Origin of the sequence: uncultured Thiohalocapsa sp., from assembly GCF_913063425.1 — a bacterium.
Taxonomy (GTDB): Bacteria; Pseudomonadota; Gammaproteobacteria; order Chromatiales; family Chromatiaceae; genus Thiohalocapsa.
In genome coordinates this window covers 57,672-109,306 of sequence record NZ_CAJXYK010000014.1, presented here as the reverse complement: position 1 = coordinate 109,306, position 51,635 = coordinate 57,672, and the positions used below count along the sequence as shown (strand labels likewise).

43 protein-coding genes and 2 tRNA genes (1 of these 45 only partly in view) are annotated in these 51,635 nt (G+C 69.5%); 22 read left to right on the top strand and 23 right to left on the bottom strand.

Going from position 1 to position 51,635, the window contains the following annotated elements; all coding sequences use genetic code 11:
• Positions 1-736: 736 nt before the first annotated feature.
• The 3 genes from uvrA to htpX form a co-directional block, all read right to left on the bottom strand.
• Positions 737-3,574 (bottom strand): excinuclease ABC subunit UvrA, encoded by a 2,838-nt coding sequence (uvrA, locus tag QZ607_RS10220; RefSeq protein WP_295882437.1) that lies wholly within the window; start codon positions 3,572-3,574, stop codon positions 737-739.
• 33 nt (positions 3,575-3,607) lie between these two features.
• Positions 3,608-6,346, bottom strand: a complete 2,739-nt coding sequence (gene prsT, locus QZ607_RS10215) for an XrtA/PEP-CTERM system TPR-repeat protein PrsT (protein WP_295882435.1) — start codon at positions 6,344-6,346, stop codon at positions 3,608-3,610.
• Between the two features lie 324 nt (positions 6,347-6,670).
• Positions 6,671-7,543, bottom strand: coding sequence for a protease HtpX (gene htpX / locus QZ607_RS10210; protein WP_295882433.1), 873 nt, complete (start codon positions 7,541-7,543; stop codon positions 6,671-6,673).
• Between the two features lie 197 nt (positions 7,544-7,740).
• Here htpX and QZ607_RS10205 point away from each other — a divergent pair.
• Together QZ607_RS10205 and QZ607_RS10200 are read left to right on the top strand one after the other, a co-directional pair.
• Positions 7,741-7,816, top strand: a tRNA-Ala gene (locus QZ607_RS10205).
• Positions 7,817-7,947: 131 nt separating this feature from the next.
• Positions 7,948-8,023: transfer RNA gene (locus QZ607_RS10200), tRNA-Glu, on the top strand.
• A 396-nt stretch (positions 8,024-8,419) separates the two neighbouring features.
• Here QZ607_RS10200 and bchE read toward each other — a convergent pair.
• On the bottom strand, positions 8,420-10,219 hold the full coding sequence (gene bchE / locus QZ607_RS10195; RefSeq protein WP_295882432.1) for a magnesium-protoporphyrin IX monomethyl ester anaerobic oxidative cyclase: 1,800 nt from the start codon (positions 10,217-10,219) through the stop codon (positions 8,420-8,422).
• Between the two features lie 387 nt (positions 10,220-10,606).
• Between bchE and cobF the strand changes: the two genes are divergently transcribed.
• Positions 10,607-11,410, top strand: coding sequence for a precorrin-6A synthase (deacetylating) (gene cobF, locus QZ607_RS10190; RefSeq protein WP_295882430.1), 804 nt, complete (start codon positions 10,607-10,609; stop codon positions 11,408-11,410).
• Positions 11,411-11,747: 337 nt separating this feature from the next.
• Positions 11,748-12,092, top strand: a complete 345-nt coding sequence (locus QZ607_RS10185) for a hypothetical protein (protein ID WP_295882428.1) — start codon at positions 11,748-11,750, stop codon at positions 12,090-12,092.
• Positions 12,093-12,283: 191 nt separating this feature from the next.
• On the opposite strand, the gene QZ607_RS10180 is transcribed toward QZ607_RS10185, so the two are convergent.
• The 8 genes from QZ607_RS10180 to QZ607_RS10145 all read right to left on the bottom strand — a co-directional run bounded on the left by QZ607_RS10180 (position 12,284) and on the right by QZ607_RS10145 (position 20,502).
• Positions 12,284-12,730, bottom strand: coding sequence for a DUF4124 domain-containing protein (locus tag QZ607_RS10180; RefSeq protein ID WP_295882426.1), 447 nt, complete (start codon positions 12,728-12,730; stop codon positions 12,284-12,286).
• A gap of 3 nt (positions 12,731-12,733) precedes the next feature.
• On the bottom strand, positions 12,734-13,258 hold the full coding sequence (locus tag QZ607_RS10175; RefSeq protein ID WP_295882425.1) for a DUF302 domain-containing protein: 525 nt from the start codon (positions 13,256-13,258) through the stop codon (positions 12,734-12,736).
• 83 nt (positions 13,259-13,341) lie between these two features.
• The gene (locus QZ607_RS10170) at positions 13,342-14,037 is read right to left on the bottom strand and encodes a c-type cytochrome (RefSeq protein ID WP_295882424.1); all 696 of its coding nucleotides are present in this window, start codon (positions 14,035-14,037) and stop codon (positions 13,342-13,344) included.
• Positions 14,038-14,446: 409 nt separating this feature from the next.
• The gene (locus QZ607_RS10165) at positions 14,447-15,196 is read right to left on the bottom strand and encodes a DUF429 domain-containing protein (protein WP_295882423.1); all 750 of its coding nucleotides are present in this window, start codon (positions 15,194-15,196) and stop codon (positions 14,447-14,449) included.
• Entirely contained in the window at positions 15,193-16,464 is a 1,272-nt protein-coding gene (locus QZ607_RS10160) for an NAD(P)/FAD-dependent oxidoreductase (RefSeq protein ID WP_295882421.1), read from the bottom strand. The genes QZ607_RS10165 and QZ607_RS10160 overlap by 4 nt, the downstream gene beginning before the upstream one ends.
• Before the next feature lie 48 nt (positions 16,465-16,512).
• Entirely contained in the window at positions 16,513-18,078 is a 1,566-nt protein-coding gene (locus QZ607_RS10155) for a cryptochrome/photolyase family protein (protein ID WP_295882420.1), read from the bottom strand.
• A gap of 65 nt (positions 18,079-18,143) precedes the next feature.
• A complete protein-coding gene (locus QZ607_RS10150) occupies positions 18,144-19,730 on the bottom strand; it encodes an ATP-dependent DNA ligase (RefSeq protein ID WP_295882418.1) in 1,587 nt (528 codons plus the stop codon).
• A gap of 28 nt (positions 19,731-19,758) precedes the next feature.
• Positions 19,759-20,502, bottom strand: coding sequence for a ferredoxin--NADP reductase (locus QZ607_RS10145; protein ID WP_295882415.1), 744 nt, complete (start codon positions 20,500-20,502; stop codon positions 19,759-19,761).
• Positions 20,503-20,779: 277 nt separating this feature from the next.
• On the opposite strand from QZ607_RS10145, the gene QZ607_RS10140 reads away from it, so the two are divergent.
• Together QZ607_RS10140 and QZ607_RS10135 are read left to right on the top strand one after the other, a co-directional pair.
• Positions 20,780-21,298, top strand: coding sequence for a glutathione peroxidase (locus QZ607_RS10140; RefSeq protein WP_295882413.1), 519 nt, complete (start codon positions 20,780-20,782; stop codon positions 21,296-21,298).
• A gap of 110 nt (positions 21,299-21,408) precedes the next feature.
• Positions 21,409-22,431 (top strand): SRPBCC family protein, encoded by a 1,023-nt coding sequence (locus QZ607_RS10135; RefSeq protein WP_295882411.1) that lies wholly within the window; start codon positions 21,409-21,411, stop codon positions 22,429-22,431.
• A gap of 41 nt (positions 22,432-22,472) precedes the next feature.
• Here the strand turns inward: QZ607_RS10135 and QZ607_RS10130 are convergent, their stop codons facing one another.
• The 3 genes from QZ607_RS10130 to QZ607_RS10120 all read right to left on the bottom strand — a co-directional run bounded on the left by QZ607_RS10130 (position 22,473) and on the right by QZ607_RS10120 (position 27,742).
• Positions 22,473-23,465, bottom strand: a complete 993-nt coding sequence (locus QZ607_RS10130; protein WP_295882409.1) for a CorA family divalent cation transporter — start codon at positions 23,463-23,465, stop codon at positions 22,473-22,475.
• Positions 23,466-23,487: 22 nt separating this feature from the next.
• Entirely contained in the window at positions 23,488-27,003 is a 3,516-nt protein-coding gene (locus QZ607_RS10125; protein ID WP_295882408.1) for a mechanosensitive ion channel domain-containing protein, read from the bottom strand.
• A 172-nt stretch (positions 27,004-27,175) separates the two neighbouring features.
• Positions 27,176-27,742: a Smr/MutS family protein gene (locus QZ607_RS10120; RefSeq protein ID WP_295882406.1), complete on the bottom strand. Its 567-nt coding sequence runs from the start codon at positions 27,740-27,742 to the stop codon at positions 27,176-27,178.
• A gap of 260 nt (positions 27,743-28,002) precedes the next feature.
• Between QZ607_RS10120 and surE the strand changes: the two genes are divergently transcribed.
• From surE to ccoS, 13 genes are all read left to right on the top strand, one after another.
• Complete coding sequence (surE, locus tag QZ607_RS10115) at positions 28,003-28,752, top strand: 5'/3'-nucleotidase SurE (protein WP_295882405.1); 750 nt, start codon at positions 28,003-28,005, stop codon at positions 28,750-28,752.
• Positions 28,752-29,426, top strand: coding sequence for a protein-L-isoaspartate(D-aspartate) O-methyltransferase (locus tag QZ607_RS10110; protein WP_295882403.1), 675 nt, complete (start codon positions 28,752-28,754; stop codon positions 29,424-29,426). Before surE ends, QZ607_RS10110 begins: the two co-directional genes overlap by 1 nt.
• A gap of 92 nt (positions 29,427-29,518) precedes the next feature.
• Positions 29,519-30,304: a peptidoglycan DD-metalloendopeptidase family protein gene (locus QZ607_RS10105; protein ID WP_295882383.1), complete on the top strand. Its 786-nt coding sequence runs from the start codon at positions 29,519-29,521 to the stop codon at positions 30,302-30,304.
• A gap of 68 nt (positions 30,305-30,372) precedes the next feature.
• Positions 30,373-31,401, top strand: a complete 1,029-nt coding sequence (rpoS, locus tag QZ607_RS10100; RefSeq protein ID WP_295882381.1) for an RNA polymerase sigma factor RpoS — start codon at positions 30,373-30,375, stop codon at positions 31,399-31,401.
• 448 nt (positions 31,402-31,849) lie between these two features.
• Positions 31,850-33,304, top strand: coding sequence for a cytochrome-c oxidase, cbb3-type subunit I (gene ccoN, locus QZ607_RS10095; RefSeq protein WP_295882380.1), 1,455 nt, complete (start codon positions 31,850-31,852; stop codon positions 33,302-33,304).
• A gap of 37 nt (positions 33,305-33,341) precedes the next feature.
• Positions 33,342-34,094, top strand: a complete 753-nt coding sequence (gene ccoO, locus QZ607_RS10090; protein WP_295882379.1) for a cytochrome-c oxidase, cbb3-type subunit II — start codon at positions 33,342-33,344, stop codon at positions 34,092-34,094.
• Between the two features lies 1 nt (position 34,095).
• Positions 34,096-34,302 (top strand): cbb3-type cytochrome c oxidase subunit 3, encoded by a 207-nt coding sequence (locus QZ607_RS10085; RefSeq protein ID WP_295882376.1) that lies wholly within the window; start codon positions 34,096-34,098, stop codon positions 34,300-34,302.
• Positions 34,289-35,212 (top strand): cytochrome-c oxidase, cbb3-type subunit III, encoded by a 924-nt coding sequence (gene ccoP, locus QZ607_RS10080; protein ID WP_295882374.1) that lies wholly within the window; start codon positions 34,289-34,291, stop codon positions 35,210-35,212. The genes QZ607_RS10085 and ccoP overlap by 14 nt, the downstream gene beginning before the upstream one ends.
• 81 nt (positions 35,213-35,293) lie before the next feature.
• Complete coding sequence (locus tag QZ607_RS10075; RefSeq protein WP_295882373.1) at positions 35,294-35,434, top strand: hypothetical protein; 141 nt, start codon at positions 35,294-35,296, stop codon at positions 35,432-35,434.
• A 158-nt stretch (positions 35,435-35,592) separates the two neighbouring features.
• On the top strand, positions 35,593-37,029 hold the full coding sequence (gene ccoG / locus QZ607_RS10070; protein ID WP_295882371.1) for a cytochrome c oxidase accessory protein CcoG: 1,437 nt from the start codon (positions 35,593-35,595) through the stop codon (positions 37,027-37,029).
• 12 nt (positions 37,030-37,041) lie between these two features.
• Positions 37,042-37,599, top strand: a complete 558-nt coding sequence (locus tag QZ607_RS10065) for a FixH family protein (protein ID WP_295882369.1) — start codon at positions 37,042-37,044, stop codon at positions 37,597-37,599.
• Between the two features lie 191 nt (positions 37,600-37,790).
• On the top strand, positions 37,791-40,349 hold the full coding sequence (locus QZ607_RS10060) for a heavy metal translocating P-type ATPase (protein ID WP_295882367.1): 2,559 nt from the start codon (positions 37,791-37,793) through the stop codon (positions 40,347-40,349).
• 47 nt (positions 40,350-40,396) lie between these two features.
• Positions 40,397-40,579 carry a cbb3-type cytochrome oxidase assembly protein CcoS gene (gene ccoS / locus QZ607_RS10055; RefSeq protein ID WP_295882365.1) on the top strand — a complete coding sequence of 61 codons (183 nt, stop codon included), beginning with the start codon at positions 40,397-40,399 and terminating at the stop codon, positions 40,577-40,579.
• A 24-nt stretch (positions 40,580-40,603) separates the two neighbouring features.
• Here the strand turns inward: ccoS and QZ607_RS10050 are convergent, their stop codons facing one another.
• The 5 genes from QZ607_RS10050 to QZ607_RS10030 all read right to left on the bottom strand — a co-directional run bounded on the left by QZ607_RS10050 (position 40,604) and on the right by QZ607_RS10030 (position 45,371).
• The gene (locus tag QZ607_RS10050; RefSeq protein ID WP_295882364.1) at positions 40,604-41,083 is read right to left on the bottom strand and encodes a hypothetical protein; all 480 of its coding nucleotides are present in this window, start codon (positions 41,081-41,083) and stop codon (positions 40,604-40,606) included.
• A gap of 12 nt (positions 41,084-41,095) precedes the next feature.
• The gene (locus tag QZ607_RS10045) at positions 41,096-42,124 is read right to left on the bottom strand and encodes a sodium:calcium antiporter (RefSeq protein WP_295882363.1); all 1,029 of its coding nucleotides are present in this window, start codon (positions 42,122-42,124) and stop codon (positions 41,096-41,098) included.
• 201 nt (positions 42,125-42,325) lie between these two features.
• Entirely contained in the window at positions 42,326-44,185 is a 1,860-nt protein-coding gene (locus QZ607_RS10040) for a hypothetical protein (RefSeq protein ID WP_295882361.1), read from the bottom strand.
• Positions 44,186-44,289: 104 nt separating this feature from the next.
• On the bottom strand, positions 44,290-44,649 hold the full coding sequence (locus QZ607_RS10035) for a TusE/DsrC/DsvC family sulfur relay protein (protein WP_295882358.1): 360 nt from the start codon (positions 44,647-44,649) through the stop codon (positions 44,290-44,292).
• 146 nt (positions 44,650-44,795) lie between these two features.
• The gene (locus QZ607_RS10030; RefSeq protein WP_295882357.1) at positions 44,796-45,371 is read right to left on the bottom strand and encodes a response regulator; all 576 of its coding nucleotides are present in this window, start codon (positions 45,369-45,371) and stop codon (positions 44,796-44,798) included.
• Positions 45,372-45,638: 267 nt separating this feature from the next.
• Between QZ607_RS10030 and pgl the strand changes: the two genes are divergently transcribed.
• Together pgl and QZ607_RS10020 are read left to right on the top strand one after the other, a co-directional pair.
• Positions 45,639-46,331, top strand: coding sequence for a 6-phosphogluconolactonase (gene pgl / locus QZ607_RS10025; RefSeq protein WP_295882355.1), 693 nt, complete (start codon positions 45,639-45,641; stop codon positions 46,329-46,331).
• 90 nt (positions 46,332-46,421) lie between these two features.
• Entirely contained in the window at positions 46,422-46,886 is a 465-nt protein-coding gene (locus QZ607_RS10020; protein WP_295882353.1) for a CopD family protein, read from the top strand.
• Positions 46,887-47,013: 127 nt separating this feature from the next.
• On the opposite strand, the gene QZ607_RS10015 is transcribed toward QZ607_RS10020, so the two are convergent.
• Positions 47,014-47,214, bottom strand: a complete 201-nt coding sequence (locus QZ607_RS10015; protein WP_295882352.1) for a DUF2892 domain-containing protein — start codon at positions 47,212-47,214, stop codon at positions 47,014-47,016.
• A gap of 176 nt (positions 47,215-47,390) precedes the next feature.
• Between QZ607_RS10015 and QZ607_RS10010 the strand changes: the two genes are divergently transcribed.
• Entirely contained in the window at positions 47,391-48,860 is a 1,470-nt protein-coding gene (locus QZ607_RS10010) for a bifunctional aminoglycoside phosphotransferase/ATP-binding protein (RefSeq protein ID WP_295882350.1), read from the top strand.
• 332 nt (positions 48,861-49,192) lie between these two features.
• On the opposite strand, the gene QZ607_RS10005 is transcribed toward QZ607_RS10010, so the two are convergent.
• Positions 49,193-51,181, bottom strand: a complete 1,989-nt coding sequence (locus QZ607_RS10005; protein ID WP_295882349.1) for an OmpA family protein — start codon at positions 51,179-51,181, stop codon at positions 49,193-49,195.
• A 443-nt stretch (positions 51,182-51,624) separates the two neighbouring features.
• Positions 51,625-51,635 carry the end of an NAD(P)/FAD-dependent oxidoreductase gene (locus QZ607_RS10000; RefSeq protein ID WP_295882347.1) on the bottom strand. The gene runs 1,276 nt beyond the window's last position, so 11 of the gene's 1,287 nt are visible here — the last part of the coding sequence; its start codon lies off the right edge, out of view; its stop codon occupies positions 51,625-51,627.

The following is a 51,635-nucleotide window of genomic DNA, read 5'->3' as shown; positions in this document are numbered from 1 at the left end:
GGGAACTGCCGGTCAGGCTGTCCCTGAGAGCCGGCAGGTATTTGTCTCATAACGGACACTCGCGGCGTGCCCTACGATCGGCGGTTGACCAAAAGCAGTCAGCAGTCGTAGGTGTGTGTTGGCGCAACGGACTCGTTGCCCGGTAGTTTCGGCGACAACAAGACCGGCGACCAGACCGTCGGCGATGGCACACTCACGAGCATCCAGAGCGCGTACTGGTCCGGTTCGGAGTATGTGACGTTTCCGTTCTACGCGTGGCGCTTCGGCCCCGACGGTGGCGGCCGGACCATCGTCAGTAAGGCCGGCACGCAGTGCGGTTGGGCAGTCCGCCCCGGACAAGTCGCCGCCCCCGCTGTCTGGCACGGCGGTGCTGATGGCACTGGGGTTGTTGGAGCTCGGGGCTGCCCGGCGGGTGCGGCGGCGACTTTGGTGATGTACGCACTGGGCACGGAGGCCGGCCGGGCCAGGCACCGTGAATTGGAGCACCTTCGACGTGGCACGGCAATTTCCAGCGTCGCCGGTGCTGTCCGCCAAGCGGGCGCGGTCCGGACTTCCACCCGTTATTCGGTCGGGCTCGGCTGGAGGCCATCGCCCGCACCTTCACGCTGCTGCTGCGCTATCCCGAGGTCCGGATGCCGGCGTCGCTGAGCCGGCCCTTCTGAAAGAACACCGCGTTCATGCTGGCGCTGCTGCTCGCCGCCGTCGCCGTCATGCTGCTGCCGCACCACTCGACGCCTCACCAGCCCCGCGCCAGCAACGGCGCAAGGAACCGCCCCGTGTGCGAGGCGTCGATCTGTGCAATCTGCTCCGGCGTACCGGCGGCGACGATCTGCCCGCCCTGGTCGCCGCCCTCGGGGCCTAAGTCGATGATCCAGTCCGCGGTCTTGATGACGTCCAGGTTGTGCTCGATGACCACGACGGTGTTGCCGTGGTCACGCAGGCGGTGCAGCACGTCCAGCAGGTGCTTCACGTCGTGGAAGTGGAGCCCCGTGGTGGGCTCGTCCAGGATGTACAGCGTGCGGCCGGTGTCGCGCTTGGACAGCTCCCGGCTGAGCTTGACCCGCTGGGCCTCGCCGCCGGACAGCGTGACCGCGTTCTGCCCCAGGCGCAGGTAGCCCAGCCCCACCTCCACCAGGGTCTTGAGCTTGCGGTGGATCACCTGCACCGGCAGAAAGAAGGTCAGCGCGTCCTCCACCGTCAGGTCCAGCACCTCGTCGATGGTCTTGCCCTTGTAGCGGATCTCCAGGGTCTCGCGATTGTAGCGCCGGCCGCGGCAGGCGTCGCACTGCACATAGACATCCGGCAGGAAGTGCATTTCCACCCGAATCAGCCCGTCGCCCTTGCAGGCCTCGCAGCGCCCGCCCTTGACGTTGAAGCTGAAGCGCCCGGGGCCGTAGCCGCGGGAGCGGGCCTCCGGCACATTGGCGAACAGGTCCCGGATCAGGTTGAACACACCGGTGTAGGTGGCCGGGTTGGAGCGGGGCGTGCGGCCGATGGGGCTCTGGTCGATGTCCACCACCTTGTCGAAGTGCTCAAGCCCCTCGATGGCGGCGTGCGGGGCCGCGCGCAGGCTCGCGGCATTGAGCCGGCGGGCGGCGGCGGGGTACAGGGTGTCGTTCACCAGCGTGGATTTGCCGGAGCCGGAGACGCCGGTGACACAGCAAAAGGTGCCGACGGGGATGGCGGCATCGATGCCGTGCAGATTGTTGCCGGCGGCGCCGCGGATAACGAGCTGATGGCCGTCCTTGGCCGGTTTGCGCTCGGTGGGAATCTCGATGCGCAGGGCGCCGGACAGGTAGCGGCCGGTGAGGGAGTCCGGGTCGGCGGCGATCTCGTCCGCCGTGCCGGCCGCCACCAGCTCGCCGCCATGGGCGCCGGCGCCTGGACCTAAGTCCACGACGTGGTCGGCGGCGCGGATGGCATCGGCGTCGTGCTCGACGACGATGACGGTGTTGCCGAGGTCCCTGAGCCTCGTGAGCGTGCCCAGCAGCCGCTCGTTGTCGCGCTGGTGCAGCCCGATGCTGGGCTCATCCAGGATGTACATGACCCCAACCAGCCCGGCGCCGATCTGGCTGGCGAGCCGAATGCGCTGGGCTTCACCGCCGGAGAGGCTCTCGGCGCTGCGCTCCAGGGTCAGATAATCGAGCCCGACGTCGGCGAGAAACTTGAGCCGCTGGGCGATCTCCTGCAGCACCTTGGCGGCGATCTCCGCGCGCTGGCCCGCAAGGCGGCCGTCCTCCCGCAGCCCGTCGAGCCACCTGAGTGACTCGCCCACCGGCATCGCGGAGATGGCGCCCAGGTCCTTGCCCGCCACCAGCACATTGCGCGCGGCGGCGTTGAGTCGGGCGCCGCCGCAGGCAGGGCAGGGGCGGGTGGAAATGAAGCGGGCCAGCTCCTCGCGCACCGTCGAAGAGTCCGTCTCCCGGTAGCGGCGCTGCATGTTGCCGAGCACGCCCTCGAAGCTGCGCTGCTTACCGGTGCCGCGCTCGTGCGGGAGCTTGAGCTTGAGCTTCTCGTCGCCGCTGCCGTGCAGCACCACCTGCTGTGCGAAGGGCTCCAGATCCTGCCAGGGCACGTCCAGCTCGAAGCCGAAGTGCGCCGCCAGCGACTTGATCATGCCGAAGTAGTAGCCGTTGCGCCTGTCCCAGCCGCGGATGGCACCGTCCGCGAGGCTCAGCTGCGGCTGGGCGACCACCTTGGCGGGGTCGAAGTACTGCTCCACGCCGAGCCCGTCGCAGGTGGGGCAGGCGCCGGCGGGGTTGTTGAAGGAGAACAGCCTGGGCTCCAGCTCTGCCAGGCTCCAGCTGCACACGGGGCAGGCGAAGTTGGCGGAGAAGGTCTCGGGCTCGGCCTCGGTGTCGTCCATGGAGGCCACCCGCAGGATGCCGCCCGAGAGCTTGAGCGCCGTCTCGATGGACTCAGCGAGCCGTAATTGCAGGTCCGGGCGCACGCGGAAGCGGTCCACGACGACTTCGATGTCGTGCCTCTTCCTGGCATCCAGCTGCGGCGGGGCGTCCAGCTCCACCAGCGCGCCGTCGATGCGCGCACGCACGAAGCCCTGGGCGTTCAGCTCCGTCAGCAGGTGCTGGTACTCGCCCTTGCGTGCGGCCACCAGCGGCGCCAGCAGCATCAGGCGCTCGCCCTCGGGGCGGGCGAGGATAGTGTCGACCATCTGTGTGACGGTTTGGGCCGACAGCGGCTCGCCGTGCTCCGGGCAGTGCGGCGTGCCCACCCGCGCGTAGAGCAGGCGCAGGTAATCGTGGATCTCGGTGATGGTGCCGACGGTGGAGCGGGGGTTGTGGGAGGTGGTCTTCTGCTCGATGGCGATGGCCGGCGACAGGCCCTCGATGAGGTCCGCGTCCGGCTTGTCCATCATGGACAGGAACTGCCGCGCATACGCGGACAGGGACTCCACGTAGCGCCGCTGGCCCTCGGCATAAATGGTGTCGAAGGCCAGCGACGACTTGCCGGAGCCGGACAGGCCGGTGATCACCACCAGCCGGTCCCGCGGCAGGTCGAGGTCCAGGTCCTTCAGGTTGTGCGTGCGCGCCCCGCGGATGCGGATCGAATCCATTCCTGACGGCGCCCCCTGGACCTCGGTCTGGGTTCAGTTGCCGCCGGCCAGGCGCTGATACAGCGCGTCGGCCTCAGCCTTCTCCGGGAAGGACTGCGCCTTGAGGTTCAGCAGCAGGCGGCGGGCGCCGGCCGCGTCGCCGGTGCCCGCGAGCGCCTTGGCGTAGCGGAAGGCGATGCTGGGGTCCGTGCTGCCGGCATGTGCCTTGGAGAGCAGTGGCAGTGCGGCCGCGTAGTCGCCCTTGGCCAGCAGCACCGTGCCCTTGGTGTCGATGAAGGCCGCGTCCTCCGGGTTCAGCTCGAGCGCCCGCTCCGCGTAGCCGAGGGCTTCGTCCGGCTGCTCCTCGGCCAGCAGCATCGCCAGGTTGTTCAGCGCCACGCTGTTGTTGGGGTTGGTGTCCAGCACGCGGCGGTATTGAGCGATGGCCAGCCCGGGGTCGCCGTCCTCGATGCCGCGCTGGGCCAGCGCCATGCGCGCAGGGACGTTCTTCGGATGCTCCCGGAGCCAGCCCTCCAGCAGTGTGCGGGCCTGTGCGGAGCGTCCGGAACGGGCCATGACATCCGCCAGCAGCAGGGTGTAGGTCACGTCATCGGGATGCGCGTCGGCGAGCTCCGTGAGCATGCCGCTCGCCTGGGAGAAGTCGCCCTGATCGGCGAGAAAGCGCGCCTGGGCGGCACGCACCGTCGCATGGTCCGGGGCACGCGACGCGAGCTTCTCCAGCAGGGCGCGGCGCTCGGCTGCCGTGGGCTGTGCCGCCAGGATGGTCGCGAGGCGCCCATGCTCCAGCGCATCGGCGCGGTCCAGCTCCAGGCCCGTTGTCAGATTGCTCTCGGCGGCGCGCAGGTCGCCCATTTGGGCATAGAGGGATGCGAGCATGTACCGGTATTGCGGCATGGTCGGGTTGCGCTCGGCCAGATCGGTGAGGGTTGCCGCCGAGGTTGATCTGTCGCCGGCAGCAAGCTCCGCCTGCGCACGCAGGAGCAGCAAAGTTGGCGCGTCGCGCTGCGCTGCCGGCGCCTGGTTGAGCAGGGTACGGGCCGCGCCGGCGTCGCCGCCGGCAAGGTAGCTGCGCGCCAGCACCAGACGCAGACGCAATGCCTCCGGATTGCGCTTGAGAACCTCTTGCAGGCGCGCGTTGAAGTCTTCGGCGTTGCCCTCGCGGAAGTCGAGCGCAGCGCGGGCCAGCACCACGTCCGGGTTGGCGGGATCGGCGGCCAGCGCCGAGTCGAGGGTCTGTAACGCCTGGTCACGGCGGTCGGTGCCGAGCTCCAGTGCCGCCAGCGCGAGCGCTGCCCGCTCGAACGTGGGGTCCAGCTCCAGGGCCTTGGCGAAGGCGGCCCGGGCCGCATCCAGGTCACCCGCCTGGGCAAAGAGCGCGGCTTTGGCGGTGTGTGCCATGGGGGAGTCGGGCGCGTGCTCGATGAACGCGTCGGCGGCGGCCATGGCGGCGTCGGCGTCCTCCGCGGCGATGTGGGCGCGCAGCAACTGCATCCGCGCCCGCTCGTTGTCGGGCTCTTCGCTGATCACGCGCGTCAGCAGCGTCAGCGCAGCGTCGGTATCGCCCTCGGCCAGCAACTGCTGTGCATGCGCCACCTGTGCGGAGCCGAGCTCGGGGAAGCGTTCGGCGGCCGTGGCGACGAGGGCCTCGGCTTCCGCTGCGCGCCCCTGTGCTGCAAGCGCCCGGCGCAGCAGCTCCATGGCCGCCGGCGTCGCCTGCGGCGACTCGGCCACCGGCCGTATGGCCTCCTCGGCCCCGGCGGCATTGCCCTGGGCCAGGCGGGTGCGGGCGAGCAGCGCCAGCCCCTGAATGTTGTTCGGCACCGCTGCTGTCAGCCGCAGCAGGTACTCCTCGGCCTGGGCGTTGCGATCCAGCCGGTGCAGCGCCAGCGCCGCGTAGTAGATGGCGGTGACGTCACTGGGTGCCCGCCGCAGATAGGCCTCCAGGCGCTCTGCGGCAGCGGCGGTGTCGCCCTGGAGCAGCAGCAGACGCCCCTCCAGGTAGTCGAGACCCGGCAGGCGCGGGCGCTCGCCGCGCACTGCGTCGATGTCAGCGGCGGCAGATTCCAGGTTCTGCCCGTCGAGGTGCAGCACCGCGCGCTGGTAATGCAGCGGCCAGGTGCTGCGGGCGTGCTCGATCGCCCTGGTGTAAGCGTCGATGGCGGCCTCGGTGTTCTGCTCGAGCCGCTCCAGCGTCGCCAGCGCCTGCCAGGCGTCCGCCGACTCGGGATGCAGCTCGATGGCCCGCTGGATCGTGCTCCGGGCCGCCGCTGCATCCTCGCGGCGCAGCTGCAGGGTTGCCTCGCCGAGCATCGCCCGCGGCGACTCGGGGTCCGCGGCCAGTGCGGCGGAGATCGCTTCGGCGGCATCGGATTCGCGGTCCAGCGACAGCAGCACGCTCCCGCGCAGGGCCAGAATCTCGGCGCGCTGGGCAGGGCTGGCGTCCGCCGGCGGCTCCGCCCACTCCAGCGCCCGGGTCAGCTCGCGCTGTGTCAGCAGGGCCTCCACCAGGCCGGCGCGGGTCTCGGCATCGCTTGCGCCGCCGTCGCGGGCGCGCATGATCTCCTGCTCAGCCGCCAGGGGCTCTCCGGCATCGAGGTACACGCGCCCGAGCATCAGGCGGGCTTCGGCGTCGTCCGGATTCTGCTGCAGCAGATCCTTGAGGCGGACCACTGCGCTCTGGATCTGGCCCGCCTGCCAGTCCTCCCGGGCGGCTTCCAGGGATGCGGCGACCGGCAGCGACGCGCACGTCAGCAGCAGGAGCAGGGCTGTCACGGTAATCGAGTGACGGCGATGGCGATGGGCAATGCGGTGAGCGGCCATGGCAGGACTTCTAATGGGCGAGGTTTCCAGGGAGCGACGGGTGCCAGGATCAGTGATCCTGACGCGCGGGCGCATCATAACAATTTGCCCGCAGCCATCGGCGGGCGTGGGCGTACACGGACGGATTGCGCCGACGAGTTGCGCCCCTGGTGCAGCCTCCCAGGCGATGGTCAGGCGGGTGCGGCAGTGCGGCCTGCGCAGCGGCCCCGACCGGCCGTGGCCGACCGGCAGCGGGGGCCGCCACTGATTTGCAGTAACCTTCGGGTGGTCAGGGCGTCAATCCCGTGCCTGCTCCAGTGCTGCGATGCGCTCTTCCAGCGGCGGGTGGCTCGCGAAAAGCTTCTTCAGCCCGTCGCCGATATTGCCGGAGATGCCGAACGCGGCGAACTCGCCGGCCGGCAGGTCGTGCGGCTCGTGTACGCGCTGCAACGCCCGCAGCGCCGCGATCATGCGCTCCCGGCCGGCCAGCCGGGCGCCGCCCGCATCGGCCCGGAACTCGCGGAAGCGCGAGAACCACATGACGATGATGGATGCGAGGAAGCCGAGCACGATCTCGGCGATGATGGACACCACAAAGTAGCCGATACCGACGCCGCCGCTTTCATCGTTGCCGCGCAGGGCAGAGTCGACGAAGCCGCCGATGACCCGCGCGAGCACGATGACGAAGGTGTTCAGCACGCCCTGGATCAGCGCCAGCGTCACCATGTCACCGTTGGCGACATGGCTGATCTCATGGCCCACCACGGCCTCCACCTCGTCGCGGTTCATGTGCTGCAGCAGGCCGGTGCTGACGGCCACCAGCGCGTCGTTGCGGTTCCAGCCGGTGGCGAAGGCGTTGGGGTCGGGCTGGTCGAAGATGCCCACCTCGGGCATGCGGATGCCGCTCTCTTCGGACTGTTTGCGCACGATCTCGAACAGCCACTGCTCGAAGGGGGTCTGCGGCTGCTCGATGATCTGCACCCCCATGGACCGCTTGGCGAGCCACTTGGACATGAACAGCGAGATCATGGAGCCGCCGAAGCCGAACAGCAGCGCCATGATCAGCAGCCCGCTGCCGGTCTGCGCGGACAGCCCGAGGATGCTCAGCACGATATAGAGCACTGTCAGGATCGCGAAGTTCGTTGCGACGAACAGCAACACTCTCAACATCGGTAGGGTTCTCCCAGTGGGTGAAGACGGATTGGCTTCCGGTGGTGAAATTTCGGTGCTGCTAAAGTGGATGCCCGCGGCGCGCCGCGCAAGTGAGTCGGCAACTGTCGGTTGCCGCCGGTGCTGAGCGCCGGCGCCGGCGCGGACAATCGGGGCTGGACAGATCGCCGTTCGGGGATTATAGTGCGCGGCTTACTGGGGCCATAGCTCAGCTGGGAGAGCGCAACACTGGCAGTGTTGAGGTCGGCGGTTCGATCCCGCCTGGCTCCACCAGACAAGCCTCTTTGGACCGCGCCAACCCCGGACATGCTTGATCCGTACAAGCTCACCCCGGGCAAGCCGTCCCGACGCCGCCGGCCGGCCGCCTGAGCGCCCGGCCGGTTTTGTGTCAGGACCTGCTTTCAGTCCCCATCGTCTAGAGGCCTAGGACACCGCCCTTTCACGGCGGCAACCGGGGTTCGAATCCCCGTGGGGACGCCAACAAATCAAGGGGCTGCTCGGGTTTTCGGGCAGCCCCTTTTTTTGTTGGGTTCGGGTTGGGTGACGTTCCGATTCCGGCTGCATACGTCCAGCAGGGCAGGTGCAACCCGATCAGCTCGCCGGCGCGGTGGAGCAGGCGGAGCATGCCCATCGAGCGAGAAGGGCTGCCTTCGACACGGTTCACCGTGCTACCCAGCCATGTCGACCTCTTGGGCCAAGGACCCGATTGTGCCGCCGTCGGCTTGGCCGTGATCGGGCGCGGCATCGACACGCACGCAGGCCAGGCAATCGCCGAGAGCGCTGGTGACAGCACGAGCGGACATGAAAACGCCCCCGGCCGGGGGCGTTCTTGCGGTTGGGGTCGGGGCCGTTGGTGCCGGCCCCTGACCGGCGTGACTACGCTTGCTCTGCCAGCGCCGCCTTCTCCTTCGGCTTGGCAATCTCGGAGATCGGCACCGCGACCTCGCGTTGGCCGTTGAGATTTGGTCCGTTGTACTGCGCGATCTGCTCCTCGGTCATCTGTTGGTCGCCGCCGCCGCAGGCCATGGCCGCGTGGGCCGGCTCCGCGCCGCCGCAGGCCTTGACCGAGGCCATGACGCCGCTCGGCTGGCTGACCCCCGCCGCGCGCTTCTTCACGACCTCGGGCTTGACCGCCGAGCCGTCGATGGGGCGCTTGGCGGCGGGGGCCTGCTTCCAGGCGTTGTGATCCGGCTCCTCGATCTTCGAGGCGGACTTGTCGTAGTCGAAGCGGATCAGCTTCTTGAACATCGGGCCCCAGTAGTTCTGCTGGCCCAGCTGGTAGAACTTGCGCTCGAAGGCGCTCTTGAAGAAGGCCTTGATGCAGCCGATGAGGTAGCGGCGGCGGAACGGGTCCTTCACCCAGGGGTACTGGAAGAGCATGCGCTTCATGTAGAAGCGCCGGTAGTTTGCCATGACGCCGTCGAGCAGCTCGGCGCGGTCGATGCTGTCCGGCTTCATGATGGGCGAGACGAAGTTGTACTTGGAGTAGTCGAAGACCTCCACCTTCTCGCCCAGCTCCGTGAACATGTCGGAGAAGGGCCAGGGGGTGAACATGGACCAGTTGGCCATGTCGGCGCCCCAGTCCATGACCATCTGGTAGGTCTCCTCCAGGGTCTCGCGGGTCTCGTTCTCCAGCCCGACGATGAACTGCGCCTCGGTGACGATGCCGTTCTGCTGCAGAAGCTGGATGGCGCGCTTGTTCTGCGCGACGGTGGTCTCCTTGACGAAGCGGTCCAGGTTCAGCTGTGCCGCGGCCTCGGTGCCGAGCGAGATGTGTACCAGGCCGGCCTTGCGGTAGAAGGGCAGCAGCTCCTCGTCGCGCATGACGTCCGTCACGCGGGTGTTGATGCCCCACTGGATGTCCAGGTCGCGGTCGATGAGCTCCTGGCAGAACTCGATGAACTTGGCGCGGTTGATGGTGGGCTCTTCGTCCGCGAGGATGAAGAAGCCGACGCCGTGGACCTTCTTCAGCTCCTCGATCTCGTCCACCATCTCCTTCGGGCTGCGCACGCGGTAGTCGCGCCAGAACTTCCACTGGCTGCAGAACGAGCAGGTGAAGGGGCAGCCGCGGGCCATGTTCGGGGTCGCCACCGGCACGCCCAGCGGGATGTAGATGTACTTCTTCCAGTCCAGCAGGCCCCAGTCCGCCTTGATGGTGTCGATGTCCCGGATGGACGGCTCGGCGGGGGTTGCCACCACGGCGCCGTCGTCGCCGAGGAAGGCGATGCCTTTGATCTGATCGCGCTCGTTGGGCCAGCGGCCCTCGTCGATGGCGCGCACCAGGTTCAGCGTCACCGACTCGCCCTCGCCGCGGACGATGGCATCGATCCAGGGCGCCTCGGCCAGCACCTGCTTGAACATGAAGGTGGCATGGATGCCGCCGAGGACGGTGACGGCGCCCGGGCATTCTTCCTTGGCGATCTGAAGCACCCGCTGGGCGGCGTAGATCATGGGCGTCATGGCCGTGGTGGCGACGACGTCGGCGCCGGCCTCGCGGATGGCGATGCGCAGCTGCTCATCGTCCAGGTCGTCCACCAGGGCGTCGACGAACTGATAGTCCATGTAGCCGCCGGCCTTGAGGTAGCCGGCAACGTACGTGACCCAGGCCGGCGACCAGTTACCGGCGATGTCGGCGGCGCCGGCGCTGTAGTTGGGATGGACGAAAAGGATGCGCATGTATCGGCTCCGGTTCGGTGGGCGTCGGCCGCGGACAGGCACCGGCGGCTGCGTTGGGGTGGCGGCACGCCGCCGGGGTATGCTCGGCAGGCGCGCTGCGGCGGTTCTGATCCGGCAGAGTGTCGATGATCGACCCGGGCCGCGTCATTGAGCCCCATCTATCTTCGCGTCGATCCCGGCCCTGTGCGCCGCGGCTCCCGAGGGGTCGGCGTCGCGCGGCGTGGCCTGTTCCAACTCGCCTGTCCCGGATGGTACTGCGCTCAGCGCGCGCCGCCAGTGAAACACCTGTCATTCCGGCTTTCCGTTGACCGGTGTCAAGCTGACTGGACAGTCCGCGTCGGCTCATGCCTCCCCCTCAAGCGACTCCTTACTCAAGCGATGGCTGCCATGAAGCACTGCTACCTGATCGGCATCGGTCCGGGCCACCCGGACTTCCTGACCCTGCAGGCCGTGGACGCGATGCGGCGCGTCGACGTGTTCTTCCTGCTGGAGAAGGCGGGCCGTGGCAAGGACGAGCTCACGGCGCTGCGTCGGGAGATCATGCGACGGGTGCGCCCGCACGGGGACTACCGGGAGGTGCGTGTGCCGAGCCCGCCGCGACCGCGGGCCGTGGACCGTGACGGCGCGGCCTATCGCGCCATCGTCGCCGACTGGCATGCCGAGAAGCGGCGCATCTTCGCGGCGCTCCTGACCCGGGAGCTCGGCAACGGCGACAGCGCCGGTCTGCTGCTGTGGGGGGACCCGGCGTTGTACGACCAGACCGTGAGCATGGTGCAGGCCGTGGTCGCCGAGCTGCCGGAACGGGTCGGGGTCACCGTCATCCCGGGCATCAGCGCCGTGCAGGTGCTCGCCGCACGGCACCGGATTCCGCTGAACCGCGTCGGCGAGTCCGTGCAGATCATCACCGGACGCGAGGCGGAGCAGGTGGACCCGGGGTGTGTGCACAACGTCGTCGTCATGCTGGACTACAACGCTTCCTTCCAGCGCTTCGTCGGCCAGGACATGGACATCTACTGGGGCGGTTATCTGGGCGCCGCGGATGAGGTGCTGGTGTCGGGGCCGCTGGATGCGGTGCTGGACGAGCTGCTGCGGGTGCGGGCGGCGCTGCGCGAGCAGAAGGGCTGGCTGATGGACACCTATCTGCTGCGCCGGCGCGAGTCGCCTGAGGTGGACGCGGGTGACGACGGGTGATGGAGCGCCCTGGGCGATGGCGACAGTGGTCGGGATTGCGTCGAGCCTGCCGCGATTGTGGCATTTGCGACAGGTCTGACGCAGCGGCCGGGGCGCAGGGTACAGCCCTAGGCTTTGATGCAGCCCGGGTTTTCGGCGCCCGAGGGGCTTGAGGTCTTTGGCGCGGTGTTTGCTGCGTCCCGCAGGATGACGTCCCAGAGCGGGTGAGCATCCATTGTAGGCCGGGTCATGCTGTCGCTGTCCCGACCTGCTGCGGCCCCGTCTCCGCGCAGCAACGCGTTGCTTGCCAAGCTCAAAGACCCAGGCGAGCCCGGCCCAGGCATCCACAGGATCTTCCATGTCCCCTACCAAGCCCGACGTGCAGGACTACCTGCAGCTCTTCCGCCAGTATGGCGGCGATCTCACCGCCCTCTATCGGGCGCCTGAGGACGACCGGTACGCCCTGTTGTTCGAGCAGGTGGTGCGCCTGTTGGTGCGGCCGTCGCCCTTCAATCTGCGCCTGCCGGACGAATTCCGCATGGCGGCCCGGCGCTGGCGCGATGGTCACCAGCCGACGGTAGCCAGGCTGCGGGAGCCGGCCAACCGCCATTTCATGCTCTGTGAGCTCTATGACCTGGTGATGCTGAAGGGCGGGCTTGCCGCATCGCGGCAGCACGCGGGCGGGGGCCGGGCGCCGGCCTGACCCCAGCCGACCCGGCCTGCGTTGCGGAGGCGGGCCCGCTGGCGGGCGTGCGATACGCGTGCCGGCGGAAGTCCGGCGGCGCCGGTTTGATGCTTGATGCTGGGCGGCGCCGGTTTGATGCTTGATGCTGGGCGGCGCCGGTTTGATGCTGGGCGGCGCCGGTTTGATGCTGGGCGGCGCCGGTCTGCGTCTCAGCGCGTGGTGCGCTCGGCGTCGTTGCCCGTGCCGCTGCGGCTGCGGGATTCGCCGGGGCTGCGCTGGGTGCGGCTGGTGGAGCCGCCGCGCTGTGTGCTCTCCTGCTTCAGCCAGTCGTAGGACTGCGTGCCGCCGGCGTTCTGTTGGGGGGCGGCCTGTGCCGGTGTCTGCTGCTGCGTCTGCTGCCCCGGCGTCGGCGGTTGGCTGGGGCCGCCGCGGGGCTGCATGGCCCGCATGCGCCGCTCGGCGGCGGCGCGATCGGCATCCGTGGGGCCCGGGTCGATGCGCACCTGCTCCACGCGCTCCGGGTCGGCGCCGACAGCGGGTGAGGAGGAGTAGACGACGTTGCCGTCGGCGTCCACACCCTTGTACACCTGCGCGCCGGCAATGCCTGCCGCCAGCAGCAGGCCGCCGGTGCCGGCTGTCACCGCGCGGTGTACCACGGCTCAGAAGGCGCCGGTGGCGCCGGCCGTGATGATGGAGAGCATCTCGCCGTTGACGGTGATGGCGATGGCCTGAAGCTCCGGTGGCAGCTCGTAGGCGTTGATGATCATGTCCAGGTTCAGCATCTCCAGCCAGTACTTGCCCTCGTTGTCCTCCACCAGGGCGATGCTGCAGGGCATGTAGGCGGCGTAGATGGTGTTGAAGCGCACCATCTTGACGGCGTCCTCGGGACGACAGAACTGAAAGATCTCCAGCCGCGGCGAGTCGACGCCCCGGTTCTCAAGCTCTTTGCCGACGTTCTGGTGGCCCACCAGCTTCATGTTGAGCTCCACCGCCTTGGAGTTCATGGCATCGATGGCATCGTCCGGCGTCACGCCCTCCGCCAGCCCGATCTTGAGCACAGTCTGGCCGATCTCGAACATGTTGACTTCGGGCGCACCGGCCGGCTCCTGGGCGACGGCGGCGGCCGGCAGGAAGCTCGCGAGCAGCAGGGCGGCGGCGAGGCAGGTATGCAGTCTTTTCGTCATGGATCTTGACTCCTTGGTGGATCGGCTCGGACGCCGACGCAGCTTGACGCGGCGCTTCTCCGCAGCGGGGTGGGGCGCCGCGCTCATTTGTCTTTGTCTTCCTTGTCGTCGAGGCTCGCGATGAAGGCCAGGATATGCAGCAGCTCCTCGTCTTCGTACGCCGCGAAGGTCTCGTCCTCCGGGTCGTCGGCGTGGATGCGCTCTTTGTTCTTGAACATCTCGATCTGCCGCAGCAGGTATTCGTGGTACTGGCCGCGCAGCGGCGGCGACTCCTTGCGGGTCTTGCCTTCGCCCTTGCGGCCGTGACAGGTGCGGCAGTCGTAGCGGTACATCCGCTTGCCCTTGCGCGCACTGCCTTCCTCCGGGCCGGGTACGTCGAGATCAACCTCCAGGTCCGAGATGTAGGCCGACAGGTTGACCAGGTCCTGGTCGTCGGCGGTCTTGAGGCCGCCGACCACGAGCATCGCGTCATAGCCGCGCGCGCCGGTCTGGTAGTCCTGCAGGGCGTTGAGCAGGTAATACTCCGGCAGGCCGGCGATGCGCGGATACTTGCCGCCCAGGATGCCCTGGCCGTGCTGCCCATGGCAGAGCGCGCATTGGCGGTACATCACCTCGCCGGCTTGCCGGTCCGGCTCCATGTCCAGCAGGTCGATTTCGTCGTCGTCCTCGTCCTCGTCGGCGAGCGCCAGCGGCATGGCAAGCGCCAGCAGCAGCAGGAGGATCAATGGAAGGAGGGGCAGTGGGAAGGTGCGCGGGGAAAACGGGCGCTTCGGGGCCATGTGCAGACGCTCCAGGGTCCTGACGGGGTAATCCGCCCGCCGGCTGATGCCGGCCGGGCTTGGCGACGGCCGCCGCCGGCTTGGCGGCGGGACATCGCAATTGTTGTGGGCTCGGATGCTGTGCGTGCGGTCGTGCAGCCCGCCGGCGCCCGCTCGTTGCGGGTCCGTGCCGATGTGTCGGTCCGGCGTCGGAAGCGGCGCGGCCACGGGGCGGCTCGCGCCGATCAGCACCCTTCGGCCGGCGGTAACATAGAAGATCGATGGGGCGCCTGCAACCGCGGAGCCATTTGGGGGTTTACCGGCAGCCAAGCCCGGGCCGCCGGGCATGGCCGCCCCGGCAGCATGGAACCGACCTGTCGCATCGCCTGCGCATGCTCGCCGGCGCGCATCCCGTCAGGTCAGCCCGTCATCAGGCCAGCACATAGACCATCTCCATGGGCAGGCCCATGGCATCGTGCTCCTGCGCGTCCGGCAGGCACCGCCGGCAGTGGGTGCCCGCGACGGCGGCAGCGGCGGTGACGGCCAGCACCGCTGCGTCCAGGATGTCGTCGGCTGCCACGGCGCGCCGGGGATGGACGGCGGCCAGGGTCTCGAGATGCGGCGGGCAGCTCGGGTCCAGCATGGCGAGCAGGGCAAGGCGCTCCTGCCTGCCGGCGGGCCGGCGCTTGTTGTGCTGCATGGACCTTCGGCCGGCGAGGCCCCACAGGCAGAGCTCCGGGTGCGCCTCCCGCAGCCGGGCGCGAAGCGCCTTGTCCGCGCAGAGCAGCTGGTCCAGCTCACGGATCTTGCCGGCGATATTCCAGGTCTGCTGGGACAGGGCCACGCCTGTGTGCCGCCGGTTCACGGCGCAGGCGCTGCGATAGTCGGCGGCGTCCAGGGCGGCCCGGCAGGGCGGGCGAAAGACGCTGCTCGCCCGGGGGCGGCCCAGCAGTGCCCGGGCGGCGCGGTCGCAGCGGCGCTCGGCAGCGCCTGCGGAGACGAGGCCGATGGGCATGTCCACCAGGCTCAGCGCGCTCGCCTCGATCATCGGCGCGAGTGCGGCAATGTCCGCTGCGACGCCGCCGTCCCAGCCCGCGGCGGAGCGCCGGCACCAGACCCAGCCGGCCCGGCAGCCGTCGATGCCCACGGCGGCATCGGCGCCGCCCAGGTCAAGGCTCATGCGGCCGTGTGCGGTCTGGGGCCCGGGCTGTCGGCGCGCAGCGCCCGGCTCACCGCGGTGCCGGTGTCGTCGCCGCTGGCGAGCGCCCAGTGAATGGACGGCGGCGCCGCCGCCTCGCCGCAGATCCAGAGCTGCTCGCCCGCCCGCAGTGCGCCCCGGGGCGCTGTGACGCCCGACGCCTGCAGCGGCAGCGCCGCGGGCAGCCGGTACACCGCAAGCCGCTCCCAGACCTCCACCTGCGCACCGTACCACTCCCGCAGCTGGCGGCGGACGGCGGTCTCCAGCGCGTCGGGGTTGTGGCGGGCGCCGAAGACGTTGACGCAGACCAACGCCTGGCCCGCGGGGGCATAGTGGGCCGACAGGTTGCTCGGGCAGAGCAGGCTGTTGATCGGTCCCCCGCCGGTGGCGTTGAGCACCAGATACGGACCCTCGAACGGCGCCTCCGGCGCAGCGAAGTAGAAGCAGGTGGTGCCGCGGGTATCCGGGGCCTCGCGGCCGAGGAGCGCCGCCGCCGCCGTACCGTCGGTGGCGAGCACGGTGGCGCGGGCACGCAGCCGCGTGCCGTCGGCGAGATGGACGCCGTCGTCTTCCAGCCGCTCCACCCGCTGGCCCAGGCGCAGCCGTGCCGGTGCGAGCCGGCTTGCGAGCTGCAGTGGGATCTGCTCCATGCCCCGGGCCGGCAGCGCCGTGTCGCCCAGCGCGAAGGCGCGGAACACGAACTCGAAGGCGCGCGAGGAGACGTTGAGCTCCGGCTCGAAGAAGACGCCCGCGAAGAATGGCCGGAAGAACCGCGCCTGGATGCGCTCAGAGAAGCCGAGCCCGGCGAGCAAGGCGGGGGTCGGCTGCTCCGGGCGGTTGTACAGATCCGTCAGGTCGCCGAGCAGTGCGCGCCGACGCAGCCGCCAGAGCTTGAGCTTGTCCGCCAGGCTGCCCACCGGCGAGACCAGCATCTCCGGCAGCTGGGCGGGCCGCCGCCAGATGTCGCTCACGCGATGGAAGTCTTCGCCGATGCGCACCAGCGCCCCCGGATAGAAGGGGCGCAGATCGAGGGCCGCGTAGTCCAGCAGCCGCGCGGCGGCCGGGTACCAGGTCTGGAGCACCTGGAAGCCCCGGTCCAGCAGGAAGCCGTCGCGCACATCGGTGGCGATGCGCCCGCCGGCGCGCGTCTCCGCCTCGACGATGAGCGGGCGCAGCCCCTCGCGCTGCACGCGCAGGGCGCAGGCGAGCCCGGCGAGGCCGGCACCCACCACGATCACATCCGCATCCACGTATCTCGATCCTCCGCGTCGGGTTGCGTGCGAGGGAGCAGCGCCGGGTCAGGCCGCCGCCAGGGCGTCGCGCAGGGCCGCCGCCTGCGTGCGAATGGCCTGCAGCCGCGCCGGCTCCAGGCGTTCCAGGTTGCGCCACATGAGTGCGGTGCGCGGATGGCCTGAAAAGCGCTCCCGGTGGCGGGCCAGAAAGTCCCAGAACAGCGTCGTAAAGGGGCAGGCGGTCTCACCCACTGCCTGCTTCGGGTCGTAACGGCAGTCGGCGCAGCAGTTGCTCATGCGCTGGATGTAGGCGCCGCTCGCGGCATAGGGCTTGCTGGCCAGCAGACCGTCGTCGGCGAACTGGCTCATGCCCAGGGTGTTCGGCGCCTCCACCCATTCCACCGCGTCCACGAACATGGCCAGATACCAGGCGTGGACCTGCTTGGGCTCCACGCCGAGCAGCAGGGCGAAGAGCCCGGTGACCATGAGCCGCTGGATATGGTGGCCGTAGCCGCGGGCCACCACCTGGCCTACGGCGTCGGCGAGACAGGCGTAGTCGGTGTCGCCGCTCCAGTAGAAGGCGGGCAGGGGCTGGTGGGCATCCAGGGCGTTGCGCTCCAGATAGCCCGGCATGCGCTGCCAGTAGATGCCGCGGACGTACTCGCGCCAGCCCAGGATCTGCCGCACGAAGCCCTCCACCGAGGCGATGGGCGCGCGACCCGCCCGATAAGCCGCAACGGCGGCGTCGATGGCGTCGCGCGGGTCGAGCAGCTTCAGGTTCAGCGCCGCCGAGAGGCGGGCGTGATACAGGTAGGGCTCGCCGGTCCAGATGGCGTCCTGGTAGGGTCCGAAGGCGGCGAGCCGATGGTCGATGAAGTCCGTGAGCGCCGCCTGCGCCTGCGCCGGCGTCACCGGCCAGTCGAAGTGATCCAGACCCCCGGGGGCATCCGCAAAGCGCTCCTCGACCAGCTGCATGACCTCTTGGGTGACGGCGTCCGGCGCAAAGCCGAGCGGCGCCGGCAGCAGGCCGGGACCCTGTTTGCCGAAGGTCTTGCGGTTGTCTTTGTCGAAGTTCCAGGCGCCGCCCGCGGGCGCGCCGTCGTCCATGAGCACGTCATGGCGCTTGCGCATCCAGCGGTAGAAGTGCTCCAGCCGCAGCTCTTTGCGCCCCTCGGCCCAGCTCGCGAAGTCCGGCAATGGGCACAGGAAATGGCCGTCCTCCAGGACGCGCAGTGGGACGCCGGCCCGCGCACAGACAGCCGCGATGGCGGCGTGCAGGCGGTGCTCGCCGGGCTGTACCAGGCAGACCTCGTCGGGCTGAAGCCTGTCGAGATCGGCGGCCAGCGCCGCGTCGATGCCCGGGTGCTCGTGGGCGTCCAGCGCCAGGTAGCGGACCCGCAGCCCGGCCTTGGTCAGGCGCTCCCGGAAGTGGCGCATGGCGGACAGGAAGAGCACGGTGCGAGCCTTGTGGGAGGGCACATGCGTCGCCTCGGCGGGCGCCTCGCACAGCCACACCAGGTCGCGGTCCGGTTCCGTGTCGTCGAACAGCCGGCTGTCGCGGTTCAGCTGGTCCCCCAGCACCAGCAGCAGCCGGCGGACGGGCGCGGGGGTGTGCGTCGGGTCGGTGGTCATGGACGGCGGCTTCCGGCGCGTGCGGATGCGTGGTGACGGCTGCCTGTCATGCGGACTGCCCGGCGTCAGGCGCCGGCCGCAGCGGACAGCGGGGTGTCGTCGGCGGCCTCGCGATAGGCCAGCTGACGGGCGAAGAGCGCACGCACGCTGTCGATGTGATCGGCCTCCGCCGCGGACTTGTCGCGGCGGTAGCCCCTGACGCGAGCAAAGCGCAGCGCGAGCCCCGCTGGATACTGGCGGCTCTGCTGCAGCTCGTTGAAGGCGATCTCCACCACCAGCTCCGGGCGCACGTGCACCACAGGGCCGTCGCGGCCGATCTCCCGCTCCAGCAGCGCCTGCGTCTGCCAGTCCAGCAGCTTGTCCGTGAGCCCCTTGAAGGTCTTCCCGAGCATCAGATACCCGCCGGCGCCGTCCCGGCAGCCGAGATGCAGGTTGCTGAGCCGACCGCTGCGCCGCCCGCTGCCCCACTCGGCGGCGAGCACCACCAAGTCCAGGGTGTGCGCCTGCTTGATCTTGAGCCAATGGCTGCCGCGACCGCCGGCGGCGTAGGGTGCCGCCGGGTCCTTGGCCATCAGCCCTTCGTGCCCGGCGTCGAGTGCGGCCTGAAGAAACGCCGCCGCCGCCGCGGGCGTGGGCGCCGCGAGCCGCGGAATCACCAGCGCCGGCGGCAGGGCCTCGGTGAGCGCGGCATGGCGCCGGTGCGTAGGCGCATCGATGAGCGTCTCGCCCTCGATGGCCAGGCAGTCGAAGCAGAACACCCGCAGCGGCAGCGCGGCGCGCAGGGTCGCGTCGTCGCTGTGGCGGCCGAAGCGGCGCATGGTGGTCTGGAAGGGCAGCGGGCGGCCGTCGGCGGCCACCGCCAGGGTCTCGCCGTCCAGCACCAGCTCGCGGGCGGGCAGCGCCGCGACAGCGTCAACCAGCTCCGGCACGGCGGCGGTGACGGCATTGCCCTGGCGGCTGTAGACCTGCACGGAGTCGCCCTGTTTGTGGATCTGTACCCGGGCGCCGTCCAGCTTGTACTCCAGGATCGGCCGCGGCAGCTGCGTCAAAGCCGCATCCAGGTCCGCCGCGGGCTGGGCCAGCATGGGCAGGACGGGTCGGAAGAGCTGGAGCCGCAGGGCATCCAGTCCGGGGCGGCCCTCGGTGCGGGCGATGCCGGCCACTTCCGCGACATCGCCGCGCAGCATCTGTGCCCGCCGGACGCATCCGACGGGGATGTCGAAGGCGGCGGCGACGGCGTCCAGCACCAGGGATTCGAGCGCCCCCTGGCGCAGCTCGCCGAGCAGCAGGCGGGCCAGGTACCGCTGCTCGGCGTCGGTGGCCTGTGCAAAGAGGGCGGCGAGCGTCTCGGCGCGACGCGCCTTCGCCCCGCTGCCCGAGATCCCGGCAACCGCATAGAGCTGCGCCGTGGCCTGTGCAAGCGTCAGCGACGGCCGCGTTGCGGCCGGCGTCGCCAGGGCTGCCCGCACCTGGGCCGGGCCGATGCCCAGGCTGTGCGATGCCGCCTCGCCAGTGCACCAGCGCGCGGCGGTGCCGATGTCCGCGGCATCGGCGCCGCGCAGGAGCTGGGCGAGCCGTCCGACCTTGTCGGCGCGGCTGCGCGTGGCCGCCAGGTCTGCGGCGGCCTGGGCGAGGTCCTGGACGCTCAGCATGTCGTCCGGCCGGGGCCGCCGCGGGCCGTCAGTGGTACTGCTCGGTGGTGTAGTGCCCGGGCTCGTGGCGCTTGTGGCGCTGCATGCCGTGTGCCTCCAACCAGGCGCGGACGTCTTTGATCATGGCCGAGTTGCCGCAGAGCATGAAATGGCTGTCCTCTGGGCTGATCTCGGCATCGGCGGCCGCCTGCAGCGCGCCGTTCTCCAGCAGGTTGGTGATGCGGCCCTGCAGCGCCGTTTCGCTGCTGTCGCGGGTGAGGGCAGTGATGAAGGTGAAGGCGTCTTCGTGTGCCGCCTGGATCTCGGCGATGGTCTCGCCGTAGCTCAGCTCACCGGCATTGCGCGCGCCGTGCACCAGGATCACGCGCTCGAACCGCTCCCAGGGCGCTGCGGTCTTGAGCATGGCCAGATAGACGCCGAGCGCCGTGCCCGTGGCGAGCATCCACAGGTGCCGGCGCGAGACCACATTGTCCATGGTGAAGACGCCGCTCGCCTTGTCCGACACCCAGATGCGGTCGCCGATCTCCAGGTCCGAGAGCTTGGGCGTGAGCGGCCCCTCGGGGATCTCGTTGAAATAGATCTCCAGCGGGCGCTCGTCCGGTGAGTTCACCAGGGAGTAGGGGCGGCCGACGCGCTCGCCGTCCACGTCCAGCGCCACCTTGATGTACTGTCCCGCCGTGAAGTCCGGCAGCGGCGCGTCGATCTGCAGGCTGTAGAGCTCCTGCGACCAGTGCCGCTTACCGGCGATCTTGCCTTCGAGCCATTCGGCCATGGATGCTGCTCCTCGCGTTGTTCTGAAACCGGTCTGATGCTGAAACGGCCAAGCTTGGTTCGACGGGCCGGCATTTCAAAGGCTGTACAGGATTTGGACAGGCACCGCCGGCTGCTGACGGCCCGGAGTGGGAGGGTGCCTGTCAGGGCATTGTGATCAGTTCTGCCCCCTCCATATCGCCGGTGTCCAGGTTTTGTTTAACCCGCACAATCGGAGCGCACCGATGATCCGCATCCACCAACTCACCCCGATTCTGCTTCTGCTGGGAGGTTTGCTCATGACAGACAGCGCCACCGCCGACTGCGCACCGACGCTCAACTTCGAAAAGCGCCGTCTCGCCGGCGACGAGACCGTGAACCTGTGCGAGGCCTACCAGGGTAAAGTCCTGCTGGTGGTCAACACCGCAAGCAAGTGCGGCTTCACCGGCCAGTACGAAGGCCTGGAAGCCCTGTACGACAAGTACCGCGAGCAGGGCCTGGTGGTGCTGGGCTTCCCGTCCAACGACTTCGGTAATCAGGAGCCGGGCTCCGAGGCGCAGATCAAGGACTTCTGCCGGCTTACGTACTCGGTGGAGTTCCCCATGTTCGAGAAGGTCAGCGTCAAGCGGGGTAAGGCCGACCCCTTCTACCAGTACCTGGCGCAGCAGACCGGCGTCTATCCGAAGTGGAACTTCTACAAGTACCTCATCGACCGCGACGGCAAGGTCGTGGACGTGTACTCCAGCATCACGTCGCCCAGCAGCAAGAAGCTGGTGCGCACCATCGAGCAGCTGCTGGCGCGCCCGGCGTCGTCCTGAGCCGCCGGCTGCGGCGGCATGCCGTACTGAAGGCGTCAGCGCCCCCAGGCAGCGCCCGCTTCGGCTAGACTGCGCGGCGGAGGTCACCGACTCGCAGCCACGCCCGCCCGATGCTCTATCTGCTTGCCCTGCCGTTGTTGATCATTGTCGGCGTGCTGGTCTTCCTGCTGCTTCAGCCGGGGGAGATCAGCGTGCGCCGCTCGCTTGTCATCCACTGCCCGCCGGAGGCTGCCTTCGCGCAAGTGCGCGACCTGCGCGGCTGGCCGCAGTGGAGCCCCTGGCTGCTGCACGAGCCCGATGCGGCGCTCAACTGGAGCGACGACCCGGGCGCAGAGCGCGGCTGGTACGCCTGGAGCGGCCGGCTCATCGGTGCCGGGCGCATCACGCATGTGTCCCTGCACCCAACGGAGCGCATCGAGCAGCGCATCGACTTCAAGCGCCCGTTCAAGTCCACCGGCGCCGTGAGCTGGGAATTCCGGGCGACCACGCAGGAGGACGTGCCCGCGACCGAGGTCTTCTGGACCATGCGCGGGCGCATGGCCTTTCTGGTGCGCTTCATGGCGCCCGCCATGGCGCAGCTCATCGGCAAAGACTTCGAGCTGGGCCTGGTGCGCCTGCGCGCCCTGCTGGAACCGGGGGCACCCAAGCTCGACATCCGCTTCTGCGGCGTCGAGCAGCGCGCAAAGACGCTGGCGCTGACGCTGCCCTTCGACGGCGGCCGCGATGAGGTGGCAGCGGCCATGCGCGCGGGCTTCGAGCGGCTTGCGGCCACCGCCGCCGAGCATGGCATCGAGCCCATCGGCCCGCCCTTCTCGGTGTACTACCTGGCGGACGCCAAGTCCGGGCGCCTGTGCTGCGACATGGCGCTGCCGGTGCCCGCCGACGCCCACTTGGGCGAGCTGACGCACCGGCGCTTCGACGGCGGCCCCTGCCAGGTGACCGAGGTGCAGGGCAGCTGGGACTTCATGGAGCTGGCCTGGCATGCGGCGCTTGCCCACCTGCGCATGACCAAAGCCGTCTGGGAGCGATCACGCGGCTCGATGGAGGAGTATGTCGCCGGCCCGGACGCCGTGGCGGATGCGGACCAACTGGTCACCCGCATCTGGCTGCCGGTGAAGGCGCACAAGGGCTGATGCCGGGTCGCCGCGTGCCGGATCATGCTCGTTGAGGCCTGCTACAGCCAGCCCTTGCGCCGCAGCAGCCACAGCTGCACCAGGGCCACCAGGAGCAGAAACAGGCACAGGATCACGAAGGCCAGCGGATCATCGGCGTCCGGGATGCCGGCCACGTTCACGCCGAGCAGGCCGGTGACGAAGCTGAGCGGCAGAAAGATCGCGGTGATGACCGTGAGGGAGTAGACGCGGCGCTCGGTGGTCTCGGAGGAGCGCTGCAGGATCTCGTCCTGGGTGATCTCGGTAATGTCACCGGCGGCGACGAGGCCCTCGATGGCGTGCTGGCAGCGGTGCACGACCTCCCGCACCAGGCGGCGGTCCGCAGCGCCGAGCCAGGACTCGCGGGCGGCAGCGAGCTGGCTCAGGGCGCGGCGCTGTGGCGTGAGATGGAAGCGCATCAGGATCATGCGCCGGCGCAGGGTGGCGAGCTCGGCCACCAGGTTCTCGGGGTGGCGGGCGCGGTTGCCGGCACGGCCGATGCGCTGTGTGGCCCCCTGGAGCTCCTCCAGCACGTCGTCGGTGTGGGTCATGAGCCGGTCGGCGAGGTCCGCGACGATGCCGCCGATGTCCGCCGGCCCGGTGCGGCGGCGGATCTCCGCCTGCAGATCCTCGACGGCGCGCAGGCGCTCGGTCTGACAGCTGACGAGGCGGCGGCCGTCGGTCCACAGACGTGCCGCCACCATGTCCCCGGGCACCGCGTCGAGACCCTGGTCGATACCCTTCAGCACCAGCAGCAGGTGCTCGCCGCGCCGGGCCAGCCGAGGCATGGCCCTGGGCACGGTGAGTGCCTCCACGGTGAGGCTGTCCAGGCCGCTGTCCTCGCGCAGCCAGCGCCGGGCGTTGGGATGGCGCAGGTCCAGGTGGAGCCAGGTCTGGCCGTGGGGCCAGGGGCCGGTGAGGTCGGCCCAGCCGATGGGCGTGCCGCCGCCCGCGCCGTCCAGGCGGTAGGCGAAGGCGAGGCCGAACCAGTTGTGCAGGCGATCGAGCGCGGGCATGGGCGTGTCGGGCTGGGCGTGCTCAGCCCGCGTCGGTGCCCGCTGGTGTCGCGCGGGCGCCACGGTGCAGGCGTATCTCGAGCGGCTGTGCGGAGCGCAGGTGAATGTCGCGCTGCGGGAACGCGATGCCGATACCGGCGGCACGGAACCTGTCGTCGATGGCCTGGTGCAGCGCGGTGATGGTGTCGAGCCGATAGTCCATGTCCTGGAGATAGCAGCGCAGCACCAGCGTCAGTGCATCGTTGCCGAAGCCCTCGAAGGTGATCAGCGGCGCCGGGTCCTCCAGCACGTGCTCGTTCTCGCGGGCGACGTCGGCGAGGATCTGCAGGGCCTTGCGCGTGTCGCTGCCGTACTCGACCCCCACGGGGATGACGATGCGGTTGATCTGGTCGGTGAGGGTCCAGTTGGTGATGCGGCCGGTGATGAGCTCTTTGTTCGGCACCAGGAGCTCCTGGCGGTCCCAGTTGCGCACCGTGGTGGCGCGGATCTCGATGCGGGTGACCACGCCAGTGGTCTCGCCGATGGTGACGATGTCGCCCACCCGCACCGGTCGCTCGAAGAGGATGATCAACCCGCTGATGAAATTGGCGACGATTTCCTGGAGGCCGAAGCCGATGCCGACGCCGAGCGCCGCCACCAGCCATTGCACCTGACCCCAGGACAGGCCCAAGGCGCCGAACACCAGGAGCGCGCCGACGGCCGTGATGGCATAGCCCGTCAGCGTGATGATGGTGTAGCGGCTGCCGGCGCTGACGCGGCTGCTCTGCAACAGCAGGATTTCCAGCAGCGCCGGCAGGTTGCGGGCGGCCATGACGGCGGCGACGATGATCACCAGCACCAGCCCGAGATCCGCCAGTGTCACCGGAATGGCCTGCTCCACGCCGTCCACCGTGCCGGTGTAGCGCCAGAGCGTGAAGCGGTCGAAGAAATTGAGCGCCGGCAGCACCTCGGACCAGATGAGCCACAGGCCCACCGCGGCGGCGACGTAGATGGACAGGTTCAGGAGCCGCCGGGTCTGCGCATCCAGCGAGGCCAGGTCCACGGTGCCTTCCTGCACCGCCAGCGCCTCGGCGCCGGCGGCCTCGGCGGCGCGGGCGGCCTCGCGCTGGGCGCGGCGCTCCAGCGCGGCGTTGAGCGCCAGGCGCCGCCGCGTCACCAGCAGCCAGCGGGCGATGAGCTGGTGCGCGATGACCAGCCCGAGCGCCAGCCAGAGCTCGTTGACGAGCGATCGCAGCAGCACGCCCGAGGTGTACAGGAAGCCGCTGAGCGCGAGCCCCGCGAGCACCAAGGGCACCGCCACCAGAAACGGGTACCAGAGCATGCGCAGGCGCGTGTACCAGGCGTCCGGATGCTCGGCGAGGACGTGCTTGAGAATGCCCCGGGTGGGGTGCAGCACCACTGCGGTCAAGACGGCGAGGCCGAGGTCGAACAGGCCCAGTGATAGCCGCCCGAGGGTCGCTGCGAAGACCGGATTCTGCTGGTTGTGCAGCATGGCGGCGATGAAGCCCACCGGCACCAGCAGGGTCGCTGCGATGTATGCCGAGCGGCGCAGCAGCACCAGGGTATCGCTGCGCCAGCGGAAGTGCCGGTCGGCGACGCCGCCGCGCAGGCAGAGCATGCGGAAGGCGAGGAGATAGTAGAGCGCCGGCACAATGGCGATGAACGCGGCGCCCACGGCCTTGACGAAGCCGTCCGCCGCCGGCGAGATGCGCAGCACATGGCCCAGCGTCACGGCCAGGAGCGGCCAGGGTGCGGCGGCCAGGAGCGTCAGCCCAAGCGCCGTCAGGGTATAGCGGAAGCGGTCGGTGCTGATGCGGCGCAGGGGCTCGGCGCTGGCCCGGATGGCCCGGCGCAGCGCCGCATTGCGCCAGAGCAGCAGCCCCACCACGCCGACACCCAGCCAGAGCGCCGGGGAGCGCGTCGCCTCCGTCGCCAGGGCGTTGCCCACGCCGGCCCAGTTGCGCGGACTGATGACCCAGATGATCGCCGCCGGCAGCGCGGCGAAGGACTGCTCAGTGATCGGCCCGATGCTGCGCACCCAGAGCAGGCGCTCCGACAGGTACCGGTCGTAGCGCTGCACCAGCTCGCGCAGCTGCTGCCCAGCGAAGTCCACCTCGCCAAGTGCGCGGCGATAGCTGTCCTCCAGGTCCAGGGCGGTGCGCAGGAGGCCGCGCCGGGTTTCGCCCTGGGCGCGCAGCGCCGCGCGCAGCCGGTCCTGGTCCACCTGCTCGAGCTGCGCCGGCGGCAGCTCGGCGACGGCCGTGTCCACCCAGGCATCGAGGTCGTCCAGCTGGCGCAGCTCCTCGCGCCAGCGGATGCTGCGCAGGGTGCTCTCGGCGATCTGATCGGCACGCTCCGCGGCGGACCGGCGCAGCCGCCGGGCATCCGGGAGCCGGCCGCGCTGCTCGATGAGCACCTGCCCCTGGGCGCGATTCAAGCCCGCGGCCTCCAGGCGCTCGCGGGCGTTGGCGAAGTCCTCTTCGATGCGCGCGCGCTGCCGCTCCAGGTCGCTGCGCTGCTCGTCGAGCTGATCGAGCTCCGCCGTGGTCTTTGCCACCGCCTCGCCCAAGTGCGTGTTGCGCTCGGCCCAGGTCCGCACCAGCGGATGGGCGCCGGCGGCGGCGGCACGCTCGTCGGCCAGCTTCTGCTGGACGGTCTCGGCCGCCTGTCGGCGCAGCGCGTCGGCCCGGTTCTCCAGCAGTGCGCGGCGGGCCTTGGCGCGCTCCAGGGCGGCGCGGGCTTCATCGCGCCGGGCGAGGGTGAGCTCGCGGCGGGCGCCTGCGCTCACGAGCTGCTGCTCCAGCATCTGCCGCTCGGCGCGCAGGGCGGAGCGGCGGGCCTGCCGCGCCCAGCTCTGGATCTCCCGCTCCGGGTCGGCGCTTGTGTCCGGAGCATCCGCCGGCGGCCCGAGCTCGGTGAGCCGGGCATCGATGGCGGCGATGCGCTCGCGGATCTGCGTCGGATTCAGGTCGCCTGCTTCCAGGGCTTCGGACAGGCGGGCGATGCGCGCCTCCAGGGCAGCGATCTCCGCCTGCTCGGCGCTGATACGCGACTCGACGATCGGGAGATCGGCATCCTCCGGCAGATCCAGGGTCTCCGCCGACGGCGGGGCATTCGCGGCCTCGGCAAGGGCGCTGCCGATGGCCTGTGTTTCCGCCGGCGTCTGCTCGATGGCGGCGGCATAGTCGGCGGCGGCGGCCTGAAGGCGTGCCGCGTCGGCCAGGTCCTTGAGCACAGTGTTGAGCTCGCCCGTGAGGCGCTTGCGCTCTTCGTCGGCGAGATTGGTGGCCGCTTCGATCTCCTCCAGGCGCTGCTCCACCAGGGCCCTGGTGCGGCTGCCGTCGCCGGTGACCGTGGTCGTGGCCGCGGGTGGCTCAGCCTGGGGCTCTGCATGGAGCTCGGTCGGGGGCTCGGCATCGGGTCCTGTATTGGACTCGCCATCGGGCTGGGCGGCGGCCGCAGTGCACAGCAGCAGGGCAGCCCACAGCCACCGCCGGCGGGCGGCGGGCCGAAGCGGTGGAGCGAAGCGGGGTATCACGGCGATGTCGGGTCCTGGCTCAGCGTGGGGGGCGCTATTGGAAACGCAGCCCGCGCTGGGTGCAATGCTTGCGCGGTTGGGCGGGGTGCCGGGCCGACCACGCCGGCGGCGGCCAGCCGGGCCGGATGCCGCGGGGATGGACTTATGGCGTCGCCGGCGCTGCGCCGGGTGATCAGCGTCGCCCCGATCGGCGTCCTTCTCGGCGCTCCGCCTTCTCGGGGTTGCGCAGCAGCACGTACACCGCTCCTGTGCCGCCATCGCCGCGGGTCGCCGAGCAGAAGGCCAGCACCTCCTCCCGCAGCCTGAGCCAGTAGTTGACCTTGCACTTGAGGACCGGCTGGCGGTTGCCGGAGCCGCGGCCCTTGCCATGGATGATGCGCGCGCAGCGCACCCGCCGGTGGCCGCAGTCGGCGAAGAAGGCCGCGAGCACGCGCCGCGCGTGCTCCACACGCAGCCCGTGCAGATCCAGCTCCAGCTGCGGCTCGATGCGCCCGCGCTGGAGCTCGGCGACGACGCGCTTCTGGATGCCGGGCCGCGCGAAGAGCAGATAGTCGTGGGTCTCCACCTCGCTTTCCAGCAGCGGCACCGGCTCGTCGCCGCTGTCTTCCTGCGGTTGCGGGCGCGGCACCGGGGGAGGGCGCTCGCGGAAGGGCTCGGCGTGATTCGCCTCGAGCGGCTCGACGTCACCCATCGCGCTGCGAAACATTTCCGAATCAGATTCGTGGAGCCGTTTTCTCATCTGACTTATGATATGTGATGGGCGAGGTGGCTGGCGCGTACATGTGTCGGGCGGGGGCCGAGAACGCCACCCCGGGGGCGATGCCGGTATCATGTCCACGGCGCCGGACGCTTGCGCCGCGTCGCCTTCACGACCCTGTAGAGTCGTTGATGTGGGGCCTGCGGACAGGGGTGGAAACCGGGCGCCGCCGCCCACCACGGCATCGGGTGCCCGGGCCCCGCAGCGCCCGGCCGGGATCAGCTTCGCCGCAGCCGCGCAGCATGAACATACTCATCAGCAACGACGACGGATACCGCTCCCCGGGCCTGCACGTGCTCGCCGACGCCTTGTCGAGGCTCGGCCGGGTCACCGTGGTCGCCCCGGATCGCGACCGCAGCGGCGCCAGCAACTCGCTGACGCTGGACGTCCCCATCCGCGCCGAGCGGCTGGACTCCGGCATCATCCGCGTTAACGGCACCCCGACGGACTGTGTCCATCTGGCCCTCACCGGCCTGCTGGACGAGGAGCCGGATCTGGTGGTGGCCGGCATCAACCATGGCCCGAACCTGGGGGATGATGTCATTTACTCGGGCACGGTGGCCGCGGCCACCGAAGGCCGTTTCCTTGGGCTGCCGGCCATTGCCGTGTCCATGGCCGCGCACCAGCCGCAGCATCTCGACACCGCCGGCGCTGTCGCGGCGCGCCTGGTGGCCGGACTGCGGGATGCCGAGCTGAGCCCAAGCACCATCCTGAACGTCAATGTGCCGGACCTGCCGCTCCAGGCGCTGCGCGGGGTGGTCGCGACTCGCCTCGGGCACCGGCACAAGGCGGAGTCCGTGAGCCGCATCGAAGACCCGCGCGGGCGGCCCATGTACTGGATCGGCCCGGCGGGGCCGGAGCAGGACGCCGGCGAGGGCACGGATTTCTTTGCGCTGCGCTCGGGCTGCGTGTCGGTGACACCCATCCAGATCGACTTGACGCGCCACGCGGCGGTGCCCTCCGTCGGCCGCTGGCTGGACGAACTGCCTTGATGGCCGGCGGCGTCGTCACGGACACCGCCGCGTCTCGCGTGCCGGGCCATGCCCGGGCGCGACTGCGGCTCGGCGAGCGCCTCGCCGCCGCAGGCATCTCGGATGAGCGTGTCATTGCCGCCGTGACCCAGGTCCCGCGGCATCGGTTCGTGGACGAGGCGCTGGCGACCCACGCCTACGAGGATGCGGCACTGCCCATCGGTCACGGGCAGACCATCTCCCAGCCCTACACGGTGGCGCGGATGACCGCAGCGCTGCTGGCGCCGGGCTGTTGCTCCACGGTGCTTGAGATCGGCACCGGGTCGGGCTACCAGACCGCCGTGCTGGCGGCCCTGGTGCGGCGTGTCTACAGCGTCGAGCGACTCGCCGTGCTGTGGCAACGGGCCGAGGCCAGGCTGCGGGAGCTGCGCTGCCGCAACGTGCGGCTTCGGTACGGTGACGGTGCGCTCGGCTGGCAGGAGTATGCGCCCTTCGACGGCATCCTGATCACGGCGGCCGCAAACGGCGTGCCGCGGCAGCTCGCGGCCCAGCTCGCCCCCGGCGGGCGCATGGTGCTGCCGCTGAATGGCCAGGATGGTCAGCTGCTCGTGCGGCTGACACGCACGTCAGTCGGCTTTCGGCACGAGGTGCTGGAGCCCGTCACTTTCGTGCCGCTGTTGGGCGGGGTCGCCTGATGGGCGGCCGTATACAGACGCCGGATCGGCCGCAGTCGCAGCGCTCAGCGCGTCACGCTGCCCGGGCGCAAGCGCCTGACTCGCCCTCTGCCGTGTGCCGACACGGTCCGGGTCGCGCGCTGGCGCTTGCGGCGAGTCTGCTGCTGGCGGCACTGCTTGCCGGTTGCGGCGCGGGCGGGCTCGCGCCCGTGGACAGTCGCGACGGCTATGGGCCGGCACCGCCCGGCTACTACCGCATCCGCCCTGGCGACACCCTGAGCGAGATCGCCGAGCGCAAGCGCATCCGCATGCGCACCCTTGCGGGCTGGAACGGTCTCGGTCCGCCCTATGTGATCGTGGCCGGTGATCTGCTGCGGGTGGAGCCGCCGGACGGGCGCTCCAGCCCCGTGCGCAGCGTCGCCCAACGCAGCGCCGGGCGCTCCTCCACGCCGCAGCGCGCACGCACGGTGAAGACCGTCGCGCGCACCAGCGCGGCAGCGGCCGGAGCGGACGCGGCGAGCTCCGGCATCAGCTGGGTCTGGCCTGTCCAAGGCAAGGTCCGGCAGGGCTTCCGCAGCGGGGACCGCACCCGCCAGGGCGTGCGCATCGGCGTCGCCGAGGGCACGCCCGTGGGCGCGGCTGCCGACGGAACAGTGGTTTACAGCGGCAGTGGACTCAAGGGATACGGCAACCTTATCATCGTGAAGCACAACGCCCGCTATCTGAGCGCTTACGGCTTCAATCGCGAGCTGCTCGCCCGTGAAGGCGATCGCGTCAAGCGCGGCCAGCGTGTTGCCGTCGCCGGTCGTGCGGCCAACGGCGAGGGCTTGCTGCACTTCGAGATCCGCCGCAACGGCGTCGCCGTGGATCCGCTTCGCTTCCTGCCGCCGTCGCGCTGAGGTGGGCACCGTTACCAAGGGTGCGCCGGTAGCCCGAGCGCATGCCGCAGCCGCTTGAGGGGTGTCCCATGTCCACGCAAGAACGCGATGACGCGCCGGACACGGAAGGTCTGCCGGAGGACGAGGACATGCTGCTCTCGGGAGAGGGCGAGGATGCGCCGCAGGACACCGACTCCGAGCTTGCCGCTGCCGATGACGCGGACGACGACGCCGACGCCGACGAGGAGGAGCAGGCCCCGGCGCACCGCTTCTCCGCCGGTGACGGCGACTTCGATGCCACCCGGCTGTACCTGAACGAGATCGGCGAGTCCAAGCTGCTCACCGCCGAGGAAGAAGTCCACTACGCCCGCCTCGCCCAGCAGGGGGACGAGCAGGCGCGCTCGCGCATGATCGTGAGCAACCTGCGGCTGGTGGTGAAGATCGCCCGTCGGTACCTGAACCGCGGGCTGCCGCTGCTGGATCTCATCGAGGAGGGGAACCTGGGACTCATCCGGGCCGTCGAGAAGTTCGATCCGGAGCGGGGCTTTCGCTTCTCCACCTACGCCACCTGGTGGATTCGCCAGACCATGGAGCGGGCCATCATGAACCAGACGCGCACCGTGCGTCTGCCCATCCACGTGGTCAAGGAGATCAACGTCTACCTCAAGGCCACCCGCATGCTGGCGCAGCAGCTGGACCACGAGCCGAGCACCGAGGAGGTGGCCGAGCTGCTGGACAAGCCCATCGGCGAGGTCAAGCGCATGCTCGGTCTGAACGAGCGCATCGCCTCTGTGGACACGCCCTACGGCAAGGACGCCGACAAGCCGCTGGTGGACATGTTGCCCGACGACAGCGCGCAGGACCCGAGCGACGACATCCAGGACGCGGACATCCACACCAACCTGGATCACTGGCTCGACAAGCTGAACGACAAACAGCGCGAGGTGGTGGAGCGGCGCTTCGGGCTGCACGGTTACGAGCACTCGACCCTGGAGCGCGTGGCCAACGAGCTCGGTGTCACCCGGGAGCGCGTACGCCAGATTCAGATGGACGCCCTGCGCCGTCTGCGCGACATCCTGGAGAAGGAGGGCTTCTCCGTGGAGTCTTTCTTCAAGTAGCCCGAAGCGCGCGGCGCACCCGCATGCGGGTCTGTCCGGTGGGTGTCCGATGGGGCATCCGCACGGCTGCTCGCGGGGTGTCTGCGCCCCGCCTCGACTGTACCCGCGGCGCGCCCGCCCAGCGCTGCCGTCAAGCAAGCTGCGAGCCAGGAGCTTCAGGCACGGCCCGTCCGCCCAGCACTGCCGGCGAGCCCCGCCCGCGCCATCAAAAATGGCAGAGAAATAAGGGGTTACGCTGACAGGGCTATTGCCTCATCCACCTGTGCGAGATCAAGAAAATCGCGATTTCCGGGGCCTGCCCCCAATCCCGACCGTGGTCCTCAGCTTGACTTTCGCCCGGTGATGAATTGTCATTGCGCGGTCTTGGCGTTGTGGTCACAGCGCACGATTTCCAGGGTGGAAAACCCCAAGCGAAAGTCCTTTTTTCTCTAGTCCGTTAGAGGGTCCTATGGAAGCCACTGCCGATCGGCTAGCCGAACAAAAATACAGTTTCGACGTTGTACGCTGGTTCACGATCATGGCGGTCGTGTACCTGGTCGTGGGTGCGGCTGTCGGCGTCTACATCGCTTCGGAGCTCGCCTGGCCGTTCCTGAACTTCGACAGCCCCTACCTGTCGTTCGGCCGTCTGCGCCCGGTGCACACCAATGCCGTCATCTTCGCCTTCGGTGGCTGTACCCTGATGGGCACGGCCTTCTACACCGTCCAGCGCACCTGCGGCGTGCGGATCTGGAGCGAGAAGCTCGCCTGGTTCACCTTCTGGGGCTGGAATGCGGTCATCGTGCTCGCGGTGCTCACCCTGCCGCTGGGGCTCACCCAGTCCAAGGAGTACGCCGAGCTGGAATGGCCCATCGACATCCTCATCGCTGTGGTCTGGCTCGCCTTCACCGCGAACTTCGTCATGACCATCGCCATCCGCAAGACCTCGCACATCTATGTGTCGAACTGGTTCTTCCTCGGCATGATGGTGATGATCGTCTATCTCCACGTCGTGAACAGCCTGTCCATTCCGGTGGGCCTGTTCAAGTCCTACAGCATCTTCTCGGGCGTCCAGGACGCCATGATCCAGTGGTGGTGGGGCCATAACGCGGTCGGCTTCTACCTCACCGCGGGCTTCCTCGGCATCATGTACTACTTCGTGCCGAAGCAGGCGAATCGCCCGGTCTACTCCTACCGCCTCTCCGTCATTCACTTCTGGGCGCTGATGTTCGGTTATGTCTGGCTCGGTGCGCATCACCTGCAGTACACCGCATTGCCGGACTGGACCGGCTCGCTCGGGGCCGCTGTGTCGCTTGCCATGATCATCCCGTCCTGGGGCGGCGCGGTGAACGGCATGATGACGCTGTCCGGTGCCTGGGACAAACTGCGCACCGACTACGTCCTGCGCTTTCTGATCATCGCGCTGGCCTTCTACGCCATGTCCACCTTCGAGGGTCCGGTCATGTCGCTGAAGACAGTCAACGCCCTCTCTCATTACACGGACTGGACCATCGGCCACGTGCACTCGGGTGCCCTGGGCTGGGTCGCCGGCATCTCCATCGGGGCCATCTACCACCTGATGACGCGTCTTTGGCACACGGAGATGTGGTCGGAGAGTCTGGTGAACGTGCACTTCTGGACCGCCACCATCGGCACGGTCATTTATGTTGTCGCCATGTGGGTGTCCGGCATCATGCAGGGGCTGATGTGGCGGGCCTATGACGAGTACGGCACGCTCGCCTACACCTTCGTCGAGTCCGTCGCCGCCATGCACCCGTACTACGCCATGCGCGCCGTGGGCGGCGGTATCTTCCTGCTCGGCGCCGTCATCATGCTGTTCAACATCCTGATGACGGTGCGCAAGGCCTCGGTCCAGGGCAGCCTGCGCGAAGCGCGCGCCAGTGGCCTCACCCCCGCCGCAGCCTGAGCCCCCAAGGCCTAAGACAAGAATCTGGAGTATTGCAATGTCCGACAGCAACACCCCTCCGAAGGGTCTTCAGGAGCGTTTGGAGCGCAACATCTGGGGGATGCTCATCGTGGTCGCCATCGTGCTGTCCGTCGGTGGCATCGTGGAGATCGTGCCGCTCTTCTACCTGAAGAGCACGGAGGAGGCCAACCGCTTCCCGGAAATCGTCTGGAACAAGGAGAATCCAGGCGCCGAGCCCATTGTCACGGTCAACGCGGAAGGCAAGGAGCAGTGGAACTGGCAGCCGGGTGACGGTGTCCGTCCTTACACAGCCCTGGAGCTCGCCGGCCGCGATATCTACCAGCGCGAAGGCTGCTACCTGTGCCATTCGCAGATGGTGCGGCCCTTCCGCGACGAGCGCGAGCGCTACGGGCACTATTCGCTGGCGTCAGAGTCCATGTTCGACCATCCGTTCCAGTGGGGCTCCAAGCGCACCGGTCCGGACATGGCACGGCTCGGCGGTAAGTACTCCGACGAGTGGCACCGCCAGCATCTCGTAGACCCGCGCTCTGTGGTGCCGGAATCCGTGATGCCGGCGTATCCGTGGTTGCAGGACCGCATGGTCAAAGGCAAGCGCATGCAGCGCCACATGCGTGGCCTCCGTGCCATCGGCGTGCCCTACAATGATGCAGACATCGAGAACGCTCCGGCCCTCGTCGAGGGGAAGACCGAAATGGACGCGATGATCGCGTACCTTCAGGTCCTGGGCATCATGGCGAAGCTGGAACCCGGCGTCGATTACCGGCAATAAGATGTCGGACTACTTCCAGACCGACTGGGGCGCGATGACGGCGACTGATTGGGTCGGCCTGATTCTCACCGTCGTCATCTTCGTCCTGATGGTCATCGCCTACTTCCAGGTGTTCCGGCCGAAGAACCGCGACTCACTCGAATCCAGAAAGCACATCCCCTTCGAAGAAGATATCGAAGATTCCGGAGACAACGATGGCGGAAAATAACCCTTTCCCCGGTGAAAATAACACCGGCCACTTCTGGGACGACAACCTGCGCGAGCTGAAGAACCCGCCGCCGCGTTGGTGGATGATCGCCTTCTGGGCGTCCGTGGCCTGGTGGGTGCTTTATGCGATCCTCTATCCCATGTGGCCGGCGCTCCCGGGTCAGTCGGACGGGGAGAACGACTTCACGCGGGGCATCCTCGGCTGGACCTCCATCAAGGAGTACAAACAGGGTGTGGAGCAGGTGGAGGCGGTGCGTGCGCAATATGACGAGCAGATCGCCGAGATGACCCCGGCGGAGATCATCGAGGACCCAGGGCTGCTCCAGTACACCCTGGCGTCGTCGAAGGTGCTGTTCGGCGACTACTGCGCCGGCTGCCACGGCAGCGGCGGCCAGGGCAACCCGGGCTACCCCGTGCTCGCTGACGATGACTGGCTCTATGGTGGCTCGCTGGGGAAGATCACGGAGACCATCAGCAACGGCCGCAAGGGCGCCATGACCGCCCACGCCGACATCCTCACCGAAGCCGAGATCGACCAGCTCGCAAACTTCGTGGTCGACCTGGCCGAAGACGGCGAGGGCAGTGAGGCGGGCTGGGCGCTGTACAACGAGAAGGGCTGCCAGGCTTGCCACGGTGCGGAGGCCAACGGCGTGCTCGCGGAGCTGCCGAACGGCGACATCGTCACGGTCGGGGCCGCGAACCTCACCGACAGCATCTGGCGCTTCAGGCCCGGCGGCTACGAGAGCGCGAAGCACACCATCAAGTACGGCGTGAACCAGTCCGGTGTGGAGCAGACGCGCGACGCGGTGATGCCGGCCTTCTCCCAGCAGGGCCAGCTTGAGGGCAAGCTGTCACCGCAGCAGATCAAGATGCTGACGGTGTACGTGCACCAGTTGGGCGGCGGACAATGACAATAAGGCCGCAGGCCGCGCGTCAGCCAGCGGTGGCTGACGGGGCCTGCCGCGGAATCGACACGAGGAGAGGAGGAGAGCATGCACTTAGACGCGGTCTTCTGGGGCTCGATTCTCAGCGTCATCATCGCCATCGTCATCTTCGTCTATCTGGGCTTCAAGGTCGTGAAGCTCATGAACGAAGACGCAGAGCGACATAAGGGCGAGGGCGAGCAGCAATAGAATAAGACAATCGGGGAGGAGAGGCGGAGCACGGGGATCGCTGCGATCCCCGTTTTTTTTGGCAAGTGTCTCGCGGGTGCCGAAGCGGCAGCGTGCGCGCCGATGGCGATTGATGCGGCCGGACTTCACGGCTCTGCGAAAGAACGACGGTGGACCCGATGTCTGAGAACCTTTCCGGTGGGGCACAGCCCGCAGGGATGGATGAGATCTATGCCGAGGCGGAGCAGTGGCACGTCAACACCGGCAACGAAACCATCCACGCCAAGCGCATATCTGGTCGCTGGCGCACCATCAAGTGGCTGGCCGCCTCTGTCTGGCTGATCTTCTTCCTTGGGCCGTATCTGCGCTGGGACGGTCGCCAGGCGGTGCTCTTCGACATCCCGAACCGCCAATATCACCTGTTCGGCGTGACGGTGCTGCCCCAGGACTTCTGGATGCTGTCGCTGCTGCTGCTGTTTTTCGCCATCCTGCTGGCGGTGGCTACGGCGCTGGCGGGGCGGGTCTATTGCGGGTATTTCTGCTTCCAAACGGTCTGGACCGATGTCTTTACCCTCATCGAAGAGAAGCTCGAGGGCAACCCCGCGCAACGCCGCAAGCTGGCCTCGGCACCGCTCACCGCGGAGAAGATTCGTGTCAAGGCCATCAAGCACCTGAGCTGGATGGTGATCGGCTTCGTTACGGGGTTCAGCTTCGTGGCGTGGTTCTACGGCGCCGGCAAGCTGTGGCAGGACTTCTTTGTCGGTAATGCCAACGCGGCGGTCTATGCAGCGGTGGCGCTGTTCACCGTAGGCACCTATGTGCTGGCCGGCTGGCTGCGCGAGCAGGTGTGCTTCTGGCTCTGCCCCTACGCGCGCATCCAGGGGGTCATGCTGGACCGCACCACCGTGGTGCCCACCTACGACGAAGGGCGCGGCGAGCCCCGTGGGCGCATGCAGAAGGGCGAGACCGAGGCCACGCGCACCACCGGCGACTGCGTCGACTGCAATCAATGCGTGGCCGTCTGCCCCACGGGCGTGGACATCCGCAACGGGCAGCAGGAGGGGTGTATCACCTGCGGCCTCTGCATTGATGCCTGTAACGCCGTCATGGACAAGCTGGGCCGCCCGCGCGGGCTGATCCGCTATGCCTCCCTGGACGAGATCGAAGGCCAGTCCGTGCCGCCGATGATCGCGCGCCCGCGCGTCTGGGTCTATGGGGCCATTCTGGTGCTGGCGCTCTCCGGTATCATCTACGGCCTGTCGTCGCTGGCCGCCATCGAGCTCAAAGTGCTGCACGAGCGCGCCCCGCTGTTCGTCCAGCTGAGCGACGGCTCGATCCAGAACAAATACACGCTCAAGGTGCTGAACAAGACCAACGAAGACCTCATGGTCTCGGTGTCCGTCGAGGCGGACGTGCCGGTGACGGTGACGGGTGCGGAGGAGCCCATCGCGGCCAAGCATGGCGAGGTCAACCCCGGTATCGTCTTCGTCAAGATTGATCGGGATCATCTCGACGCCGAGAGCGTGCCGCTCACCTTCGTCGCCAGCGCGACGCAGCCGGACGGCACGGAGGTGCAGGCGACGCGCGAGAGCGCCTTCTTCGGTCCCAGACCCTGATTGAGATCGCTTATGCAGAACCAACCCTTTGCCGCCGCAGGCGGCGCGCGCGCGGTGGATGCGCCGGCAGGGCAGCGCCCTGCGCGTCGCTGGACCTGGAAAAACCCCTGGGTGATCGGCTGGATCAGCGCGGTTCTGGTGGTGCTCGGCGCCAACATCACCATGGTGACCCTCGCCATTGCCACCAATCCCGGCCTGATCCGTGACGACTACTATGAGCGGGGCCGGGACGTTGAGCGCACCATCCAGACGCGCCTGGCAGAAGGCCCGCAGTGGACTATCCAGATCGATACGCCAATGGATATCCGCGCAGAGCAGGCGGGCAGGGTGCGCTTCGCCGCCGTGGACAAGGTGGGGCAGCCGGTGCGCCCGGAGGCGGTAACCTATTTCGCCTATCGCCCGTCCGATGCCGAGCGGGACTTCTCTCAGCCCATGACCCAGGTCGGCCCGGGGCTCTATGAGGCGGAGGTGAGCTTCCCGCTCGGCGGCGTCTGGGACACGGTGGTGTCGGTGCAGGACGGCGGCGCTCAGCACAGCTTCGCCGAGCGCATCAGCGTTGCCCAGCCCTGAAGTCGCCCAGCCCTGAAGCCGCCCGACCCTGAGTCCAAGGGTAAGAACGGGCGGCGCCGGTTGCGGGCGCCGCCGGGTCTGCCCATACCATCGCAGGTCCTGCACCGGCGTCTTCCGACCATCCGCCTCCCGCGCCTGCTCGCCCCCTGGGGCAGGTCCATCACCCCGTCCAGGCTGCCTGAGCTGACGCAGTGACCGCCTTTCAAGACAGCGCCCGACTGTCGCAGCCCACGCACGGCGCGGGCGAAGCCGAGACCGCGCCCGAGCCCTGCTGGCACTGCGGACTGCCGGCGGAGGCCGGCATCAGCGCAACAGTGGGCGGCGCCCTGCGCCACTTCTGCTGCCACGGCTGCCGCGCCGTCTGCGAGGCCATCCACGCCGCCGGACTGGAGGGCTTCTATCGGCGCGCACCGGAGGGGCAGGTGCTGGGTCCACCGCCGGAGCCGCCCAAGGACCTGAAGCTCTACGATCTCGACGAGGTACAGCAGGAGGTCGTCAGCGGCTCAGCGCAGGCGTGCGAGGTCAACCTGCTGGTGGAGGGCATCCATTGCGCCGCCTGTGTCTGGCTCATCGAGCAGGGTCTCGCCCAGGTGGATGGCGTGCGCGAGGCCCGCGTCAACCTCACGGGCAGGCGGCTGCGGGTCACCTGGGACAGCACCCGCGTGCGGCTGTCGGCGCTGCTGCAGCGCCTGGCGGAGCTCGGCTATTCGGCGGTGCCCTTCGATCCACAGGCAGCGGAGGGGAGTCTCCAGCGCCAGAACCGCCGGCTCCTGTATCGCATGGCCTTCGCCGGCTTCGCGGCGATGAATCTCATGTGGATTTCCATCGCACTCTACGCCGGCGCGGATGAAGGCGAGTTTCGGGGCCTCTTCCACTGGATCGGCTTTCTGATCGCGACGCCCACGCTCGCCTATGCGGGCTGGCCCTTCTACGCCGGCGCCTGGCGTGGGCTGCGTCGCCTGCACCTGGGCATGGATCTACCCATCGCCATCGGCGCCTCCATCACCTACCTGTACTCCCTGTACGTGACGGTGACGGGCAGCGGACACGTCTATTGGGACACGGTGGTCAACTTCCTGTTCGTGATCCTCGTGGGTCGTTACCTGGAGGCGATCTCCAAGCGTCAGGCGGTGTCCGCCACGCAGCGGCTCCTGGATCTTCAGCCGCGGGTGGCGACGCTGCTTCAGGACGGTGAGGCGTCCATCGTACCCATCCGCGCCGTGCGCCCCGGCGACCTGGTGCTGGTGCGCCCGGGCGAGACCATCCCCGCCGACGGCAGCGTGATCCGCGGTCGCTCGCGCGTCGACGAGTCCATGCTCACCGGCGAGTCCACGCCGGTGCCGCGGGCGGTGGGGGATCAGGTCTCGGCGGGCACCCTGAACGGCACCGGTGTCCTGGAGGTCCGGGTCTCCGCCGTGCTGCGCGACAGCGCCCTCGGGCGCATCGTGCAGCTGGTGGAGTCCGCGCAGGCGAGCAAGGCACCCATCCAGTGCACCGCAGACCGCATCGTGCCCTGGTTCGTGGCCGTCACCCTGGCGCTCGCGGCGCTGACTTTCGCGTTCTGGGTGCGCCAGGATGCCGAGACGGCACTGATGGCGGCCACCGCCGTGCTCATCATCACCTGCCCCTGTGCCTTCGGGCTCGCCACGCCCATGGCCATCGCGGTGGCCTCCGGCACGGGTGCCCGCAACGGCATACTCGTGAAGAACGGCGCCGTGCTCGAGACCCTGTCCGGCATCGACCACTTCGTCTTCGACAAGACCGGTACGGTCACCGAAGGCCGCCCGCAGGTGGTCGCCGCGCAGGATGCGGCCGGCGCCTGGTCCCTCAGGGAGCCGGCGAGCTTGAGCAAGCCGCGCCGGCAGGTTCTGGCAGCCGTCGCGGCCCTGGAGCGGCGCTCGGAGCATCCGGTGGCGCGGGCGGTGGTGGACCTCGCCGAGAGCGCCGGCGTCAGCCACAAGGGGCTTGCGGTGGAGGACTTCATGGCCGAGCCCGGCTTGGGGGTCAGCGGCCTGGTGGCGGGGCAAGCCGTCGTCATCGGCACGCCGGACTGGCTGCGGCGCCATGGTGTCGAGAACGCGGCACCGGTCAGCCACACTGCCGAAGGCGACACGGAGGGCCTGGTGCACTGCGCCGTGGACGGCATCCACCGGCTTGAGCTGCGGCTGCAGGACCGCCCGCGGGCCGATGCCGCCGAGACCATCCGCGCCCTGCGCGCCGACGGCATCCACGTCACCCTGCTCACCGGTGACCGCCGGCAGGTCGCCGAAGCCGTTGCCGCGGAGGTGGGCGCCGATCAGGTCATCGCGGAGGTGCTGCCGGCGGACAAGGACGCCGTGATCGGCCGCCTGCGGGCGTCCGGCCAGCGGGTCGCCATGGTGGGAGACGGTATCAACGATGCCCCGGCGCTGGTGCGGGCGGACGTGGGCATCGCCGTCGGCAGCGGCACGGACGTGTCCATCGCCAGTGCCGACATCGTCCTCATCCGGCATGAGCTTGCCGGGGTGCGTGACGCCGGACGCCTGGCGCGGCGGACGCTCAGGGTCATCCGCCAGAACATCGGGCTGTCCATCACCTACAATCTCATCATGGTGCCGCTGGCCATGGCCGCGCTCATCACACCCCTGGTGGCGGCCATCTCCATGCCCTTGAGCTCGCTCGCCGTCATCGGCAACTCCGCGCGTATCCGCGGCTTCGTCAGCGGCTTCACCAACAGAGAGCAGGGGGCTTCGGGGCGCGGCGAACGCTGAGCGCCACCACCGACGCACTCTGACCCTAACACCGCCCGGAGGCAGCGATGGAAGTCATCTACGGTTTGATTCCCGGCATGCTGGTACTCGGGCTGGTTGCCGTGGGCGTGCTGTTCTGGGCCGCCCGCAGTGGGCAGTTCGAAGACCTGGAAGGCGACGGCCAGCGCATCCTGATGGACGATGACGTGGACGAGCGTGATCGCCGCCGCTTCCCGGACGCGGACGACTGAGCCGCGCCGGCGCGTCCAACCGCCTCAGCCCCGCCGGAGCACAATGCCCGTGGCCGATACGCTGCGGCGCAGGGCCGGAAAGCTCTCCCACAGGAACCACAGCAGCGCCAGCCCCGGCGCGAGCCAGCCGCTGCGCAGCAGGTGACGCGCCAGCAGCAGCAGGAGCACACCGAGTGCGATGGTGCGGCGGTCCGCACGCAGGCCGTGGGCGGCCGGGGCCTCCGCCAGTCGGCGGTGAGCGTTCGGCGGTGCAATGCGGATACCGGCGGTGGCCAGCAGCGCCGCTCGCGCCGCCGGGTCTGTGCCCGCGGCGCCCCGAAATCCAAGCGTCAGGACCCCGCGGCCCGGGTCGGCACGCACTTCGGTGACGGCGGGCTGCGCCCCGAGCGTCGCACGCACGGCGCCGAGCCAGGCCGCATCATGGCGGCGTGAGGGCACGCGCAACCGCAGGCGTGCGCTGCTGGCATGGAGCAGGTGCGCCGTCTCCAGCACGGGCTTTCTCACTGCGGCATACCCTCAGTGGCCGGTGCCCCCCAAATGATAGGTGAGCCAGGTGTTCAGCGCGAACAGCGTGATCAGGGCGAGACTCGCCCAGCTGCCGATGCCGAGCACCCGAATGCGCGGTCGAAAGTAGATGCCGGTGATGACGATCCCGGTCATGGCCACCGCCGTGAAGGCGGAGACCAGGTGTGTTGACGAGATGTCGGCATAGAAGGAGCCCTGGGTGTAGACCAGATCGTCCACCGCCAGCACCAGGATGTTGAACATGTTGCTGCCGAGCACGTTGCCGGCGGCCATGTCCACGGCCCCGATGCGCAGTGCTGCCAGGGTCACCACCAGCTCCGGCAGCGAGGTGCTGAGCGCCGTGAACAAGGTGCCGGTAAAGGACTGGTTCCAGACCATCACCACCGCCAGATCTTCGGACACATAGGGCAGGGCAACGCCCGCTGCCACTACCACGGCGGCGGCGATGCCGTAGCGCTTTGCAACCCACTTGAGGCTGCGCTCGGCGTAGCGGTCGGGCTCCTGCTCCGTGAACTCCTCCACCACGTCCTCCCTGTATCCGTGCAGGGTGCGGATGGCCACGGCATAGACCAGGACGATCACGGGCGTGCCCCAGGAAAGATGCCCGGCCAGGGTGGACAGGCCCGCCTCGGCCGCCAGCAGCGCGAGCCCGGAAATGCTGATCAACAGGATGCCGAAGCCCGCGGTCATGACGTGTTGGCGCTGCACCCGGGCCAGGATGGGGCCGCGGCGGCTGAACAGATCCAGCACCGCGAGCAGGACCAGGTTGTAGACGCAGCTGCCGTAGACGTCACCGGCGGCGATATCCGGCAGCAGTGCGACGGTGGAAGCCGTGATACCCGCCGCCAGCTCAGGCAGCGAGGTCACCGTGGCGATGAGCACCAGCCCCACCCAGGAACCGCCCATCCCCGTCTTGTCGGCGATGGAATCGCCGTAGTCGGTGAGCTTGACGCCGGCGATGCCGATGGCCAGCACGCACAGACCGTACTGCGTCCAGACAAGGGTGGCATTGGGCTCCATGGCGGCTCCGGATCGCTGTGAGGTGCGGGCGGCAATCGGCGACGGTGCTGCCGGCCGCCATGTAGGCTCAGCCTATTGTGCCTGAAGTCGAGCGCGCGCTTCGGCGCCGGCCGCGAGGTTGACACGTAGGGCGCCGGCGCAGTCCGGGCGATGCGCGCGCCTGGCGCGGCCCCGCCGGCGCAGCGGCAGCGGGCCTTGTGCTCAACCCAGGGATGCGGTGGCAGCCTGGGGTCGCGTGGCGGCGGTGGCCTGCGGATAGCTGGGCGGCTTGCGTGGAAAGGCTGCGGAGGAGATCTGGAAGCGACAGAACTCATCGGTGACGTCCTGGACCTCACCCAGCCGTGCCCGGCTCAGGCGCTTGCCGATGCGAAGGCACACCTGGGCGTCGCGCCAAAGCCGCTCCTGCGGCGGCGTGATCAGCCCCCAGCCCTGCTGCGGATGGTGCGTCAACAGGCAGGTGAGAGATTCGCCTTCGAGCTCTTCTTCCGTCGCCGGTGCCGCGGTGGCGTCTGCGGCGCTCTCCTGGCTCAGCGGCGGCGCACAGGCGTACAGGCGCACGGGTGCCGCGAAGTTGGCCAGATAGTCGATGTCCAGCAGGACGATGCCCGCGATGGGGCGGTAGATCCGGTTCACCTTGCCCACACGGGGCGCCTTCGTGACCTGATCGCCGAACCCATAGGCGAGCAGGTTGCCGACGAACATGCGGTTGGTAAAGCGCGTCTCCTGGGTCTTGATGCGCATGCTGTCCTGGTTGTCGCGCAGCACGTACCAAAGGGTCTGGCGCGTGGCCGAGTCGTCCTCGCCGATCATGGCCGAGCGCTTGGCGAAGAGATCCGTCAGCTCCCGCGAGCGCTTGAGGCGCCCATCGTCGCGCTGCAACACCGCGAGCAGGTGATCGCGGGCCTCGTCGAAGCCGACGTAGATGCGCAGGTCCCGATGCTCCTCGGCGCTCGCCGTGTCCTGGCTCCAGTCGTCCGGCGGGCGCAGGTTGCGCTGCAGCAGGTAGGCGACGGCCGTGCGCCGCTCGGCATCGATCCGCGCCAGCCGCGGCGGGATGCGCAGGGTATCGCCGGCGGCGATGGCACCCGAGAGGGCGCGGGTATCGGCGCGGATATTGGCCGCCAGGGCATGGTGATCCAGCAGCAGCGTCGGCGCGTTGCGTGCGTCGTCCGGGGGGTGTCGCTGCGGCGGACCCTCGTCGTAGCAGCTCGCGTAGAGATGCCAGGGCTTGGGGTCCAGGTGTGGATCGTAGTCGAGCAGGCGGATGGCATCAGGCACCGCCGCGCTGTAGAGATCGATGGCGGTCTGCTCGTGCTCGGGCCAGGCCGACTGGTCCAGAATGCCGTAGGTGGCCAGCGATGCGTAGTGCTGACGCAGCGAGGCCTGGGTGCGGCGGTCCAGCGCCTGGTTGCGCAGGGACAGGGCGTCCATGACCTTGTCTACGGGCTCGCAGGCCCGCATGGCGGCGAACAGGGTGTGTGCGATGCGCCACGCCGACGGCTCAAGCTGCATGTAGCGCGCACCGGCGATGCGCTGGCGCAGCTTGAGCAGCTCCAGCGCCCGGCAGGCACAGCGATACACGCGTGTGCGTGCCCGACTGTAGAAGAAGTTGCTCGCCTGGTAGTCCATGGTGAAGAGCGCGCGGTAGCCCTCCAACAGGGCCGTGGCGCAGCGATCATGCAGCTCCAGGGTCTGGCGCCGGCCGGGCGGCTCGGGGATACCGCGCCCCTCGCTCAGCAATTGCACCAGTGCCGGCGCCGCGGCGGCGTAGAACCAACCGGCCAATGCTTCCAGCAAGGCCATGCGGCGCTTGGCCTGGAGCGGCCACCGATTCAACGACGAGACGATGTTGAGCAGCTCGCTCAGATACTCCTCGGGGGTCGCGCTGTGCCGCCCCAGGGCCTCGTGCGCGGCCTCGGGTGTGAGCGGCGGCCGCCGGCCCTTGCGCCGGCGCGGCGGCAGATCGAAGCGCAGCTCGATGGTCCGTGGCGGCAGCCCGAGTCCGAGCCAGCGCCGCAGCCCCTGGAAGGGGCCTGTGTCCTCCGCGTCCGGTGCCTGCATGGTCCGCGGCCTGCTTGTTTGGGTTGCTGTGCGCCCTGTATTTGGGCCGTGATGCTGTCGACGGCGGTTGTGCTCCCGCCGTTCCGGCAGCTGCCCGCGACGAGCTATTGTACGCTGCCGAAGGAGGGGTCCACGGCCCCCGCTGGTGGCTCCAGACCGGCCAGCCGGCAGCCCTGGGCAACGGGTCCACCCGGGAAGATGCCGTACAGGTACTTGATGCCGCCCTTGCCGTGGAAGCGCTCATCCAGGGCGTCGTGCACCGCCCGCACGCTCGGCGCCTCATCAGCCGCAAAGAAGTGCTGCAAGGCACGGATGACGGCCCAGTGGTCGTCCGTCAGCTCGATCGACTCGGACTTGGCGGTTGCCTCGGCACTCGCGCGCGTCCAATCCTCCGGTGCGTCCGGAAAGTCCGGGTCACGGGCGTTGGCACCGGGATTCAGGATGTCTTGCATCGTCTCTGCCATGGAGCTCGTCCTCGTTCGGTTGTCAGCGGCTCGCGCGTCGCCCCCCGGCGACGCATCGGCAAAGTTAGTGGTACTGGACCACACCCCGGGCGTCAAGCTCATTGCGCACCCTCACCGGCCGGCAGATGCGCATCGCTCGGCCGACATCATCCCATCCAAAGTCCCATCAGGAGCCCCAGCAGGGTGCCGGCGAGTGTCTGCCCCCAGCAGTGCGTCCGGGCTGTCGGCCGGGCGTGCGGTGAAGGGCCTGGCAGCGTGGCCGAGGTGGCAGGCGTCGGCGGCGCGGCGTCCGGGGCGGTGCCGGCAGGGCGTGGCTGGGCCTTCAGCGGGCCGGCGTCGCTGCTGGGCGGTCGGGCTGAGGCTGCCTGCTGCAGCCATCCGGACAGGTGCGCACCCAGCGCGTCCCCGCACACCACGGCGAGGGCGCCCTGGGCGGTGGCGGCCTCGGCGAGGGGCCAATCGCCGTCCGGACAGTGGATGACGAGCGGCGGCGGGGTTTTGACGGTGCCCGTGCGCAGCAGCGCCAGCAGGTCCAGGGCATTCATGCCCGGCAGCGTCGGCGCCGTGATGATGAGATCGGGCTGGCGCGCCCGCAGTGTCGGCAGCGCCGCTTCGACGCTGCGCGCCTGGCGCACCTCGGCGCCCAGCGACTTGAGCGCAAGACGCAGCCTGTAGCGTGCGGCGTCGCAGGCGTCGATCAGGAGAACATCAGGACGGGACATGCGCAACGGATCAGGCAGATGGAATGGATCGGGCCGGGCAGGGCGGGCGGGCTCCGGCGCACACTGCAGTGGCCGCCGGCGCCGACGCAGCCCCGCAGTGTAGGTGCCGGCAGGGCCATTGCCCAGGCCCGGCCGCTTCGCGACTGGGCCAGGATGGCCGTCAGCCCGTACCATAGGGCCCGGACAGCGGCACGTGCGCGCGGGGCCATGGCGGACCAGCGGCCGCGGCGGGCGCCGTCGCAGCGGGCAGATCGAGAGGGGGACAGCATGCAGTTGACCGGCGTTGAGACACGCGTCCTTGCAGACGCAGCCGCCGTGGCCGCCACCACGGCAGAGATGGTCCTGGAGGCCGCCGCGGCGGCCATCAGCGCCCGCGGCGCCTTCCGGCTGGTGCTCGCGGGCGGCTCGACGCCGCTCGCGGCCTATCGGCTGCTCGCCGGGGCGGAGGCGGATTGGGCACACTGGCATCTCTACCACGGCGACGAGCGCTGCCTGCCACCGGACGCCGCGGCGCGCAACAGCCGTGCGGTGGAGGACGCCTGGCTGCGGCAGGTGCCCATCCCGGCGGCACAGGTGCACGCGATCCCGGCGGAGCTGGGCGCGGATGCCGCGGCCGCCGCCTACGAGCCCGTGGTGGCGGCCGCAATGCCGTTCGATCTGGTGCTGCTGGGCATGGGGGAGGACGGCCATACCGCGAGCTTGTTCCCCGACCACGAAATCCGGCCCGGTCCCCTGGTGATGCCGGTGCATGATGCACCGAAGCCACCGCCGGACCGGGTGTCGCTGACGCCGTCCGCCCTGTGCCGCGCGCGGCGCATGCTGGTGCTGGTCACCGGCGCCGCCAAGCAGGCGGCAGTGTCGCGCTGGCAGGCGGGGGAGGGGCTGCCGGTGGCGCGGGTGGCCGTGGGCGGCAATGCACTGGTGCTGCTGGACGCGGCGGCAGCGCCGGCAGCGCGCTGAGCCGCGGACCGCGCCGGCCCGCAGCGCAGCCCGGGCCGTCACCCAGCCTTTTCCCGACCGGTTCTCGTCACCTCAGAGCAACGCAGTACCATGACGCTTCAGCTCGCCATCGCCATCGCCCTGCATCAGCTTGCCACCGTGATCTGGATCGGCGGCATGTTCTTCGCGCATTTCGCGCTGCGCCAGTCGGCCCAGCGGCGTCTGGAGCCGCCGCAGCGCCTGCCGCTCCTGCTCGCGGTGTTCGACCGCTTCTTCGTCTGGGTGTGGCTCGCCGTCGTGGTGCTCTGGGCCAGCGGCTTCTGGATCTTCCTCGGCATCTACGACGGCGCCATGGGCTGGCATGTGCACGTGATGATGGCGCTGGCGCTGGTCATGACGGCGCTCTTCGCCTACATCTACTTCGTCCCCTATCGGGCGTTGGGCCAGCGCGTGGGCGAGCAGGACTGGGCTGGGGCGGCGGCACGGGTCGCCACCATCCGGCGCATCATCCTGATCAACCTCGCCCTCGGGCTGGCGACGGCGATGCTGGGCTCCGCGGGTCGCTATCTGCAATGAGCCCCGAGCGCCGGCCCACCGCAGCGGTCCGGGCGTGTCAGGTGCAACGAAAAAGGCCCCGCTCGGGGGCCTTTGTCGCGTGCTCGGAGGTGCGAGCCGCCGTTCGACGAGGGGCGCATAAGGCCGGTCAGAAGGCTGGGCCCGGCTCCTTGCCGAACTTCTTCAGAATGGTCGCCAGGGGACAGAACCCCGTGAAGGCCGACTGCAGCAGGTTCAGGCCCACGAAGCCGGTGAACAGCAGCCACCATTCGCTCACGGTGTAGGCGAGGATGACGGAGATGAGGATGAAGCTGCCGGCGACGGCGAGCACGATGCGTTCGATGGACATGGTTGACCTCGGCTCTGATTGTGTGTGTCTCAATGTCCCAATCATGGGGAGAAACAGTGTGTTGCGCAAGCACCCAGGGCGCTGATTCCGCCTCTGAGCGCGAATCTGTTGACCGTCGGCAAGCGGCGCTGGTGGAGCGGCTGGGGGAGCGGTTGGGGGCGGCGGGGGAAGTCGCCGTGCACGAGACGCACATTTCCCGGGTGCTGCTTGTCGGCGAGGACGCCTACAAGCTGAAGAAGCCCGTGGACCTGGGCTTCCTCGATTTCTCCACGCTGGCGCGCCGCCGCCATTTCTGCCACGAGGAAGTGCGGCTCAACCGCCGGCTGGCGCCCGAGCTCTACCTCGGCGTCGTCGCCATCACGGGCACGCCGCAGGCGCCGCAGCTCGGCGGCGACGGCCCGGTGCTGGAGTATGCCGTGCACATGCGCCGCTTCGCGCAATCGGCACTCCTGACACAGCGGGCGCTGACGCCGGAGATCGCCGATGCACTGGCGGCACGCATCGCTGCATTCCATGCCGATGCGCCCGTCGCCGCCCGGGACACCGACTACGGTGAGCCGGCGCAGGTGCTTGCACTCATGGTGGAGAATTTCGCGGTGATCCGCGACGCCGTCACCCCGCAAGGTCACCTCGCGGCACAGCTGCTGCGGCTGGAGCAGTGGACACGGACCCAGGCGGAGGTTCTCGCCGAGACCCTGGCGGCGCGTCGGCGCAACGGGCACATCCGCGAGGGTCACGGCGACCTGCATCGCGGGAACATCGCGGTGCTCGACGGCCGGCCGCTGATCTTCGACTGCATCGAGTTCAGCCCCGACCTGCGCTGGATCGACACCGCGAGCGAGCTTGCCTTCCTGCTGATGGACCTCGCCGAGGCGGGGGAGACGGCACAGGCGCGCCGGCTGCTGAATGCTTATCTCATGCACAGCGGCGACTATGCCGCGCTGGCCGTGCTGCGGTTCTATGGCGTCTACCGGGCCATGGTGCGGGCCAAGGTCACCGCCATCGGTGCGGCCCAGCACCACCACGGCGATGCTGCGCAGGACGACACCCTGCGCGCCTATGTGCGCCGGGCGCTCGCCTTGAGCTGCCAGCCCGAGGCACCGCGGCTGATGATCCTGTGCGGGCTCTCGGGGTCCGGCAAGACCTCGCTCGCCCTGGCGCTGGCGGCGCAGCTGCCGCTCATTCACATCCGCTCGGACGTGGAGCGCAAGCGCCTGTTCGGACTCCCGCCCCTGGCGCGTACCGACGCGCAGCCCGGCGCCGGCATCTACGCCGCCGATGCCGGCGAGCGCACCTATGCGCGTCTGTTGCAGTTGGCCGGCGAATGCCTGCGGCTGGGCTATGGCGTGCTGGTGGATGCCACCTTTCTGTCGGCGGTGCGGCGCCGGGCGTTTCGCTTGCTGGCGGAGTCCCACGGCTGCCCCTTCGACATTCTGGCGCTGGATGCGCCCGTGTCCGTGCTGCGCCGCCGCGTGGCCGGGCGTTACGCCGCCGGGGACGACGCCTCCGAGGCGGACCTCGCGGTGTTGGAGCGCCAGCTCGGGGCACGCGAAGCGCTGACACCGGCCGAGCGGGCGCGGGCCATCTTCATCGACAGCCGCGAGCCGCCGGCGCTCGATCGGCTGGCACGACTGCTGTCGGCTTGAACGCCCGGGAGTCCTGACCGGGCAGCGCCGACCCGGGAGCGCCGACCCGGGAGTGCCGACCCGGGAGCCCCGACCTGGGAGCGCCGACCTGGGAGCGCCGACCTGGGAGCGCCGACCTGGGAGCGCCGACCTGGGAGCGCCGACATCCTGTCGGCCCGCGTCCGCGCCGGGCTCGATGCCCGGCGCGGACGCCCCACGCCCCACGCACCGCACAGGCTCAGCAGCATCTCTCAGGCTCAAGACCCGGCCGGACGCCGCCCGAAAGCCCGCGCCACCGGGGAGCAGAGGGAGCAGAGCGGCGGTCTGTGCAGGCCGGTGCAGGCCCTGCGGGCTCAGCCCTCGCCCTCGCCTTGGCGCACGGCGTAGACCTCCACCCGGCGGTTCTCGCGCCGACCGGTCTCGGTGGCGTTGTCGGCGATGGGCCGCTCCGCGCCGAGACCGGCGGCGCTGATGCGCCCGGCGGGTACGCCCCGCGCCACCAGGGCCTGCATCACCGCCTCGGCCCGCGCCAGCGACAGCGCCTGGTTGATCTCCGCGCTGCCCGAGCTGTCGGTGTGCCCTTCGATGCGGATGGTGAGCCCCGGCTGTGCCTTGAGGAAGTCGGCGATGCGGTCCAGCGCCGGCAGGTCACCCTCGGGCAGGGTGGCCGCACCGGAGGGGAACTGCAGCTCGTCGCCGGCGAGGCTCAGCAGGATGCCCTCGTCCGTGAGTCGGCCGCCGAGCTCCGCGGCCTCGCTGTAGAGTGCCCGGATGCGCTCGGCCGAGGCCTCGCCGGCGGCCTGCGCCGCGGCCAGGGCCTCGCCGTGGGCGGCCTCGGCGGCGGCGAGCTTGGCCTCCAGCGCAGCACCTGCCGCTTCGGCCTCGGCGAGGTCGGCGGATAATGCCTCCACCTGTGCGCCCAGCTCGGCGATGCGGGCCGAGTCGGCGTCGTCTGCGTCGGCCTGCGCCTGGCGGGCCGCCTCAAGCTCGGCTGCCAGCGCCGCCTGCTGCTCTGCGAGCGCTGCTTTCGCTTCCGTCAGCTCGGCATCGGCGTCGGCGAGGCGCTGCGCGTGCTCGGCGTCGAGGGCGGCGCGGATCTCCGCGAGCGCCGCCCGCTCGCGCTCCAGGGCCGCCTGGGCTTCGGCGGCGGCGGTTTCCGCGGCCTCGCGGGCGTGGGCGAGGGATGTCTGCTCCGCCTGCAGCGATTCGATCTTCGCCTCCAGCGCCGCGGTGTCCGCGGCATCGGCGGCCGCGGCAGCCTCTTCCCGCGCCTTGGCAAGCGCCGCATCGCGGGTGGCGAGCTGCTGCTCCAGCTCCGCCGTCTGCGCCTCGAGGGCCTCGATGCGGGTCTGGGCTGCCTCCAGCTCGCCTGTGCGGGCCTCGGCCGCGCCGTCGTCGGCGGCGCCGGCCGCCACCCTGGCCTGTGCCTCTTCGCGCTCCTGCACCGCCGCTTCCAGCTCCGCCTTCAGCTCGGCGACCACGGCCTGACTCGCGGCGAGCTCCTCCTGCCACTCGGTGGGCTCGCCGGCCACCTTGTTGGCGGCGTCGTCGGCGCGCGCGGCGAGGACCTCGCGCTCCCGGGTCAAGGCCACGAGCTTGTCCTGAAGGTCGAGAATGGCGGCCTCCTCCTTGTCCACCAGGGTCTGCAGGCGCTCCTGGCGTGCGGCGCCGCGCTCCAGCTTGTCGCGCAGGGCCGCTTCCAGCTGGTTCGCGCTGTTCAGCTCGTAATTGAGGCCGGCGATGGTCTCGTTGTCCGCGGCGAGCTTGGCGTTCAGCTCGTGGTTCTCTTCGGTGATCTCCACCAGCCGCTCGTTGAGCGCCGTCACCGAGGCCTTGTTCTGCGCGAGCTCCTGCTCCATGGAGGCACGCTCCTCGCTTGCGGTGGCCAGCGCCGCTTCCATGTCCGCCGCCGCTTGCCGCGCTGCGGCGAGGTCGCTCTCGAGCCGGCTCACCCGCTGGGTGTGCTCGTGCTGCATGGCCTCGACGGCGGCGGAGTGCTCGGACTTCAGGCCCTGGACGGCGTCTGCGTGCTGGGATTGTAGGGACGACAAGGCGTCGGCATGGCTCGCCTCCAGTGCCTCGGAGGCGGCCTTGTGCTCCTTGCGCAGTGCCGCGATCCGCTGCTCGGCGCTCGCGGTGGCCTCGGCCCGCTCGGCGAGCTCGCTGTCCACCGACGCGAGACGCCCACGGGCATCGGCGAGGGCGGCCTCGGCGCGCCCGAGCTTGGCCTGCACCAGGCCGGTGTGATGGTCGTAGATCAGATAGACGCCGATGAGGCAGGCCAACAAGAGCCAGAAGAGGATTTTCCAGAGGTTCGGATCTTGGTCGGTGTGCGTGGACATCTACTCTCTCCGGCGGTGATCTGGTGCTGTTGTTCTGCGGCGATGGCCGTGGATCGGCATTGCCTGTGCAAGGCGAGGAGACCCGGTACTCGGACCGGCGGCAGGCGCTGTCGGTGCAGACGTGCCGCGACCTCGCTCAGCGGGTCTCCGGCTCAGTCCACGGGCGCCCTCTTTGGGGTATGCAGCCGGCTGGGTGATGACAGCGCGCTGACCGTCAGCGCGGGTCCAACCCGTCTCGGCTGCGGATTATGCCGCGGCAACGCGGGCCGAGACAGGCGCGACTCCGCGCATATTGCGCGGTATCAGTCGGCCTGTGCGGCATCGTCACCGGCGCCTTGGCTGCGCCGGTGGGCAGGCACAAAAAAGGGGCCCTGCGGCCCCTTGCACGTCGGTGCTGCGCTGGGCGGGCGGGCCTTATTCCGTTGACCGGCGCCCGCTCGGCATCAGGCGAAGA

What these genes read in the sequence shown, in the direction of transcription:
- ccoO (WP_295882379.1), top strand. Translation starts at nt 33,342, where the DNA reads ATGTCCGACAGCAACACCCCTCCGAAGGGTCTTCAGGAGCGTTTGGAG.
- QZ607_RS10165 (WP_295882423.1), bottom strand. Translation starts at nt 15,196, where the DNA reads ATGAGCCTTGACCTGGGCGGCGCCGATGCCGCCGTGGGCATCGACGGC.
- QZ607_RS10145 (WP_295882415.1), bottom strand. Translation starts at nt 20,502, where the DNA reads ATGGCCGAATGGCTCGAAGGCAAGATCGCCGGTAAGCGGCACTGGTCG.
- QZ607_RS10015 (WP_295882352.1), bottom strand. Translation starts at nt 47,214, where the DNA reads ATGTCCATCGAACGCATCGTGCTCGCCGTCGCCGGCAGCTTCATCCTC.
- QZ607_RS10065 (WP_295882369.1), top strand. Translation starts at nt 37,042, where the DNA reads ATGCAGAACCAACCCTTTGCCGCCGCAGGCGGCGCGCGCGCGGTGGAT.
- QZ607_RS10150 (WP_295882418.1), bottom strand. Translation starts at nt 19,730, where the DNA reads ATGCTGAGCGTCCAGGACCTCGCCCAGGCCGCCGCAGACCTGGCGGCC.
- ccoP (WP_295882374.1), top strand. Translation starts at nt 34,289, where the DNA reads ATGGCGGAAAATAACCCTTTCCCCGGTGAAAATAACACCGGCCACTTC.
- QZ607_RS10030 (WP_295882357.1), bottom strand. Translation starts at nt 45,371, where the DNA reads ATGTCCCGTCCTGATGTTCTCCTGATCGACGCCTGCGACGCCGCACGC.
- QZ607_RS10135 (WP_295882411.1), top strand. Translation starts at nt 21,409, where the DNA reads ATGCTCTATCTGCTTGCCCTGCCGTTGTTGATCATTGTCGGCGTGCTG.
- surE (WP_295882405.1), top strand. Translation starts at nt 28,003, where the DNA reads ATGAACATACTCATCAGCAACGACGACGGATACCGCTCCCCGGGCCTG.
- htpX (WP_295882433.1), bottom strand. Translation starts at nt 7,543, where the DNA reads ATGTTGAGAGTGTTGCTGTTCGTCGCAACGAACTTCGCGATCCTGACA.
- ccoG (WP_295882371.1), top strand. Translation starts at nt 35,593, where the DNA reads ATGTCTGAGAACCTTTCCGGTGGGGCACAGCCCGCAGGGATGGATGAG.
- QZ607_RS10155 (WP_295882420.1), bottom strand. Translation starts at nt 18,078, where the DNA reads ATGACCACCGACCCGACGCACACCCCCGCGCCCGTCCGCCGGCTGCTG.
- QZ607_RS10170 (WP_295882424.1), bottom strand. Translation starts at nt 14,037, where the DNA reads ATGGCCCCGAAGCGCCCGTTTTCCCCGCGCACCTTCCCACTGCCCCTC.
- uvrA (WP_295882437.1), bottom strand. Translation starts at nt 3,574, where the DNA reads ATGGATTCGATCCGCATCCGCGGGGCGCGCACGCACAACCTGAAGGAC.
- ccoS (WP_295882365.1), top strand. Translation starts at nt 40,397, where the DNA reads ATGGAAGTCATCTACGGTTTGATTCCCGGCATGCTGGTACTCGGGCTG.
- rpoS (WP_295882381.1), top strand. Translation starts at nt 30,373, where the DNA reads ATGTCCACGCAAGAACGCGATGACGCGCCGGACACGGAAGGTCTGCCG.
- QZ607_RS10035 (WP_295882358.1), bottom strand. Translation starts at nt 44,649, where the DNA reads ATGGCAGAGACGATGCAAGACATCCTGAATCCCGGTGCCAACGCCCGT.
- QZ607_RS10040 (WP_295882361.1), bottom strand. Translation starts at nt 44,185, where the DNA reads ATGCAGGCACCGGACGCGGAGGACACAGGCCCCTTCCAGGGGCTGCGG.
- pgl (WP_295882355.1), top strand. Translation starts at nt 45,639, where the DNA reads ATGCAGTTGACCGGCGTTGAGACACGCGTCCTTGCAGACGCAGCCGCC.
- cobF (WP_295882430.1), top strand. Translation starts at nt 10,607, where the DNA reads ATGAAGCACTGCTACCTGATCGGCATCGGTCCGGGCCACCCGGACTTC.
- QZ607_RS10185 (WP_295882428.1), top strand. Translation starts at nt 11,748, where the DNA reads ATGTCCCCTACCAAGCCCGACGTGCAGGACTACCTGCAGCTCTTCCGC.
- QZ607_RS10045 (WP_295882363.1), bottom strand. Translation starts at nt 42,124, where the DNA reads ATGGAGCCCAATGCCACCCTTGTCTGGACGCAGTACGGTCTGTGCGTG.
- QZ607_RS10075 (WP_295882373.1), top strand. Translation starts at nt 35,294, where the DNA reads ATGCACTTAGACGCGGTCTTCTGGGGCTCGATTCTCAGCGTCATCATC.
- QZ607_RS10140 (WP_295882413.1), top strand. Translation starts at nt 20,780, where the DNA reads ATGACAGACAGCGCCACCGCCGACTGCGCACCGACGCTCAACTTCGAA.
- QZ607_RS10175 (WP_295882425.1), bottom strand. Translation starts at nt 13,258, where the DNA reads ATGACGAAAAGACTGCATACCTGCCTCGCCGCCGCCCTGCTGCTCGCG.
- QZ607_RS10120 (WP_295882406.1), bottom strand. Translation starts at nt 27,742, where the DNA reads ATGAGAAAACGGCTCCACGAATCTGATTCGGAAATGTTTCGCAGCGCG.
- QZ607_RS10005 (WP_295882349.1), bottom strand. Translation starts at nt 51,181, where the DNA reads ATGTCCACGCACACCGACCAAGATCCGAACCTCTGGAAAATCCTCTTC.
- ccoN (WP_295882380.1), top strand. Translation starts at nt 31,850, where the DNA reads ATGGAAGCCACTGCCGATCGGCTAGCCGAACAAAAATACAGTTTCGAC.
- bchE (WP_295882432.1), bottom strand. Translation starts at nt 10,219, where the DNA reads ATGCGCATCCTTTTCGTCCATCCCAACTACAGCGCCGGCGCCGCCGAC.
- QZ607_RS10130 (WP_295882409.1), bottom strand. Translation starts at nt 23,465, where the DNA reads ATGCCCGCGCTCGATCGCCTGCACAACTGGTTCGGCCTCGCCTTCGCC.
- QZ607_RS10085 (WP_295882376.1), top strand. Translation starts at nt 34,096, where the DNA reads ATGTCGGACTACTTCCAGACCGACTGGGGCGCGATGACGGCGACTGAT.
- QZ607_RS10110 (WP_295882403.1), top strand. Translation starts at nt 28,752, where the DNA reads ATGGCCGGCGGCGTCGTCACGGACACCGCCGCGTCTCGCGTGCCGGGC.
- QZ607_RS10020 (WP_295882353.1), top strand. Translation starts at nt 46,422, where the DNA reads ATGACGCTTCAGCTCGCCATCGCCATCGCCCTGCATCAGCTTGCCACC.